The 40,475-nt window shown below is 64.8% G+C and carries 42 protein-coding genes, 2 tRNA genes and 1 pseudogene; 37 read left to right on the top strand and 8 right to left on the bottom strand.

The window, feature by feature from the left end; all coding sequences use genetic code 11:
* The 5 genes from lon to BRAS3809_RS23675 all read left to right on the top strand — a co-directional run.
* Positions 1-1,766: endopeptidase La (gene lon, locus BRAS3809_RS23695; RefSeq protein ID WP_035657916.1), on the top strand; the 1,766-nt coding region annotated here is incomplete at its 5' end.
* A 219-nt stretch (positions 1,767-1,985) separates the two neighbouring features.
* Positions 1,986-2,062, top strand: a tRNA-Val gene (locus BRAS3809_RS23690).
* A 158-nt stretch (positions 2,063-2,220) separates the two neighbouring features.
* Entirely contained in the window at positions 2,221-2,427 is a 207-nt protein-coding gene (locus BRAS3809_RS23685) for a hypothetical protein (protein WP_008964569.1), read from the top strand.
* A gap of 34 nt (positions 2,428-2,461) precedes the next feature.
* The gene (locus tag BRAS3809_RS23680; RefSeq protein ID WP_008964568.1) at positions 2,462-3,067 is read left to right on the top strand and encodes a Fic family protein; all 606 of its coding nucleotides are present in this window, start codon (positions 2,462-2,464) and stop codon (positions 3,065-3,067) included.
* A gap of 13 nt (positions 3,068-3,080) precedes the next feature.
* Positions 3,081-3,566 (top strand): Crp/Fnr family transcriptional regulator, encoded by a 486-nt coding sequence (locus tag BRAS3809_RS23675; protein WP_008964567.1) that lies wholly within the window; start codon positions 3,081-3,083, stop codon positions 3,564-3,566.
* Here the strand turns inward: BRAS3809_RS23675 and BRAS3809_RS23670 are convergent.
* Together BRAS3809_RS23670 and BRAS3809_RS23665 are read right to left on the bottom strand one after the other, a co-directional pair.
* Positions 3,505-4,332, bottom strand: coding sequence for a metallophosphoesterase family protein (locus BRAS3809_RS23670; protein ID WP_008964566.1), 828 nt, complete (start codon positions 4,330-4,332; stop codon positions 3,505-3,507). The two genes, BRAS3809_RS23675 and BRAS3809_RS23670, sit on opposite strands and share 62 nt — an antisense overlap.
* Positions 4,333-4,423: 91 nt before the next feature.
* Positions 4,424-4,672, bottom strand: coding sequence for a hypothetical protein (locus BRAS3809_RS23665; RefSeq protein ID WP_008964565.1), 249 nt, complete (start codon positions 4,670-4,672; stop codon positions 4,424-4,426).
* 236 nt (positions 4,673-4,908) lie between these two features.
* Here BRAS3809_RS23665 and BRAS3809_RS23660 point away from each other — a divergent pair, with 236 nt between their 5' ends.
* Complete coding sequence (locus tag BRAS3809_RS23660; RefSeq protein WP_008964564.1) at positions 4,909-5,766, top strand: class I SAM-dependent methyltransferase; 858 nt, start codon at positions 4,909-4,911, stop codon at positions 5,764-5,766.
* A 19-nt stretch (positions 5,767-5,785) separates the two neighbouring features.
* Here the strand turns inward: BRAS3809_RS23660 and pepT are convergent, their stop codons facing one another.
* Positions 5,786-7,042, bottom strand: coding sequence for a peptidase T (gene pepT, locus BRAS3809_RS23655; protein ID WP_008964563.1), 1,257 nt, complete (start codon positions 7,040-7,042; stop codon positions 5,786-5,788).
* A gap of 488 nt (positions 7,043-7,530) precedes the next feature.
* On the opposite strand from pepT, the gene BRAS3809_RS23650 reads away from it, so the two are divergent.
* Positions 7,531-7,607 (top strand) — tRNA-Asp (locus tag BRAS3809_RS23650).
* A gap of 180 nt (positions 7,608-7,787) precedes the next feature.
* On the opposite strand, the gene BRAS3809_RS23645 is transcribed toward BRAS3809_RS23650, so the two are convergent.
* Positions 7,788-7,988: a hypothetical protein gene (locus BRAS3809_RS23645; protein ID WP_008964561.1), complete on the bottom strand. Its 201-nt coding sequence runs from the start codon at positions 7,986-7,988 to the stop codon at positions 7,788-7,790.
* A gap of 619 nt (positions 7,989-8,607) precedes the next feature.
* Between BRAS3809_RS23645 and BRAS3809_RS23640 the strand changes: the two genes are divergently transcribed.
* The 21 genes from BRAS3809_RS23640 to mtnK all read left to right on the top strand — a co-directional run bounded on the left by BRAS3809_RS23640 (position 8,608) and on the right by mtnK (position 28,986).
* Complete coding sequence (locus BRAS3809_RS23640) at positions 8,608-8,973, top strand: NADH-quinone oxidoreductase subunit A (protein ID WP_008964559.1); 366 nt, start codon at positions 8,608-8,610, stop codon at positions 8,971-8,973.
* A complete protein-coding gene (locus BRAS3809_RS23635) occupies positions 8,970-9,551 on the top strand; it encodes a NuoB/complex I 20 kDa subunit family protein (RefSeq protein ID WP_006611012.1) in 582 nt (193 codons plus the stop codon). Before BRAS3809_RS23640 ends, BRAS3809_RS23635 begins: the two co-directional genes overlap by 4 nt.
* Positions 9,552-9,562: 11 nt before the next feature.
* Positions 9,563-10,168, top strand: coding sequence for an NADH-quinone oxidoreductase subunit C (locus tag BRAS3809_RS23630; protein ID WP_008964558.1), 606 nt, complete (start codon positions 9,563-9,565; stop codon positions 10,166-10,168).
* A gap of 14 nt (positions 10,169-10,182) precedes the next feature.
* A complete protein-coding gene (locus tag BRAS3809_RS23625) occupies positions 10,183-11,379 on the top strand; it encodes an NADH-quinone oxidoreductase subunit D (protein ID WP_008964557.1) in 1,197 nt (398 codons plus the stop codon).
* Positions 11,379-12,338, top strand: a complete 960-nt coding sequence (locus BRAS3809_RS23620; RefSeq protein WP_008964556.1) for an FkbM family methyltransferase — start codon at positions 11,379-11,381, stop codon at positions 12,336-12,338. The genes BRAS3809_RS23625 and BRAS3809_RS23620 overlap by 1 nt, the downstream gene beginning before the upstream one ends.
* Positions 12,310-12,960 (top strand): NADH-quinone oxidoreductase subunit NuoE, encoded by a 651-nt coding sequence (gene nuoE / locus BRAS3809_RS23615; protein ID WP_008964555.1) that lies wholly within the window; start codon positions 12,310-12,312, stop codon positions 12,958-12,960. The genes BRAS3809_RS23620 and nuoE overlap by 29 nt, the downstream gene beginning before the upstream one ends.
* The gene (locus BRAS3809_RS23610; RefSeq protein ID WP_008964554.1) at positions 12,957-13,172 is read left to right on the top strand and encodes a hypothetical protein; all 216 of its coding nucleotides are present in this window, start codon (positions 12,957-12,959) and stop codon (positions 13,170-13,172) included. The genes nuoE and BRAS3809_RS23610 overlap by 4 nt, the downstream gene beginning before the upstream one ends.
* 19 nt (positions 13,173-13,191) lie before the next feature.
* On the top strand, positions 13,192-14,517 hold the full coding sequence (gene nuoF / locus BRAS3809_RS23605; RefSeq protein ID WP_008964553.1) for an NADH-quinone oxidoreductase subunit NuoF: 1,326 nt from the start codon (positions 13,192-13,194) through the stop codon (positions 14,515-14,517).
* Between the two features lie 97 nt (positions 14,518-14,614).
* Positions 14,615-16,684 (top strand): NADH-quinone oxidoreductase subunit NuoG, encoded by a 2,070-nt coding sequence (gene nuoG, locus BRAS3809_RS23600; RefSeq protein ID WP_008964552.1) that lies wholly within the window; start codon positions 14,615-14,617, stop codon positions 16,682-16,684.
* Positions 16,685-16,694: 10 nt separating this feature from the next.
* Positions 16,695-17,765, top strand: a complete 1,071-nt coding sequence (nuoH, locus tag BRAS3809_RS23595; RefSeq protein ID WP_008964551.1) for an NADH-quinone oxidoreductase subunit NuoH — start codon at positions 16,695-16,697, stop codon at positions 17,763-17,765.
* Positions 17,766-17,772: 7 nt separating this feature from the next.
* Complete coding sequence (gene nuoI / locus BRAS3809_RS23590) at positions 17,773-18,261, top strand: NADH-quinone oxidoreductase subunit NuoI (RefSeq protein WP_008964550.1); 489 nt, start codon at positions 17,773-17,775, stop codon at positions 18,259-18,261.
* A 9-nt stretch (positions 18,262-18,270) separates the two neighbouring features.
* A complete protein-coding gene (locus BRAS3809_RS23585) occupies positions 18,271-18,909 on the top strand; it encodes an NADH-quinone oxidoreductase subunit J (RefSeq protein ID WP_008964549.1) in 639 nt (212 codons plus the stop codon).
* On the top strand, positions 18,906-19,214 hold the full coding sequence (gene nuoK, locus BRAS3809_RS23580; protein ID WP_006611001.1) for an NADH-quinone oxidoreductase subunit NuoK: 309 nt from the start codon (positions 18,906-18,908) through the stop codon (positions 19,212-19,214). The genes BRAS3809_RS23585 and nuoK overlap by 4 nt, the downstream gene beginning before the upstream one ends.
* A gap of 65 nt (positions 19,215-19,279) precedes the next feature.
* Positions 19,280-21,367 carry an NADH-quinone oxidoreductase subunit L gene (gene nuoL, locus BRAS3809_RS23575; RefSeq protein ID WP_008964548.1) on the top strand — a complete coding sequence of 696 codons (2,088 nt, stop codon included), beginning with the start codon at positions 19,280-19,282 and terminating at the stop codon, positions 21,365-21,367.
* A complete protein-coding gene (locus tag BRAS3809_RS23570; protein WP_008964547.1) occupies positions 21,364-22,875 on the top strand; it encodes an NADH-quinone oxidoreductase subunit M in 1,512 nt (503 codons plus the stop codon). The genes nuoL and BRAS3809_RS23570 overlap by 4 nt, the downstream gene beginning before the upstream one ends.
* Positions 22,876-22,915: 40 nt before the next feature.
* Positions 22,916-24,343, top strand: coding sequence for an NADH-quinone oxidoreductase subunit NuoN (gene nuoN / locus BRAS3809_RS23565; protein WP_008964546.1), 1,428 nt, complete (start codon positions 22,916-22,918; stop codon positions 24,341-24,343).
* Positions 24,344-25,150 carry a biotin--[acetyl-CoA-carboxylase] ligase gene (locus BRAS3809_RS23560; RefSeq protein ID WP_008964545.1) on the top strand — a complete coding sequence of 269 codons (807 nt, stop codon included), beginning with the start codon at positions 24,344-24,346 and terminating at the stop codon, positions 25,148-25,150.
* Positions 25,151-26,821: a ribonuclease J gene (locus BRAS3809_RS23555; protein ID WP_008964544.1), complete on the top strand. Its 1,671-nt coding sequence runs from the start codon at positions 25,151-25,153 to the stop codon at positions 26,819-26,821.
* Positions 26,822-26,891: 70 nt separating this feature from the next.
* On the top strand, positions 26,892-27,296 hold the full coding sequence (mce, locus tag BRAS3809_RS23550) for a methylmalonyl-CoA epimerase (RefSeq protein ID WP_008964543.1): 405 nt from the start codon (positions 26,892-26,894) through the stop codon (positions 27,294-27,296).
* 13 nt (positions 27,297-27,309) lie between these two features.
* A complete protein-coding gene (locus tag BRAS3809_RS23545; protein ID WP_008964542.1) occupies positions 27,310-27,585 on the top strand; it encodes a DUF1467 family protein in 276 nt (91 codons plus the stop codon).
* 99 nt (positions 27,586-27,684) lie between these two features.
* A complete protein-coding gene (gene mtnK / locus BRAS3809_RS23540) occupies positions 27,685-28,986 on the top strand; it encodes an S-methyl-5-thioribose kinase (protein WP_008964541.1) in 1,302 nt (433 codons plus the stop codon).
* Positions 28,987-29,244: 258 nt separating this feature from the next.
* On the opposite strand, the gene BRAS3809_RS23535 is transcribed toward mtnK, so the two are convergent.
* From BRAS3809_RS23535 to BRAS3809_RS23525, 3 genes are read right to left on the bottom strand one after another with little or no spacing between them, the layout of a single operon-like run.
* Positions 29,245-30,390: an ABC transporter permease gene (locus BRAS3809_RS23535; RefSeq protein ID WP_008964540.1), complete on the bottom strand. Its 1,146-nt coding sequence runs from the start codon at positions 30,388-30,390 to the stop codon at positions 29,245-29,247.
* A 10-nt stretch (positions 30,391-30,400) separates the two neighbouring features.
* Positions 30,401-31,906, bottom strand: coding sequence for a sugar ABC transporter ATP-binding protein (locus BRAS3809_RS23530; RefSeq protein WP_008964539.1), 1,506 nt, complete (start codon positions 31,904-31,906; stop codon positions 30,401-30,403).
* A gap of 11 nt (positions 31,907-31,917) precedes the next feature.
* Complete coding sequence (locus tag BRAS3809_RS23525; RefSeq protein WP_008964538.1) at positions 31,918-32,952, bottom strand: sugar ABC transporter substrate-binding protein; 1,035 nt, start codon at positions 32,950-32,952, stop codon at positions 31,918-31,920.
* A 213-nt stretch (positions 32,953-33,165) separates the two neighbouring features.
* Here BRAS3809_RS23525 and BRAS3809_RS23520 point away from each other — a divergent pair, with 213 nt between their 5' ends.
* Entirely contained in the window at positions 33,166-33,999 is an 834-nt protein-coding gene (locus BRAS3809_RS23520; RefSeq protein ID WP_035657904.1) for a metallophosphoesterase family protein, read from the top strand.
* 27 nt (positions 34,000-34,026) lie between these two features.
* Here the strand turns inward: BRAS3809_RS23520 and BRAS3809_RS36090 are convergent, their stop codons facing one another.
* Entirely contained in the window at positions 34,027-34,551 is a 525-nt protein-coding gene (locus BRAS3809_RS36090) for a hypothetical protein (protein ID WP_139017432.1), read from the bottom strand.
* Here BRAS3809_RS36090 and BRAS3809_RS23515 point away from each other — a divergent pair.
* The 8 genes and pseudogenes from BRAS3809_RS23515 to BRAS3809_RS36085 all read left to right on the top strand — a co-directional run.
* Positions 34,534-34,902, top strand: a complete 369-nt coding sequence (locus tag BRAS3809_RS23515) for a DUF2946 family protein (RefSeq protein WP_008964536.1) — start codon at positions 34,534-34,536, stop codon at positions 34,900-34,902. The two genes, BRAS3809_RS36090 and BRAS3809_RS23515, sit on opposite strands and share 18 nt — an antisense overlap.
* Positions 34,903-34,961: 59 nt before the next feature.
* On the top strand, positions 34,962-35,963 hold the full coding sequence (locus BRAS3809_RS23510; protein ID WP_008964535.1) for a hypothetical protein: 1,002 nt from the start codon (positions 34,962-34,964) through the stop codon (positions 35,961-35,963).
* 2 nt (positions 35,964-35,965) lie between these two features.
* Complete coding sequence (locus BRAS3809_RS23505; protein WP_008964534.1) at positions 35,966-36,322, top strand: copper resistance CopC family protein; 357 nt, start codon at positions 35,966-35,968, stop codon at positions 36,320-36,322.
* Positions 36,294-37,277, top strand: coding sequence for a copper homeostasis membrane protein CopD (gene copD / locus BRAS3809_RS23500; protein ID WP_008964533.1), 984 nt, complete (start codon positions 36,294-36,296; stop codon positions 37,275-37,277). The genes BRAS3809_RS23505 and copD overlap by 29 nt, the downstream gene beginning before the upstream one ends.
* A gap of 85 nt (positions 37,278-37,362) precedes the next feature.
* Positions 37,363-37,833, top strand: a complete 471-nt coding sequence (locus BRAS3809_RS23495; RefSeq protein WP_139017433.1) for a copper chaperone PCu(A)C — start codon at positions 37,363-37,365, stop codon at positions 37,831-37,833.
* Positions 37,834-37,855: 22 nt separating this feature from the next.
* Positions 37,856-38,641: a DJ-1/PfpI family protein gene (locus BRAS3809_RS23490; protein ID WP_008964531.1), complete on the top strand. Its 786-nt coding sequence runs from the start codon at positions 37,856-37,858 to the stop codon at positions 38,639-38,641.
* Between the two features lie 249 nt (positions 38,642-38,890).
* Positions 38,891-40,225: a proline--tRNA ligase gene (gene proS, locus BRAS3809_RS23485; RefSeq protein WP_008964530.1), complete on the top strand. Its 1,335-nt coding sequence runs from the start codon at positions 38,891-38,893 to the stop codon at positions 40,223-40,225.
* Positions 40,226-40,319: 94 nt separating this feature from the next.
* A pseudogene (locus tag BRAS3809_RS36085) lies at positions 40,320-40,475 on the top strand (lipoprotein-releasing system transmembrane subunit LolC); the annotation flags it as partial.

The following is a 40,475-nucleotide window of genomic DNA, read 5'->3' as shown; positions in this document are numbered from 1 at the left end:
TCCGCTCCCGCGTCAAGCGGCAGATGGAGAAGACCCAGCGCGAGTACTACCTGAATGAGCAGATGAAGGCCATTCAGAAGGAGCTGGGTGACGAGGACGGCCGCGACGAGCTCGCCGACCTGGAAGAGCGCATCAACAAGACCAAGCTCTCCAAGGAAGCGCGCGAGAAGGCCCAGCACGAGTTGAAGAAGCTGCGCCAGATGTCGCCGATGTCCGCGGAAGCGACCGTCGTGCGCAACTACCTGGATTGGCTGCTGTCGATTCCGTGGAACAAGAAGTCCAAGGTGAAGAAGGATCTGGAGGCCGCGCAGGCGGTTCTGGATGCGGATCACTATGGTCTGGAGAAGGTCAAGGACCGAATCGTCGAGTATCTGGCGGTGCAGTCGCGCGCCAACAAGCTGACCGGCCCGATCCTGTGCCTGGTCGGACCTCCCGGCGTCGGCAAGACCTCGCTCGGCAAGTCGATCGCGAAGGCCACCGGCCGCGAGTTCGTTCGCGTGTCGCTTGGCGGCGTGCGCGACGAAGCGGAGATCCGCGGCCATCGCCGGACCTATATCGGTTCGATGCCCGGCAAGATCATCCAGTCGATGCGCAAGGCCAAGACCTCGAACCCGCTGTTCCTGCTGGACGAGATCGACAAGATGGGCTCGGACTTCCGGGGTGACCCGTCGTCGGCGCTGCTGGAGGTCCTCGACCCCGAGCAGAACACGACGTTCAACGATCACTACCTGGAGGTCGACTACGACCTGTCGAACGTCATGTTCATCACGACCGCGAATACGCTGAATATTCCCGGCCCGCTGATGGACCGCATGGAGATCATCCGCATCGCGGGCTACACCGAGACCGAGAAGGTCGAGATCGCCCGGAAGCACCTGATCCCCAGCGCGATCTCCAAGCACGGCCTGGACTCGAAGGAGTGGTCGATCGACGACGACGCGCTGCTGCTCGTGATCCGGCGCTACACCCGCGAGGCGGGCGTGCGTAATCTGGAGCGTGAGATTTCCACACTGGCCCGCAAGGCGGTGAAGGAGCTCATGATGTCCAAGAAGAAGTCGGTGAAGATCACCGAGAAGACCGTCGAGGAATTCTTGGGTGTTCCGAAGTACCGCTTCGGTGAGATCGAGAGCGACGATCAGGTCGGCATCGTGACGGGCCTCGCCTGGACCGATGTCGGTGGCGAGCTGCTGACGATCGAAGGCGTCATGATGCCCGGCAAGGGCAAGATGACGGTGACGGGCAATCTGCGCGACGTCATGAAGGAGTCGATCTCGGCGGCGGCCTCGTTCGTCCGCTCCAGGGCGATCAACTACGGCATCGAGCCGCCGTTGTTCGACCGGCGCGACATCCACGTCCACGTGCCGGAGGGGGCGACCCCGAAGGACGGCCCCTCGGCCGGCGTGGCCATGGCGACGACCATCATCTCGGTGATGACCGGCATTCCGGTCCGTCACGACGTCGCGATGACCGGCGAGATCACCTTGCGTGGTCGCGTGCTGCCGATCGGCGGTCTGAAGGAGAAGCTCTTGGCGGCCGCTCGCGGCGGCATCAAGACGGTGCTGATCCCCGAGGACAACGCCAAGGATCTCACGGAGATTTCCGATGCGATCAAGGGCGGCATGGAGATCATCCCGGTCTCCCGTCTCGACGACGTCGTCGCCCGGGCCCTGGTCCGCAAGCCCGTGCCGATCGTCTGGGAAGAGGACACCAAGGTGCCCGTGAAGGCCGATGGCGACGAAGCCGCCGGCGGCCTGACCGCCCACTGAGGTCAGAAGCCGTGTAGGGAAACGGCGCCCGTCAGGGCGCCGCTTTCGTTTGTGGGCTTGTTCTAGCACCGAGGAGTGCCGGCTGCGCAGCACCGAGGCGCGGCTTTCCAACCCCCTGCGCTGTTCCGGCGTTGATTGCGGGTCGGGCAGGGGGTAAAGAAGCGCTGCGCAACGGACCGTCCGAGATCACCGGAAATGGCACCGGATCTGTTGCAGGACGGGCGGTTAGCTCAGCTGGTTAGAGCATCTCGTTTACACCGAGAGGGTCGGGAGTTCGAATCTCTCACCGCCTACCACAACTCTTGCTGCGAAGATCTGAACCTAAGCTGCGGCTGCAAGTTGACGAATAAATTTATGATGTCGCCGGTTCGGCACAGACTCCTCATCTGTACGGCCTATATAAGCGTTAAGGAATCATAAGGTACCCTAAGGTGCCAATTCTAGGAGGTGCAATATGGCCGAGAGACAACCTGTATTGGGGCCCGCGCCGGTACACCCGGAACTCGACCGTTTGCTGGAGCAGACGAAGACTTTGACGGTTAGCGAAGCGGACTTGCAAGAGCAGCGGGTAAGCTTCGCTTATGGCAACGCCCCTCAGGCGTCACGGATCACGAAAGAATCGGTCCGCGATGCCTCCAAGAGCATCTTGATGACCCGATAGAAGGAGGAGCCCGGCTTAGCCGGGCTTTTATTTTATGCTGGTACTCGAAAAGGATGATCCAGAACTCTACACGCGCATCCAAGAAAAGAATCTGATTCGTCAATATGACTTACTGACCAATGATATTGAGATCGGGCTGAGGCAGGGCCCAATTGCTTTCGATAAATACATGCTTTGGGCGCTAAACCACGTTGCCGTGGCGAATATTTCGCAATTTGGCGGTCGCTTCCGAAGCGAGCCGATTTACGTTGGAAATCACATTCCGCCTCATTTCAAAGAGGTTCCGGAATTGATGGACCGATTTGTGTCCTTCATTCACGAAAACTGGTACGTGCTCACACCCACCCAGCTTGCGGCCTATGCGCTCTGGCGTATGTTATGGATCCATCCCTTTATCGAAGGAAACGGCCGCACTGCTCGGGCCATCTGCTATTATTTACTTTGCGTCAGGATAGGTCGGTTCTTGCCGGGCAAAGTTATTGTGCCCGAGCGAATCCGAGACAATCGTACGCCGTACTACGCCGCTCTTCGCAGAGCCGACGAGGCATGGGAAGCTGGACACTACGATATCAGTGAACTCGCCGTGTACCTGAGTACTCTTTTAGAAGATCAGCTTCGCGACGCCGCATCGGGTAACTGAAGCTGGGATCTCGATGACCGACTTCCTGCGTCACTGCACCGGCGGACACGAGCGCACGATCGCCGCTGGCACCGACCTGCTGGCGGAAGGCCACAGCACCGGGCATCTCTACATCCTGCTCGAAGGACGGCTGGAGGTGATCAAGGCCGGCGCCACGGTGGCCGTCGTGGGGGAGCCCGGTGCCCTGTTCGGGGAGATGTCGCTCTTGCTGGAGCAGCCGCATACGGCGACCGTGCGGGCGCTGGCCGACTGCCGGATCTATGAGATCCTCGATGCGCCGCGCTTCCTCACAGAACATCCCGAGGCGACGCTTTCGATCGCCCGCATGCTGGCGCAGCGGCTCAACGTCGCCAACACCTATCTCGCCGACCTCAAGCGGCAATATGCCGGCCACGGCACGCATCTCGCGATGGTCGGCGACGTCCTGCAGAGCATGATCAACCTGCCACCGCAGCAGGTCGCGCCAGGAACGGATCTGGAATCCGATCCACGGCTCTGAGCCAGTCGGGCGCTTCCCTCACCGGCTGGGCCGGGCGCTGCAGCGGTGCGGCGAGGTCGATCCATTCGGCTTGCCCCGCCGCCAGCCAGAACGCGTGCTGCGCGCCGGTGTCGAGCACCATGTAGGTCGGCGGGCGACCGGGCTGCCGGCCGGTGTTGAACACCCAGGTCTCCGCCAAGCGATCGAACCAGGAGCCGTCCTTGATGAAGGGCGATTGGTGGACATGGCCTGATATCACCATCGCCGGCCGGTGCCGCGCGATGAAGCCTTCGAGCTCGGTGTCGCCGAAGAAGCGCTTGCCACCCCAGCTGACCGGCGAGTTGGCCGGCGGGGCATGATGCACCCAGATCCAGCGCGCAGGCTGTCGGCCTGCAGCGGCGTCGAGCTGGCGCTCGATCGCGGCTTGCACATGCGGGCCATCCCACCATGGGCAGACCGAGAACAGGGTGTCGCCGATCAGGATATCCTCGCCGTCGGAGGCGATGCCGAGCTCGCGGACGGTCCCGATCCAGGCCGCGATCTTCTCGCCCTCGGCGTTGCGCTCCTCCAGGTCGTGGTTGCCGGAGCAGATGATCACGCGGGTCTTGGCCGCCAGCAGCGCGAGATATTTTTTCACCACGACGATCTGGGCGCGAATGTCGACGATCGACGCGAGATCGAGGGCGTCGCCAGCGAAGATGACGAGCTCGAAATGGTCGGCCGCGGCGACCAGCCAGTCGAGTTGCGGCAAGGTGTAATGGAGATCGGCGACGATGAGGCAGCGCATGAAGACCCCGATGGACGTCCATGCAAATCAGAGACGGTCGGGTCTTTCAAGACGCGCGGGCCGCCGGTGGGGTCCGCAGCCCGGCACCCCGCTAGCGCGGCTGCTGCCGCGTGGGGTAGCGGGGCTGAATCGGCCTGGTCTGATACGACGGGTAGCCCGGACTGTCGGGCTGCGTGATCGGCCGCGACGGCGTGACCGGCTGGTTGAGCGGATCGGAGAACAGCGGGTTCTGCCGGGTCGGCACCGGCCTGCCGCTTTGTCCCCCGGCCGCCTCGGCTCCGCTCGCCGTGGACGAGCAGAGCGCAGCGACAAGCACCAGCCAGGGACCGCATCGACCCATCCATCGTCTCCTTGCAGCGGCCATGTCGCACCTCGCGCATCGCCGACTCTACGGACAATGTCTGCCCGCAAGCCTCGTTCCCTCAGCGTCATATGGACACGGTGCCGCGGCTTGCAACGCAGGAGGTCGGTCGCCACTCGCGCCCGTGCCCGTGTCGCGGGTTCGTGCCTTGACAGGAAAGGCCGCCGCGTGCGGCCATGCCGGCCGATCAGGACCATCGATCAGACAGGCCCATCATGGACATGCCCGCAGGCCACGACCGCAATGCCGACCAGATCGCCTATTGGAACGGGCCCGGCGGCCAGCGCTGGTCGGATCGCCAGGAGGCGCAGGACGTCCTGCTCGCGCCGGTGTCGCAGATCCTGATCGATCACATCGCCGCCAAGCCGGGTGATCGCGTCCTGGACATCGGCTGCGGCTGCGGCGGCCTGTCGATCGCGCTGGCCCGGCAGGTCGCGCCGGATGGAGCCGTGCTCGGCGTCGACATCTCCGCGCCGATGCTGGCGCGGGCGCGCGAGGTGGCGCCGGCCGGGCTGCCCGTCGCGTTCGTGCTGGCTGACGCAACGGTGCATGCGTTTCCGCCCGCGAGCTTCGACCTCCTGGTCTCGCGCTTCGGCGTCATGTTCTTCGCCGATCCCGTGACGTCATTCGCCAACATGCGGCGGGCGCTGAAGCCGGGCGGCCGGGTGGTGTTCGCCTGCTGGCGCGAGCCCAGGGCCAATCCCTGGATGATCGCGCCGCTGCAGGCGGTGTATCGCCATGTCCCGAAGCTGCCGGAGATGGGTCCGGAGGATCCCGGCCCGTTTGCCTTCGCGTCGGAGGCGCGGGTAACGCGGATCCTCGGCGAGTCGGGCTTTGCCGACGTCGCCCTGCAGGCCCACGCGCTGTCGCTCGACATCGCGCGCGGGCAGGGGCTGGACGCCGCCGTGCAATCGGCGTTCGAGATCGGGCCCGCCAGTCGTGCACTGGAGGGGCATCCCGCGGAGACGCGCGAAGCCGCACGCCTCTCGGTTCGTGAACTGCTCGCGCAGCATCAGACGGGCGGCAGCGTCACGCTGCCCGGCTCGATCTGGCTGGTAACGGCGCGCGCCTGAGGGCCGCGCCGGGAGGGCGTCAGGAGCGCTCCTCCCAGATCATCGCCAGATGCACGATGGTCTGCACCGCCTTCTCCATGTCGCCGACACTGACCCATTCCCGTCGCGAGTGGAAGGCGTGCTCGCCGGCGAAGATGTTGGGGCAGGGCAGTCCCATGAAGGACAGCCTCGAGCCATCAGTGCCGCCGCGAATCGAGGTGCGCACCGGCGCCAGTCCGGCGCGACGGATGGCGTCCTCGGCGTAGGTCACGATCTCCGGATGGAGGTCGATCACCTCCTTCATGTTGCGATATTGCGCCTTGACCTGCATCTCGTAGCTGGAGCGCGGGTAATCCCGCATCACGTCCTTGACGATGTCCTCGAGCAGCGCCTCCTTCTGGCGCAATCCCTGCTCGCTGAAATCGCGCACGATGAAGTCGAGCCGTGCCTGTTCCAGGGTGCCCGATACGCCCACCGGATGCAGGAAGCCTTCCCGGGCTTCCGTGGTCTCGGGGGAGCAGGTATCCTTGGGCAGGCGGTCGACGATTGCCGAGGCGATCTTGATGGCGTGCTCCATCTTGCCCTTGGCGAAGCCGGGATGCGCGCTGACGCCGTTGATGATGATCGTTGCGCCGTCCGCCGAGAAGGTCTCGTCCTCGATATTCCCGGCGGTCTCCCCATCCATCGTGTAGCCGAAGTCGGCGCCGAGCTTCTTCAGGTCGACCCGGTCGACGCCGCGGCCGATCTCCTCGTCCGGGGTGAACAGGATCTTGATCGTGCCGTGCTTGATGGCGGGGTTGCTCAGCAGAAATTGCGCCGCGTCCATGATCTCGGCGATGCCGGCCTTGTTGTCGGCGCCGAGCAGGGTGGTGCCATCGGAGGTGACGATGTCCTGGCCGATCTGGCCGGCCAGCGCCGGATGCTCTGAAGGGCGGATCACCTGGCTCGGATCTCCCGGCAGCACGATGTCGCCGCCTCGATAGTTGCGCACGATCTGCGGCTTCACGTCGGCGCCGGAGCAGTCGGGTGAGGTGTCCATGTGCGAGCAGAAACAGATCACCGGAACCGCCTTGTCGGTGGTCGCGGGGATCGTCGCATAGACGTAGCCGTGCTCGTCCATATGCGCGTCCGCCAGACCGAGGGCTTGAAGCTCCGCGGCCAGCAGGCGCCCCAGGTTCTTCTGCTTCAGCGTCGACGGGCAGGTCGGGGAGGTCGGGTCCGACTGGGTGTCGATCACGACATAGCGGAGGAAGCGCTCGGTCACGGAGTGGGCGTAGCTCTGAAACGGATCGGACATGGGCACCACGAGAGAAGAAGAGAGAGGAGGGTTATGATACCTTCGGCGTATATTAATATATCAGATATGGCATGGTTCGCGCTCAGCAGGACCAGACGTGTCAACGCAATTCGGCCCTTTCAGCAGGTGGCCTGGACCGCGTCCCTGCCGCGCGCTTGGCATGATGCTCAATTACGGCAGATTGGGAGATGGACGTCGAGACGATCCATGTCCGCCGATCCGCCGCCTCTTGCTTGGCTCACGTGGCGCCCGCTTCCGCCGACAGTTTCGGACAGCATCTCCTCGCGTCGCGAGGCGGCTGCAACCGCGCGATGGCTTCCCGGCCGAGCGGTCATGGCAGAATTCGCGCGGAGAACCGCGGGGACGGGAGCCCGGCCGGCATTCTACATCGACCGGCCGTCAAGACTTCTCACAAGTTGGAGTTCAATGTCCTTGACTTCGAAACTTCCCCCCTTTAAGTCGCACTCCTCCGCGGATTTCGCGATCACGCGGGAGTAGCTCAGTTGGTTAGAGCGCCGGCCTGTCACGCCGGAGGTCGCGGGTTCGAGCCCCGTCTCTCGCGCCATTTCGATGGCTCCCACCCTCCAAAATCCCCCTCGATCCACGATCCCGCCGCTCAACTCGGCTGATCCCGGCCGCCCGTGGAAGCTGGCCAGGGCAGATGACCGCCGACCGCGTCGACAAAGCAAAAGGCCGCCGAAACGGCGGCCTCGGACAGACTTGGGTCTGGGAACGCCGCCGCTGGTCAGCGGACCATGGGGTCGTTCGTGCTCGTTACGGCAACCGGCTTGCCGGCCTTCACCGGGGCATGCGAGGCCGTCTGGCTGTAATCGACATTGGTGCGGGCCGCGATGCCGAAAGCGGTGACGGCGATCCCGGCAACCAGCGCCACCACGACGATCTTCAGATGGGTCGAGCGGTCTGCGGAATGGAATGAGTGGTTCATGTCGGCCTCCCGGCGTCTCAGAGCGCCACTTTGTTGCCGGGATGTGTACCGCCGCTTTGTTTCGATCCGGTTTCTTCGTTTCCTCAAAATGGTTTCTTCGGTTGCGGAGTTGGTTTTGGCAATCGGCAGTATGCGGACCGGCACCGGCGAGCCGGCCATGGGTGTGACCGGCTGCCCATTCAGGCGCTCACGCGTGGCTGCCCTGCGCGTCCGTCGGCTTGATTCGGCGGCCGCCGATGACCACCTCCGTCGAGAGCGGAAACGCGTGAGGCCATCGGCCATTCGCAACAGTTCGGCTGCTCGATCGCAGCTCCCCGTTCCGCCTTCGCGCCACTCTGGTTTGCGCACAACGCCGTGCGTGGCTGCGATCGCTGACCGAGTCAGCATTCGGTCGACGTCGCGCGCGACACCGTATTGCTGCGGGTCCTGCAGGCGAGTGGGGCGCCCAAGCCGCTACCGCCGCAATGGCCGATGTGTCCGGGTTTCCGCAATGTGGGGAGGGATGGCGACGGCGGGATGGCTTGTCTTGCGCGGCTTGGTGCGCTGCGCTAAGGCTTCGACCAATTCCAATGCAGCGAGTCTGCGGTTTGCACCGAAACCGCAGAGGAAAGTGACGCCGATGACCGGCATCCTCCAGAACTATCTTCCCCTCGTCGTCTTCATAGGTGTCGCAGCCATCATCGGCGTGGTGCTGCTGATCGCGCCGTTCCTGGTCGCCTACCAGCAGCCCGATCCCGAGAAGCTCTCCGCCTACGAATGCGGCTTCAATGCGTTCGACGACGCCCGCATGAAGTTCGACGTCCGCTTCTACCTGGTTGCCATCCTTTTCATCATCTTCGACCTCGAAGTCGCCTTCCTGTTCCCCTGGGCAGTCGCATTCGGCAAGCTCGGCGCGGCCGGCTTCTGGTCGATGCTGGTGTTCCTGGCCGTGCTGACGGTCGGGTTTGCCTACGAATGGAAGAAAGGCGCGCTTGAATGGGATTGAGCCCGACCCCGTCCTCCGGTCCGGTGATCGCACCGGCCCCGAAGGGCATTCTCGATCCCGCGACCGGCAGGCCCGTTGGTGCCAACGACCCGTATTTCCTCGAGGTCAAGCACGAGCTGTCGGACAAGGGATTCTTCGTTGCCACCGCTGACGATCTCATCACCTGGGCCCGCACCGGCTCGCTGATGTGGATGACGTTCGGCCTGGCCTGCTGCGCCGTCGAGATGATGCAGGTCTCGATGCCGCGCTACGATGTCGAGCGCTTCGGCTTCGCGCCGCGCGCCTCGCCGCGCCAGTCCGACGTGATGATCGTGGCGGGCACCCTGACCAACAAGATGGCGCCGGCGCTGCGCAAGGTCTACGACCAGATGCCGGAGCCGCGCTACGTCATCTCGATGGGCTCCTGCGCCAACGGCGGCGGCTACTACCACTATTCCTATTCGGTGGTCCGCGGCTGCGATCGCATCGTTCCCATTGATATCTATGTGCCCGGCTGTCCGCCGACCGCGGAAGCGCTGCTGTACGGTGTTCTGCTGCTGCAGAAGAAGATCCGTCGCACCGGCACCATCGAACGCTGAAGGTTTTCGCTATGGACGACGGCAGGCTCGACGCCCTTGGGCAGACGATCGTGAGCGCGCTCCCGGGCGCGGCGATCGGCCATTCGGTCGCTTTCAATCAGCTCACGGTCACCGTGGAGCCCGCCCGGATCGTCGAGGTCGTGAAGTATCTGCGCGACGATCCCGGCTGCCGGTTCATCAACTTCACCGACATCACGGCCGTCGATTACCCCGAGCGCGCCAAGCGTTTCGAGGTCGTCTACCATTTCCTGTCGCCGACCTTGAATACCCGCATCCGGCTCAAGGCCGAAGCTGACGAGACGACGCAGGTGCCCTCGATCATCGACGTCTTCCCGGGCGCCGACTGGTTCGAGCGCGAGGCCTATGACCTCTACGGCGTGATCTTCGTCGGCCATCCCGACATGCGCCGCATCCTCACCGATTACGGCTTCGACGGCCACCCGCTGCGCAAGGACTTTCCGACCACCGGTTTCGTCGAGGTGCGCTACGACGACCAGGAGAAGCGGGTGATCTACGAGCCGGTGCGGCTCAACCAGGAATTCCGCAAGTTCGATTTCCTCTCGCCCTGGGAAGGCGCGGACTATCCGCTGCCGGGCGATGAGAAAGCGACGAAGTGAGTGGGAGCTTCAGCATGAACGAGCAAAGCCCGGCACTCCGCAACTTCACAATCAATTTCGGCCCGCAGCATCCGGCGGCGCATGGCGTGCTTCGTCTCGTCCTTGAACTGGACGGCGAGGTCGTCGAGCGCGTCGATCCGCATATTGGTCTTCTGCATCGTGGCACCGAGAAGCTGATCGAGACCAAGACCTATCTGCAGGCAATGCCCTATTTCGATCGGCTCGACTATGTCGCGCCGATGAACCAGGAGCATGCGTTCTGTCTCGCTGCCGAGCGCCTGCTCGGCATCGAGGTGCCGCGCCGCGGCCAGCTGATCCGCGTGCTGTATTCCGAGATCGGCCGCCTGTTGTCGCATCTTCTGAACGTGACCACGCAGGCGATGGACGTCGGCGCGCTGACCCCGCCGCTGTGGGGCTTCGAGGAGCGCGAGAAGCTGATGGTGTTCTATGAGCGGGCCTCGGGCTCGCGCATGCACGCCAACTACTTCCGTATCGGCGGCGTTCACCAGGACCTGCCGCCGAAGCTGGTCGACGACATCGACGCGTTCTGCGATCCCTTCCTCAAGGTGGTCGACGATCTCGACCAGCTGCTGACCGGCAACCGCATCTTCAAGCAGCGTAACGTCGACATCGGCGTCGTCACCCTCAAGCAGGCCTGGGAGTGGGGCTTCTCCGGCGTGATGGTGCGCGGCTCTGGCGCGGCCTGGGACCTGCGCAAGTCGCAACCTTACGACGTCTATGCCGAGATGGAGTTCGACGTTCCGATCGGCAAGAACGGCGACTGCTACGACCGCTATCTCATCCGCATGGAAGAGATGCGCCAGTCCGTGCGCATCATGAAGCAGTGCATCGCCAAGCTGCGCGCGCCGGACGGCCAGGGCCCGGTGCTGGTCACCGACAACAAGATCGCGCCGCCGCGCCGTGGCGAGATGAAGCGCTCGATGGAAGCGCTGATCCACCACTTCAAGCTCTACACCGAGGGCGTGCACGTGCCGGCTGGCGAGATCTACGCGGCCGTCGAGGCGCCCAAGGGCGAGTTCGGCGTCTATCTCGTCGCAGACGGCACCAACAAGCCGTACAAGTGCAAGATCCGCGCGCCGGGCTTCGCCCATCTGCAGGCCATGGACTTCCTGTGCCGCGGCCATCTGCTCGCCGACGTCTCGGCCATTCTCGGCTCGCTCGACATCGTGTTCGGAGAGGTGGATCGCTGATGGGCCATGCGCCGATCCAGTTCGATCGTGCATCCGGAGCGCTCGAAGGAGCGAACCTCTGGGAGCGCACGGCTGCATTGGCGCTGTCCACCGGCTCGAAGATCTCCTCGCACTTCTCGCATCGCGGCTACAACCGCTGCGCCAATCTGCTGCGGCTGGCGCTGCCGGAGCGCAACCTTGCGGTGAAGCTCAACCCGGACGCCGTGTTCGAGTTCCCCTATGGCGACGGCTATTGGAGCAAGCTGCTCAACCGCGCCTATCACTATGAGGACGAGCTCGAGCTGCTGTTCCTCGGTTCCGTCGACGTCGACTACACGTTCATCGATGGCGGCGCCAATTACGGCTACTGGTCGGTGCTGGTGTCGAGCGCGCCTTACGGCGCGCACAGGGCGATCGCGATCGAACCGTCCTCGGCGAATTTCGCCAAGCTCGCAAACAATTCCAAGATCAATGGCGGACGCTTCGAGGTGATCAAGTGCGCCATCGGCGAGCGCCGCGGCGTGGCCCATCTCACCGGCACCAAGCACGAGGCTTTCAGCATCGCCGGCGAGAATTCGGGGGGCGAGCAGGTGCCCGTGATGGCGCTCGACGACCTCATCGACGATGGCAAGGTCGCAGCCTCCGGCAAGTATCTCATCAAGCTCGACGTCGAGGGCGTCGAAATCGAGGCGATCAAGGGTGGGGCGCGATTGCTCGCGACCGACAGCATGATCCTGTGTGAGGAGCACGGCCAGGACCGCAATCACACGGTGTCGCGCTACATCCTCGACCAGACGCCGATGCAGCTGATGGTTTACGACCCCGCGAGCCGGCGTTTCGAGACCGTGACCGAATTGTCGATCCTCGACCGCATCAAGGTGTCCGCGCACGTCGGCTATAACGTGTTCGGAACTGCAAGTGCCTTCTGGCAGAATCGCGTCGCTGCGCTCAATGCAGGTGCCGCGCGCCGCATGCAATGAAAGACTAGAGAGCCATGTCCGTCCGCCGTCTCGCCAGGACCTCCAGCCCGCGAGCTTTGCGTTCACGGATGAAAACCTCGCCTTCGCCAAGGCCCAGATCGCCAAATATCCGGAAGGCCGCCAGGCTTCGGCGGTGATCGCGATCCTGTGGCGCGCCCAGGAGCAGAACGCTGGCTGGGTGTCGGAAGCCGCGATCCGCGTCGTCGCCGACATGCTCGGGATGCCCTATATCCGCGTGCTGGAGATCGCGACCTTCTACACGATGTTCCAGCTGCAGCCCGTCGGCAAGAAGGCGCATGTCCAGGTCTGCGGCACGACGCCGTGCCGGCTGCGCGGCGCCGAGGAGCTGATCGAGGTCTGCAAGCACCGCATCCACCACGACCCGTTCCACCTCTCCAAGGACGGCGACTTCAGCTGGGAGGAAGTCGAGTGCCTGGGTGCCTGTGTGAATGCGCCGATGGTGCAGATCTGGAAGGATACCTATGAGGACCTGACGCCGGAGAGCTTCGGCAAGGTGCTCGACGGCTTCGCGACCGGCAACCTGCCGACGCCGGGTCCGCAGAACGGCCGCCAGTTCTCGGCGCCGGCCGGTGGGCCGACCACGCTGAAGGAGAAGACATGAGCCGCGATCGCATCCGCGTTGCGGCCCTGAGCCGAGAGGGCGCCGCGATGAAGAACTGGCGCTACGTGGCGCTGCACACCGTCGCGGCCGCCGCTTTCATTTTCGTGCTGCAGCGGTTCGCGCTGAGCGCGACGCTGGAGTCCAGTCTGCTGTGGGCGCTCGTATTCGGCGGCTGTGCCGCCTTCGTCGCCAACATGCAGTCGAACCGTTGAACTTCGAGGAAGCCGTCTGATGCTCGACGACAAGGACCGCATCTTCACCAATCTCTACGGCCTGCACGATTGGGGCCTGGAAGGCGCACGCCGGCGCGGCAGCTGGGATGGCACCAAGGGGCTGATCGAAAAGGGCCGCGACTGGATCATCAACGAGATGAAGGCGTCGGGCCTGCGCGGCCGCGGCGGCGCCGGCTTCCCGACCGGCCTGAAATGGTCGTTCATGCCGAAGGAGTCGACCGACGGCCGGCCGAGCTATCTCGTGGTCAATGCCGACGAGTCCGAGCCCGGCACCTGCAAGGATCGCGAGATCATGCGGCACGATCCGCATCATCTCGTCGAAGGCTGCCTGCTGGCCAGCTTCGCGATGAACGCGCATGCCTGCTACATCTATGTGCGCGGCGAGTTCATCCGGGAGCGCGAGCGGCTGCAGGCGGCGATCGACCAGGCCTATGAGGCCAATCTGATCGGCAAGAACAACATCCATGGCTGGCCGTTCGATCTCTACGTCGCCCATGGCGCCGGCGCCTATATCTGCGGCGAGGAGACCGCGCTGCTGGAGAGCCTCGAGGGCAAGAAGGGTCAGCCGCGGCTGAAGCCGCCGTTCCCGGCCAATGTCGGCCTCTATGGCTGCCCGACCACGGTCAACAATGTCGAGTCGATCGCGGTCGCGCCGACCATCCTGCGCCGTGGCGCCTCGTGGTTCGCCGGCATCGGCCGGCCGAACAATGTCGGCACCAAACTGTTCTGCATCTCCGGTCACGTCGAACGGCCCTGCAACGTCGAAGAGGCGATGGGCATCCCGTTCCGCGAGCTGATCGAGAAGCATTGCGGCGGCATCCGCGGCGGCTGGGACAATCTGAAGGCGGTCATCCCCGGCGGCTCGTCGGTGCGCATGGTGCCGGCCGAGCAGATCATCGACACGCCGATGGATTTCGACAGCCTGTCGAAGCTGCGCTCGGGCCTGGGCACCGCGGCCGTGATCGTGATGGACAAGTCCACCGACCTGATCCGGGCGATCGCGCGCATCTCTTATTTCTACAAGCATGAGAGCTGCGGCCAGTGCACGCCGTGCCGCGAGGGCACCGGCTGGATGTGGCGCGTGCTGACCCGCATGGCCGAGGGCCGCGCGCACAAGCGCGAGATCGACATGCTGCTGGAGGTCACCAAGCAGATCGAGGGACACACGATCTGTGCGCTGGGTGACGCCGCGGCCTGGCCGATCCAGGGCCTGATCACGCATTTCCGTCACGAGATCGAAGCGCGCATCGATCAGTATTCGCACAAGGCCGATGTCGACGATGTCGGCGTGCGCGATCCCGCGCACATGGTGGCGGCGGAGTAGGGGATGGCGGTCGTATCCGCCAGCGAAGTTTTGCCCCGCGCTTGCGCCCTGATGCTGCGCAGCGCGGTGGTCCGTGGTTTGAGAGAGATGTGAGGCAATGACCAAGATCATCATCGATGGCAAAGAGATCGATGTGCCGGCGGAATACACGCTGCTGCAGGCGTGCGAGGCGGCAGGCGCCGAGATTCCGCGCTTCTGCTATCACGAGCGGCTGTCGATCGCCGGCAACTGCCGGATGTGCCTCGTCGAGGTGAAGGGCGGACCGAAGCCGGTCGCGAGCTGCGCCTGGGGCGTGCGCGACTGCCGTCCGGGTCCGAAAGGCGAGCCGCCGGAGATCTCGACGCGGTCGCCGATGGTCAAGAAGGCGCGCGAAGGCGTGATGGAGTTCCTTCTGATCAACCATCCCTTGGATTGCCCGATCTGCGACCAGGGCGGCGAGTGCGACCTGCAGGACCAGGCGATGGGCTATGGTGTCGACACCAGCCGCTACGCCGAGAACAAGCGCGCCGTCGAGGACAAATATCTCGGCGCGCTGGTCAAGACCTCGATGACCCGCTGCATCCAGTGCACGCGCTGCGTCCGCTTCTCGGCGGAGGTGTGCGGCGTGCCGGAGATGGGGGCGATCGGCCGTGGCGAGGACATGGAGATCACGACCTATCTCGAGCAGGCGCTGAGCTCGGAGCTGCAGGGCAATCTGGTCGATATCTGCCCCGTCGGTGCGCTGACTTCGAAGCCCTATGCCTTCGCGGCGCGTCCCTGGGAGCTCGGCAAGACGCAGTCGATCGACGTCATGGACGGCCTGGGCTCGGCGATCCGCGTCGACACCCGCGGCCGCGAAGTGATGCGCATCCTGCCGCGTATCAATGACTCCGTGAACGAGGAGTGGATTTCCGACAAGACCCGTCACGTCGTCGACGGCCTGCGCACGCAGCGGCTCGATCGTCCCTACGTTCGTGAGGACGGCAAGCTGCGCCCGGCCACATGGCCCGAGGCGTTCAAGGCGATCGCGACCAGGCTGGCGCGCATCGACGGCAAGCGCGTCGGCGCGATCGCGGGCGACCTCGCGGCGGTCGAGGAGATGTATGCGCTGAAGGATCTGCTCGCCAAGCTCGGCTCGACCAACGTTGCCGTGCAGGGCGGTGACAGCTTCGATGCCAGGCTCGGCCGCGCGTCCTATCTGTTCAATCCCACCATCGCCGGCATCGAGCAGGCCGATGCGATCCTGATCATCGGCGCCAATCCGCGCAAGGAAGCGGCCGTGCTGAACGCCCGTATCCGCAAGCGCTGGCGCTCGGGCCAGCTCAAGGTCGGTCTGGTCGGCCCGAAGGTCGATCTCACTTACGCCTATGAGCACATCGGCGCGGGCACGGACTCGCTGAGCGATGTCGCGGCCGGCAAGCACTCCTTCGCGACCGCCTTCCGCAACGCCAAGAACCCGATCGTTCTGGTCGGCGCTGGTGCGGCTGCGCGCCACGACGGCGGCGCGATCCTGGCGCTCGCCGCCAAGATCGCGATGGACGTCAACGCCGTGCGCGACGATTGGAACGGCTTTGCCGTGCTGCACGACACCGCGTCGCGGGTCGGCGCGCTCGACATCGGCTTCAACGGCACCGGTCTCACCGGCGCTCAGATGACGACCTTCGGCACCATGGACGTGATGTTCCTGCTCGGCGCCGATGAGGTCGAGATCCCCGAGGGCGTGTTCACCGTCTACATCGGCACCCATGGCGACCGCGGCGCGCATCGCGCCGACGTCATCCTGCCGGGCGCGGCCTACACCGAGAAGTCCGGGCTCTACGTCAACACCGAGGGCCGGGTGCAGATCGCGGCGCGGGCGTCGTTCCCGCCGGGCGAGGCGCGCGAGGACTGGGCGATCATCCGCGCACTCTCCGAGGTGCTCGGCCGCAAGCTCGGCTACGACTCGCTCGCGGCGCTGCGCGCCGAGATCATCAAGGCGGTGCCGCATCTCGGCCGCATCGACCAGATCGAGGCCGGCAAGATCGCCGACATCAAGGCCCTGGCGGGCAAGGGCGGCAGCCTCGAGAAGGCGCCGTTCAAGCCGCTCATCGACGATTTCTATCTCACCAATCCGATCGCGCGCGCATCGGCGGTCATGGCGGAATGCTCCCGTCTGGCCTCCGGGCAGATGCTGACGGCAGCGGAGTGAGCGTGACCTGATGGCTGATTTGTTCGCAAGCTCGTTCTGGACCGGTTTCCTCTGGCCGCTGATCATCATGATCGCGCAGAGCGTCCTCCTGCTGGTCGTCCTGCTGGTCGCGATCGCCTACATCCTGCTCGCCGACCGCAAGATCTGGGCGGCCGTGCAGATCAGGCGCGGTCCCAACGTGGTTGGGCCGTGGGGCCTGTTCCAGTCGTTCGCCGACCTGCTGAAATTCGTGCTCAAGGAGCCGATCATTCCGGCCGGCGCCAACAAGGGCGTCTTCCTGCTGGCGCCGCTGGTGTCCTGCGTGCTCGCGCTGGCGGCCTGGGCTGTCATCCCGACCAATCTCGGCTGGGCGATCGCCGACATCAATGTCGGTATCCTCTTCATCTTCGCGATCTCGTCGCTGTCGATCTACGGCATCATCATGGCCGGCTGGTCGTCGAACTCGAAGTACCCGTTCCTGGCGGCGCTGCGTTCGGCGGCGCAGATGGTGTCCTACGAGGTCTCGATCGGCTTCGTGATCATCACCGTGCTGCTCTGTGCCGGCACCTTGAACCTCTCGGCGGTCGTCGAGGCGCAGCATGCCCGCGGCCTCGCCAGCCTGATCGGCCTGCCGCAGCTGACGATCCTGAACTGGTACGTCTGGCCGCTGTTCCCGATGTTCGTGGTGTTCTACGTCTCGGCGCTGGCCGAGACCAACCGTCCGCCGTTCGATCTGGTCGAGGCGGAATCGGAGCTCGTCGCCGGCTTCATGGTCGAATACGGCTCGACGCCGTATCTCCTGTTCATGCTCGGCGAGTATGTCGCGATCACCACGATGTGCGCGCTGGCGACGATCCTGTTCCTGGGCGGCTGGCTGCCGCCGATCGACGTGGCACCGTTCAATTGGGTGCCCGGCGTCGTCTGGTTCGCGCTCAAGCTGTTCTTCATGTTCTTCCTGATCGCGATGGCGAAAGCGATCGTGCCGCGCTACCGCTACGACCAGTTGATGCGACTCGGTTGGAAGGTGTTCCTGCCGCTGTCGCTGGTCATGGTGGTCGTTGTCGCGGGCGTGCTGCACTTCGCCGGCATCGCGCCGAAATGAGGCTGTCATGAACATTTCCGCCACCGCACGGTCGCTGCTGCTGCAGGAGTTCGTCTCCGCGTTCTTTCTCGCGATGCGCTACTTCTTCAAGCCCAAGCCGACCCTGAACTATCCGTTCGAGAAGGGCCCGATCTCGCCGCGCTTCCGCGGCGAGCACGCGTTGCGCCGCTATCCCAACGGCGAAGAGCGCTGCATCGCCTGCAAGCTGTGCGAGGCGGTCTGCCCGGCGCAGGCGATCACCATCGAGGCCGGCCCGCGCCGCAACGACGGCACCCGCCGCACGGTGCGCTACGACATCGACATGGTGAAGTGCATCTATTGCGGCCTGTGCCAGGAGGCCTGTCCGGTCGACGCCATCGTCGAGGGACCGAACTTCGAGTTCGCGACCGAGACCCGCGAGGAGCTGTATTATGACAAGGCCAAGCTGCTCGCGAACGGCGATCGCTGGGAGCGCGAGATCTCCAAAGCCATCGCGCTCGACGCGCCGTACCGCTGAGGCCGTCCGATGATCCTTCCTGCGCTCTTCTTCTATCTGTTCGCGGCGGTCTGCGTGGCCTCCGCGGTGATGGTCATCGTCTCGAAGAACCCCGTTCACTCGGTGCTCTACCTGATCCTCGCCTTCGTCAACGCCTCCGGCCTGTTCGTGCTGATGGGCGCCGAGTTCCTGGCGATGATCCTGGTGGTCGTCTATGTCGGCGCGGTCGCGGTGCTGTTCCTATTCGTGATCATGATGCTCGACGTCGACTTCACCGAGCTGCGCGAGGGCTTCCTGCAGTACATGCCGATCGGTCTCGTGATCGGCGGCATCTTCCTGTTCGAGCTGCTGCTGACCGTGTCCTACTGGATCATCAATCCGACGACGCCGAAGTCGATCACGGCGGCGATCCCGACCAACGTCACCAACACCGAGGCGCTCGGCCTCGTGCTCTATACGAAATACGTCCATTACTTCCAGCTGTCGGGCATGATCCTGCTGGTGGCGATGATCGGCGCGATCGTGCTGACGCTGCGCCACAAGGCCAGCGTGAAGCGCCAGGACATCAACGTCCAGAACGCCCGGACGCCCGAGATGGCGATGGCGGTCCGCAAGGTCGCGGTCGGGCAGGGGCTGCAGGACTCGGATGCCGCGGAGTGGGTGAAATGACCATCGGACTGGGGCACTATCTCGCCGTCGCGGCCATGCTGTTCACGCTCGGCATCCTCGGCATTTTCCTGAACCGCAAGAACATCATCGTCATCCTGATGTCGGTCGAGCTGATCCTGCTCGCGGTCAACATCAACCTGGTGGCGTTCTCGACCTTCCTCGGCGATATCGTCGGGCAGGTGTTCGCCTTGCTGGTGCTGACGGTGGCCGCCGCCGAGGCCGCGATCGGCCTCGCCGTGCTGGTGGTCTATTTCCGCAACCGCGGTTCGATCGCGGTCGAAGACGTCAATCTGATGAAGGGCTAGGGGCGCATGATCCGCACAAGTGGGGGCCGGCTCGCCGGCAAGGTCATGCGTAAGGGAACGGGCGAATGATCCAGGCCATTGTCTTTCTGCCGCTGCTGGGCGCGATCCTGGCCGGCCTGATCGCGCTGCTCGGCGCCCATGGGCGCCATCCGAGCGGCGACCAAGTCGAGCATCATGATCACGGCCATGGTGCCGCCGATGCGCATGCGCACGCGCGTGACGATCACGGCGACGACGATCACGGCCATGGTCATGACGATCACCATGTCGCCGAGCCGCCGGCGGCCGGCACCTGGGCCGCGCAGATCATCACGACGGCGCTGCTGTTCGTCTCGGCCGCGTTGTCCTGGGCGACCCTGGTCAGCGTCGGCTTCATGCACCACGAAGCCGGCGTGAAGGAGCTGCTGCCCTGGATCAATTCCGGCGAACTGCAGGTGTCCTGGGCGCTGCGCGTCGATACGCTCACCGCGGTGATGCTGGTGGTGGTGACGAGCGTGTCCTCGCTCGTGCATCTCTATTCGATCGGCTACATGGACGAGGATCCGAACCGTCCGCGCTTCTTCGCCTATCTCTCGCTGTTCACCTTCGCGATGCTGATGCTGGTGACCGCGAACAACCTCGTGCAGCTGTTCTTCGGCTGGGAGGGGGTGGGTCTCGCGAGCTATCTCCTGATCGGCTTCTGGTTCCAGAAGCCTTCGGCGAACGCCGCGGCGATCAAGGCCTTCGTCGTCAACCGCGTCGGCGACTTCGGCTTCGCGCTCGGCATCTTCGCGGTGTTCCTGCTGACGAAGTCGACAGATTTCGAGACGATCTTCGCCGCCGCGCCGAGCCTGGCCGGCAAGACGACGATCAACTTCCTCGGCTGGCATGCCGACGCGCTGACCTTGACCTGTCTGCTGCTGTTCATGGGCGCGATGGGCAAGTCGGCGCAGTTCCTGCTGCACACCTGGCTGCCGGACGCGATGGAAGGTCCGACCCCGGTGTCGGCGCTGATCCACGCCGCGACCATGGTCACCGCCGGCGTCTTCATGGTGGCGCGTCTGTCGCCGCTGTTCGAGCTCGCGCCGCACGCGCAGGCCGTGGTGATGTTCTTCGGCGCCACCACCGCCTTCTTCGCGGCGACCGTCGGCCTCGTGCAGAACGACATCAAGCGCATCGTCGCCTATTCGACCTGCTCGCAGCTCGGCTACATGTTCGTGGCGATGGGGGCAGGGGCCTACTCCATCGGCATGTTCCACCTGTTCACGCACGCCTTCTTCAAGGCGCTGCTGTTCTTAGGCTCCGGCTCGGTGATCTACGCGATGCATCACGAGCAGGACATCCGCAACATGGGCGGCCTGTGGAAGAAGATCCCGTTCACCTTCGCGGTGATGACGGTCGGCACGCTGGCGTTGACCGGCTTTCCGGGCTTCGCCGGCTTCTTCTCCAAGGACGCGATCATCGAAGCCGCCTATGCCGCGCACAATCCGTTCGCGACCTATGCCTACTTCATGACGATCGTTGCCGCCGGCCTGACCTCATTCTACTCCTGGCGCCTGGTTTGGAAGACGTTCTTCGGCGTGCCGCATGATCAGCATCACTATGAAGCCGCCCATGAAAGCCCGATCTGGATGCGGATCCCGCTCTTTGTCCTGGCTATCGGTTCCGCTTTTGCCGGCTGGGTGTTCAAGGACTATTTCGTTCACCCGCACGGCGTCGAGGAGTTCTTCAGCGAGTCGCTGAAGATGAACCCGCACATCCTCGAGGACATGGAGCACATGCCGTTCTGGCTGGGACAGCTGCCATTCATCATGATGGTGCTCGGCTTCTTCGTGTCCTGGCTGTTCTACGTCAGCCGCCCATACCTGCCGGAGGAGCTCGCCGAGCAGCAGCCGCTGCTCTACAAGTTCCTGCTCAACAAATGGTACTTCGACGAGCTGTATGACGTGATCTTCGTCCGTCCGGCGAAGTGGCTCGGCCGCTTCCTCTGGAAGAAGGGCGACGGTTTCGTCATCGACGGCTTCGGTCCGGACGGCGTCTCGGCGCGGGTGCTCGACGTTACGCGCAACGTCGTCAAGATCCAGACCGGTTATCTCTATCACTATGCCTTTGCCATGCTGATCGGCGTCGCCGGCCTGATCACCTGGTTCATGTTCATGGGGGGCCAGCAATGACCACCTGGCCAATTCTGTCTGTCGTCACCTTCCTGCCGCTCGTCGGCGCGCTGCTGATCTATCTGGTCCCCCGGGTCGATGGGGAGCCGGAGCGGCTCAACGTGCGCGTCATTGCGCTCGGGACCACGCTGATCACCTTCGCGGTCTCGGTGCTCCTGGTGCTGCGCTTCGACCCCGGCCAGACCGACTTCCAGTTCGTCGAGAAGTCGAACTGGCTGGCCGCCGGCATCAGCTACCACATGGGCGTCGACGGCATCTCGCTGCCGTTCGTGATCCTGACCACCGCCCTGATGCCGTTCTGCATCGTGGCGAGCTGGAAGTCGGTCACCAACCGCCTGCGCGAATACATGATGGCGTTCCTGATCCTGGAAACGCTGATGGTCGGCACGTTCTCGGCGCTCGACCTCGTGCTGTTCTATCTGTTCTTCGAGGGCGGCCTGATCCCGATGTTCCTGATCATCGGGGTCTGGGGCGGCCCGCGCCGGGTCTACGCCTCGTTCAAGTTCTTCCTCTACACGCTGCTTGGCTCGGTGCTGATGCTCCTGGCCATCATGGCGCTGTACTGGAATGCGGGCACCACCGACATCCCGACGCTGATGCACACCGCGGTTCCGCGCTCGTTGCAGACCTGGGCGTGGCTGGCCTTCTTCGCGTCCTTCGCGGTGAAGATGCCGATGTGGCCGGTCCATACGTGGCTGCCGGACGCGCATGTCGAAGCGCCCACCGCCGGCTCGGTGATCCTGGCCGCGATCCTCCTGAAGATGGGCGGCTACGGCTTCCTGCGCTTCTCGCTGCCGATGTTCCCGCTGGCCTCGCACGACTTCGCGCCGCTGGTGTGGACGCTCTCCGCCGTCGCGATCATCTACACCTCGCTGGTCGCGCTGATGCAGGAGGACATCAAGAAGCTGATCGCCTATTCGTCGGTGGCGCATATGGGCTTCGTCACGATGGGCATCTTCGCCGGCACCATGCAGGGCGTCGCCGGCGGCGTGTTCCAGATGATCTCGCACGGCATCGTGTCGGGCGCGCTGTTCCTCTGCGTCGGCGTCGTCTACGACCGCATGCATACCCGCGAGATCGCGGCCTATGGCGGCCTCGTCAACCGGATGCCGATCTACGCGCTGGTGTTCATGGTGTTCACCATGGCCAATGTCGGTCTGCCCGGCACCTCCGGCTTCGTCGGCGAGTTCATGACCCTGCTCGGCACCTTCAAGGTGTCGATCCCGACCGCGTTCTTCGCGACCTTCGGCGTCATCCTCTCGGCCGCCTACGCGCTGTGGCTCTATCGCAAGGTCGTGTTCGGCGCGCTGACCAAGCCGTCGCTCGCGAGCATCAAGGACCTCACCTGGCGTGAGGGCGTGATCCTGTTTCCGCTGGTCGCGCTGACCATCCTGTTCGGCGTCTATCCGAAGCCGATCCTGGACATGTCGGCGGCCTCGGTGCAGCAGCTCGTCACCAACTACAATACCGCCGTGACGGCCGTGAAGGCCGCCGCGCTGCTCCAATGATGAGACTAATGATGAGACCCCTGGGGTCGGGACAGAGACGATGATCGAGAATCTTGGGCCTCAGCTTTGGGTGGTGCTGCCGGAGCTGCTGCTGGCCTTGGGGGCCATGGCGCTGTTGATGCTGGGCGCGTTTCGCGGGCAGGGGACGACGGGGATCGTCACCGGCCTCGCGGTCGTGCTGCTGATCGTGGTCGGCATCCTCGTGCTCAGGCAGCAGGGCGGCCAGGCGTTCGGCGGCAGCTTCATCGCCGACAGCTATGCGCGCTTCCTGAAGATCCTGGCGATCATCGGCTCGGCCGCGACGCTGATCATGTCGGCGGAGTTTCTGTCCAAGCCGGACCGCCGCATCTTCGAGTATGCGATCCTGGTGCTGCTCTCGACCTTGGGCATGCTGGTCCTGATCTCGGCCGGCGACCTGATCTCGCTCTATCTCGGCCTCGAGCTGATGTCGCTGGCGCTCTATGTCGTCGCGGCCAGCCATCGCGACAACGTCAAGTCGACCGAAGCCGGTCTGAAGTATTTCGTGCTCGGCGCCCTGTCGTCGGGCATGCTGCTGTACGGCGCCTCGCTGATCTACGGCTTCACCGGCACGGTCAGCTTCGCCGGGATCGCGGCGGCGACCAAGACCGGCAGCGTCGGGGTCATCTTCGGCCTCGTCTTCCTGTTCGCCGGCATGTGCTTCAAGGTCTCGGCGGTGCCGTTCCACATGTGGACGCCCGACGTCTACGAGGGCGCGCCGACCCCGGTGACGGCGTTCTTCGCGTCCGCCCCGAAGGTCGCCGCGCTGGCGGTGTTCGCCCGCGTCGCGCTGACGGCCTTCCCCGGCATCACCTTCCAGTGGCAGCAGATCATCGTGTTCGTCTCGATCGCCTCGATGGCGCTCGGCTCGTTCGCCGCGATCGGCCAGACCAACATCAAGCGCCTGATGGCCTATTCGTCGATCGGCCACATGGGCTTCGCGCTGGTCGGCCTCGCCGCCGGCACCGTCGAGGGCGCGCAGGGCGTGCTGACCTACATCGCGATCTATGTCGCGATGACGCTCGGCTCGTTCGCGGTGATCATGGCGATCAAGCGCAACGGCCAGTCGTTCGAGAAGATCAGCGATTTCGCAGGTCTGTCGCGCACCAATCCGCTGCTCGCCTTCTTCTTCGCGATGCTCCTGTTCTCGCTGGCCGGCATTCCGCCGCTCGCGGGCTTCTTCGCCAAGTGGTACGTGTTCGTCGCCGCGATCAAGGCGGGGCTGTTCACGCTGTCGGTGATCGGCGTGCTGACCAGCGTGGTCGGCGCCTATTATTATCTCCTCATCGTCAAGACGATGTATTTCGACGAGCCGCTGTCGACGCTCGATCCGGTCCGGATCGAGCTGCGCACCGTGCTCGCCATCTCCGGCGTGTTCAACATCCTGTTCTTCGCCTATCCCGGCCCGCTGGTCAGCGCCGCCGCGGCCGCGGCGAAATCGCTGTTCTAGATGACCTTTGCTCTCGGCGCCCGTGCCGCCGCCGGCGGCTACGGGCTCGTCGTCTTCGATCAGGCCGGCTCGACCAATGTCGAAGCATTGGCCGCCGCGCGCCAGGGCGCCAAGGCCAGCTGGTTCGTCACGACGGAGCAGACCGCCGGACGGGGCCGCCGTCAGCGGCCTTGGATTGCGCCCCGCGGCAATCTGGCGTCGTCCGTCCTCGAAGTGCTGAACGTCGGCCCGGCCGTCGCTGCGACGCTCGGCTTCGCCGCCGGCCTCGCGATCTCTACCGCCTTGCGCGAGGTCAGCCGCGAGGCCGTCCTGCGGTCGGGCGGCAGCTCGTCACCCGATTTCGTGGTGAAGTGGCCGAATGACGTGCTCGCCGGCGGCCGCAAGATCGTCGGCATGCTGCTCGAGGCCGAGCAGGTGGCGGGTGGGCTTGCAGTGGTGGCCGGCATCGGAACCAATGTGGTGGCGGCGCCGACCGATACTCCGACACCGGCGGTGTCGCTGCGCGATCTCGGCGTAGAGGTGAGCGCCGAAGATCTGTTCAGCGCATTGTCCGACGCCTGGGTCGAATATTTCGGCATCTGGAATGAGGGGCGCGGCTTCGGCGACATCCGAAAGCTGTGGCTGGAGCGCGCGGCAGGGCTCGGCCAGCCGGTCGCCATCAGGTCCGGACATGCTATCATCGAGGGGATTTTCGACACGATCGACGAACAGGGTTGTATGCTGGTGCGGACCGCGGAGGGACGATTGGAGCCGATCACGGCCGGTGATGTTCATTTCGGCTCGGTCGCATCCAAGGGAGCGGTCTAGATGGCACGTCCGGACGAACTGACATTTGCACCGCTCGGAGGTGTCGGCGAGATCGGCATGAACCTGTCGATCTACGGGCTCGGCAACCGCCACCAGCGCTCCTGGCTCGCGATCGATCTCGGCGTGTCCTTCGGCGACGAGGAGCATCTGCCGGGCATCGACCTGATCATGCCCGACGTCAGCTTCCTGGAGAAGGAGGGCAAGAACCTCGTCGGCCTGGTGCTGACCCACGCCCATGAGGATCATTTCGGCGCCATCATCGACCTCTGGCCGCGGCTGAAATGCCCGATCTACGCGACCAAGTTCAGTGCCGCGCTGTTCGAGGCCAAGTGCGAGGCCGAACGGCTTCCGGCGAAGATCCCGGTCAAGGTGATCCCGTCAGGCGGCCGCGTCGACATCGGGCCGTTCAACGTCGAGTTCATTCCGGTCGCGCATTCGATTCCGGAATCGCACGCGCTCGCGATTCACACCGAGGTCGGCACGGTCCTCCACACCGGCGACTGGAAGATCGATCCGACGCCGGTCTTGGGGGCGCCGACCGACGAGAAGCGGCTGCGCGAGCTCGGCGACGCCGGGCTGCTCGCGCTGATCGGCGACTCCACCAATGCCGTGCGCGAGGGCCGATCGCCGTCGGAGGCCGAGGTCGCCAAGACCATCGCCGCCCTGGTGAAGGAAGCGAAGGGCCGCGTCGCCGTCACCACCTTCGCCTCCAACGTCGCGCGCATCCGCGCCGTCGCCGAAGCGGCGCGCGAGGCCGAGCGCGAGGTCGTGATCGTCGGCCGCGCCATGGAGCGCGTCGTCCAGGTCGCGCGCGAGACCGGCTATCTCGACGGCGTGCAGAACTTCCGCGGCATGGATCTGTACGGCCATTTCCCGCCGGACAAGGTGCTGGCGCTGTGCACCGGCAGCCAGGGCGAGCCGCGCGCCGCACTGGCCCGCATCGCCAATGACGACCATCCGCTGGTGACGCTCAACAAGGGCGATACGGTGATCTTCTCCTCGCGCACCATTCCCGGCAATGAGAAGGCCGTCGGCGCCGTCATCAACGGCCTGGTGCAGCAGGGCATCGAGATCATCACCGACCGCGATCATCTCGTTCATGTCTCCGGCCATCCGCGGCGCGACGAGCTGCGCGACATGATCGCCTGGACGCGGCCGCAGCTGCTCATCCCCGTGCATGGCGAGGCGCTGCATCTGAACGAGCACGCCAAGCTGGCGCGCGCCTGCGGCGTGCCGAAGGTCATCACCTGCCGTAACGGCGACCTCGTCAAGCTCGGCCCCGGCGATCCCGGCATCATCGACGAACTGCCGTCGGGACGGCTCTACAAGGACGGCACCATCCTCGAGGATTCGAAGTCGCGCGCCGTGGTCGAGCGGCGCAAGATGTCCTTCGCGGGTTGCATCTTCGTCGCCATGGCCGTCACCGAGAAGGGCGAGCTGGCCGACGATCCCGAGGTCGACATGGTCGGCATCCCCGAGAAGACCTCGGCCGGTGAGGAGATGGACGACATCGTGTTCGACGCGGTCGTCTCGACCTTCGAGGGCCTGCCGCGGGCGCGACGGCGCGATCCCGACGCTGCTGCGGAGTCGGTGCGGCGGGCGGTGCGCGCGGCGGTCAACGAGCAATGGGGCAAGAAGCCGATCTGCCTCGTCCACGTCCTGGACGTCTGAATGTTGGTGATGGTGGTCTTGGTCGTCTGACGCAGGCCAATCGAACGACAAACAATTGGTGGAGGATGCAATGCTGGGCCGGCTGAACCACGTGGCGATCGCGGTCAAGGACGCGGAGAAGGCGGCGAAGATCTATGGCGCCGCGTTTGGCGCGGAGATCTCGGCGCCGCTGCTGCTGCCGGATCACGGCGTCATCACCGTGTTCGTGACATTGCCCAACACCAAGATCGAGTTCATCCAGCCGCTCGGCGAGGCCTCGCCGATCGCGAAGTTTCTCGAGCGCAATGCCGACGGCGGCATCCACCATGTCTGCTACGAGGTGCCCGATATCATCGCCTCGCGCGACACGCTGATCAGGGAGGGCGCCCGCGTGCTCGGCGACGGGCAGCCGCGCATCGGCGCTCACGGCAAGCCGGTGCTGTTCCTGCACCCGAAGGACTTTTCGGGCGCGCTGGTCGAAATCGAGCAGGCCTGAGGCGGGCACGATCATGGCCTATACGATCTCGACCTGGCTCGCGATCTACTTCGTGCTGTGGTGGGTCATGCTGTTCGTGACCCTGCCGTTCGGTGTGCGCAGCCAGCACGAGAGCGGCGGCGTGTCGCCCGGCACCGATCCCGGCGCGCCCACGGTCAGCCTGATGGGCCGCCGCCTGATCTGGACCACGCTGCTCTCGGCCGTGATCTTCGGACTTGCGCTCGCGGCCTATCAGGCCGGCTATCTCAACGTCGAGCGGCTGTCGAGGCTGATGGGCATGCCGTTCTAGCTCGCTTGCATTGCACAACATTCTCGAAGCCGACGCGCGGACGCGTGTCGGCTTTTTTGCTATAGGGAGTGAAAACAAGATCGACAGGGGAGGTCGCGCGTGACGACATCGGCTGCAGCCGGGCAGGAGACGCCAGCGGGCTATCGCATTCTGAACGAGACGGATCTTCGCAGCACCCTCGCGGCGGTGCCGGCCGTCGCCGCCCGGCTCGGCGGACCGGCCGAGCGCTGGTCGGTCACGGAGGTCGGCGACGGCAATCTCAACCTCGTCTTCATCGTCAAGGGGACATCCGGCGGACTGGCGGTGAAGCAGGCGCTGCCCTACGTGCGCCTGGTCGGCGAGAGCTGGCCGCTGCCGCTGTCGCGTGCCCACTATGAGCATCTGGCGCTGACCCATCAGAACCGTCTTGCGCCGGGACTGGTGCCGACCATCGTCCATCATGATCCGGCGCTGGCGCTGACGGCGATGGAGCTGCTCGAGCCGCACATCATCATGCGCAAGGGACTGGTGGCGGGCACGATCTATCCGGCCTTCGTCGAGCACATCACGACCTTCATGGCGCGGTCGCTGTTCTTCTCGTCGGACCTCGCGCTGCCGGCCGCTGCGAAGAAGGAGGCCATCGCCAGCTTCGCCGGCAACCATGCGCTGTGCAAGATCACCGAGGACCTGATCTTCACCGATCCGTATCGGGTCGCCGAGCAGAACCGCTGGACGGCGCCGTGGCTCGACGCGGCCGCCGCCGATATCCGCGCCGATCTCGATCTGCATGTCGCGATCTCCCGGCTGAAGCTGAAATTCCTGTCGAGCGCCGAGGCGCTGATCCATGGCGATCTGCACACGGGATCGATCATGGTCACGGAGCGAGAGACCAAGGTCATCGATCCCGAATTCGCGTTCTATGGCCCGATGGGGTTCGATGTCGGCGCGGTGCTGGCAAATCTCCTGATGGCGTATTTCGCTTCGGCTGGTCACGAGCAGTCACAAGGTGACAGGGACGCTTTCGAGAGCTGGGTGCTCGGCACGGTTGATCAGGTCTGGAGCGGCTTCGCGCAGAAGTTTATCGCGCTGTGGCGCAGCGAGGCGACAGGCGATGCCTATCCGCTGTCGTTGTTCCCCGGCGAGGCCGGCGCGGCGCGGCTGGAAGCCGAACGTCAGGCCTACATGTCGAAACTGTTCCAGGATGCCGTTGGCTTCACGGCCGCCAAGATCATCCGCCGCATTCTCGGGCTGGCGCACAATATCGATTTCGAGCTGATCGAGGATCCCAGGCGACGGGCGACCAGCGAGGCGCGCGCGCTCCGGCTCGCCCGCAAGCTGATGGTGGAGACGGCGTCGTTCACATCGATCGAGGCAGTGACCAAGGCTGCGCGCGACCTGCGCCATTGGCAGCCGGGGTTCTGAACGATCCCAGTCGTCATTGCGAGGAGCGAAGCGACGAAGCAATCCAGAGTGTCCACGCAGCCCTGGATTGCTTCGCTTCGCTCGCAATGACGGAGGTTAACGGGTAGCCCGGATGAGCGTAGCGATATCCGGGTTCTCCGATTATGCGCGTTTGAACCCGGATGTCGCTGCGCTCATCCGGGCTACGGCAGCGCCGCCTCGCCATTGAGGATGATAACAGCTGCGTAGGGTGGGCAAAAGCGCGCCACGCATGATCAACTAGCCTCGCTCTGTCTCGCGCCGTGCCCACCATCGCGCGCCGAGTTTGCTGACGCACGGTGTGCACGCGACGCCTGGCGGCATCGCTTTGCCCACTCTACGGCATCTCGGCTGGTCCGCGGCCTTGGCGCGCAGCCGCTGCGCGTAGACGTTGATTACGAGCGCCGCGAGCAGGATCAGGCCACGGATCAGGATCTTGAGGAAGCTGTCGATGTTGACGTGGTCGAGGCCATTGTTGAGCACGCCGAGCACGAACAGGCCGACGATGGTGTTGCCGATGCCGCCGCGACCGCCGAACAGGCTGGTGCCGCCGACCACGACGGCGGCGATCGAGTCGAGCAGATAGGTGTCGAACTCGTTCTGCTGCGCGCTGCCGAAATGCGCCACGCCCAGCATGCCGCCGATGCCCGAGCACACCGCCGAGATGACCATCACGCTACCGAGGATCAGCTTGACGTTCAGGCCGGAATATTCAGCGGCCTCGCGGTTGCCGCCGACCATGTAGACGTAGCGGCCGAAGCGCGTGTAGGTCAGCACGAGGTGGCCGAGCAGCAGCATCAGCGCGGCGACGACCACGATCCAGGGGATGCCGGCGATCGATCCTGAGCCGAGCGTCGTGATAACAGGCGGCACCTTGTAGGCGATCTGGCCGCGCACCAGCATGGCCGAGATTCCGGCCGCGATCTGCATCATCGCCAAGGTCATGATGAAGGAGGGGATTCCGATCACGGTCAGGCCGAAGGCGTTGACCGCGCCGAGCAGGGCGCACAGCGCCAGCGCGAGCAGGATCGCGGCAAAGCCCGGCAGCGGCACGTTGGCGATGTTGACGTAGGACTCCTGCAGGGTGAAGTAGGCGACGGCAATGCCGGTGACATTGGCGATCGCCGCGATCGACAGGTCGATCTCGGCACAGAGGATGACGAATGTCAGCCCGACGGCGATGATGCCGGTGACGGAGACCTGGGTCAGGATATTGCCGACATTGTCGAGCGTCGCGAAGGACGGGCTGGCGATCGCGAAAAACGCCGTCAGGAAGATCAGGGTGAGGAACGGCGCGATGTTGCGCATCTGCGAGCGCAGCAGCGAGGCGATGCCGGCGCGGCGCGCCTGCGCCTCCGGCATCGGAACGGTGTCGCCATGCGCCATGGACATCTCCCTACGCCGCCTCGAGCAGACGGTCTTTGCTGATGGTTTCGCCGGCGAATTCGCGCACGACCTCGCCGCGCTTGAGCACGATGACGCGGTCGGCCAAGGACAGCACCGTCTCCGGCTCGGTCGACAGCACGATCACCGCAATGCCCTGGTCGCGCAGCTGCCGGACGATCTGGATGACGTCGCTCTTGGCGCCGACATCCATGCCGCGGGTCGGCTCGCACAACACGAGAAGCCGCGGCGGATGGCTGAGCCACTTCGCCAGCGCGACCTTCTGCTGGTTGCCGCCGGAGAGCAGGCCGAGCTCGATCTCGACATCCGCCGGGCGGATCTGCAGCTGCTCGACCTGGCGCTGCGCCAGCGCGCGTTCGCGCGCGGGCTTGAGCAGCAGCGCATTGATGCGATCGAGGATGCTGATCGACACGTTCTTGTAGACCGGCTCCTGCAGGAACAGCATGTCGCGCCGGCTCTCCGGCACGAAGGCGATGCCGGCGCGGCGGGCATCCGCCGTGCTCTTGAAGCGGTTGGCCTCGCCTGACATGCGCAGCTCGCCGGCGTCGGGCGCGAGCTTGCCGAACAGGATCCGCGCCAGCTCGAGCTGGCCGCAGCCCATGAAGCCGTAGACGCCGAGCACCTCGCCGGCGTGGACCGCAAACGAGACGCGCTTCAGATTGCGCGCCAGCGACACGCCATCGGCTTCGACCACGACCGGCTTGCCGGCCGGCGCAGGGGGCAGGGTGATGTCATGCGTGTAGCTGTCCTCCAGCGCGTCGCGACCTTTGCCGATCATCGCCTCGATCAGCGCCGCCTTGCTGGTGTCGGCCGCGCGGGTCTCCATGATCTTGCGGCCGTTGCGGAACACCGTGACCTCATCCGAGATCAGCAGGATGTCCTCGATGAAATGCGAGATGAAGATGATCCCGGTGCCTTGCTCGCGCAGCCGGCGCAGGGCTGCGAACAGCCGCTCGACCTCGGGCGGCGAGAGCGCCGAGGTCGGCTCGTCCAGGATGATGATGCGGGCGCCCGAGAACAGCACGCGGGCGATCTCGATCAGCTGCTGCACGCCGATCGGCAGATCGCCGAGCCGGCTCATCGGATCGGCGTCGATGCCGAGGCGCTTGAGCTGCTCGGCGGCCTCGCGCGCCATCCGGCGCCACTGCACGATCCCCAGCGCATTGGTCGGCTGGTTGCCGAGAAACACGTTCTCGGCCACGGTCAGGTCGGGCGCGACGCTGAGCTCCTGGTGAACCATCGCGATGCCGGCCGCGCGGGCATCGCGGGCGGAGTTGAAATGAACCTCGCGGCCGTCGAGCAGGAAACGGCCGGAAAATCCGGTGTGCACGCCGGCGATGATCTTCATCAGCGTGCTCTTGCCGGCGCCGTTCTCCCCGACGAGACCATGGATCTCGCCGGGGCGAAGCGCGAAGTCGACGCCGCGCAATGCGGTGACGCCGCCGAACGACTTGGTGATGTCCTGCAATTCCAGAAGCGGTGGGCGGCTGTCGGTCATGAGAGGCGACTTCAGATCAGGAAGTGATCCTCCATCCATTGCATGCCCGGAGCATTGGCCTTGGTCACGACCGGACCATCGGTGATCACTTGCTTGGGAATCCCCTGGCCGCTCTTCTCGCCGGCCGTGACCGCAGCCACACCCGCCACGATCGCGCCGCCGTGGATACGGCAGGACGGATTGCGGACGGTCGCGAACATCCGGCCGTCGCTGACGGCCTGGATCGCCGGCGGCATGGCGTCGACGCCGCCGATCAGGATGTTGGTGCGGTTGCGTGCCTTCATGATGTTGTAGGCGGCGAGCGCCATGTCGTCATTGTGGAAGAACGCCGCGTCGATCTGCGGATATTTCGTGAGATAGGTCTCCCACAGCCGCGCCGCCTTCGACACGTCCCAGTCCGCCGGCTGCGTGTCGAGCACCTCGATGTTCGGGAACTGCTTGATCACCGAGTTGAAGCCCTTGGCGCGGCCCTGCGCGCCGGTGTGGCCGAGGGCACCCTGGGTCATGATGATCTTGCCCTTGCCGCCCATCGCATTCGCCAGTGCCTGCGTGACGGATGCGCCCATGAATTCGTTGTCGGGAGCGAGGAACGAGTGGACGTTGATCTGATCGAGCGGCGCGATCAGCGTGTCCATGTCGATCACGGGGATGCCGGCATCGATCATCTTCTGCACCGGCTGCGTCAGGGTTCCGATGCCGAACGCCTGGATCGCGACGAAGTCCCACTTCTGCGACGCCATGTTGTCGATCGCAGCGCGCTGCTTGACCGCGTCGAGCTGCCCGTCGAACCAGGTCACCTCGACATTGAGCAGCTTGCCCCACCATTCCGCGGCCTGCTTGCCTTGGGCGCACCACGTCGCCTGCAGACCGGCATTGGAGAATGCGGCCTTCAGCGGCTTTTCGGAGCGGCCCATCTCGGCGGCGAGCGCAGGATTGATGCCGAAGCCGGCGAGCAGCGCCGCGGCAGAACCTGCAGCCGTTGCCGTCTGCAGAAGATCGCGCCTGGTCTTGACCATGGTCTTGGAGGTTTCGTCAGTGCCGGACATGCCGTGCTCCCTGTCTCATTGTTGTCCGGCGGCGTCATTGAACGCGCCACCGAGGATTCCAGTGTTTCACAACCCCAATCCACGCGCTACAGCCGGATGTTGTGCGATGCATTCAGTGAATTTCGCGGCGCACGCGCGTGTCAGAAAATCGTGATGTGTCCATGCTAACCGACCATCAACTTTCCGCGCCACGCATTTGCTGGAGACGCGCTTTTGGCAACGACGCGCATTGCCGTGGTGTGCGACATTCATCACGGTCAGGACACAGCGACGAAGCGTGGATCGATGGCGCTGCCGCTGCTCGAGCGATTTGTCGCAGAGACCAACGCTGGAAGCTTCGATGCCGTGATCGATCTCGGCGATCGAATCTCGGATGAGGATCCTGAACGGGACCGCCTGCTGCAGAGCGACGTCGCGATGTGTTTCGGCAGACTAGCCGTGGCACACCATCACCTCAGCGGCAATCACGACGTCGCGTGTCTCACGCTCGCCGACAATGAAGCGATCTTCGATCTCCCGAGCGACTCGCGTTCGCTGATCATCGGTGACATCAGGTGCGTGTTCTGGCAGCCCGACGTCCGTCTCACCCGCGCGCGCGGCCTGCATCTCGCCGACGGTGATCTCGCCCGCCTCGAGGCTTTGCTCGCAGAAGACGAGCGTCCGACCTTGCTGCTCAGTCACGTGCCGTTGTCGGGACATGCCCAGACCGGGAACTATTATTTCGAAGCCAATCCCGGGCATGCGACGTATGCCGAGGTCGCCGAAATCCGGAAAGCCATCGCTGACGCGCCATGTCCGATCGTGGCACTGGCCGGCCATGTGCATTGGAATACGCTGACCACGGTCGATGGTACGCCGCACGTCACGCTTCAATCGCTGACCGAGACCTTCATCTCCGGACAGCCAGCCGAATCGTTCGGCGTGCTGGAGGTCGAGGCTGATCAACTGCGCTGGGTCGTGCAGGGCCGTGAACCCCTGTCGCTTACGTTGCCATGGCGCAGGGCAAAGCCGCGCTGGCGCCCGCCGCTGCCGACGTTTGCGGCCTGAGGTCTGCAGAAGCGCCAGCGAATGCGTTCAGGCCGCGTTCATCGCGCTGCGCCTAATGTATTGGAAGAGGAAGATGCAGCCCAAAAAAATAGAGCAGGGCAGCGGGCCCTGCTCGGAAATTGTGTCGACCCTTTGATATCCCGCAAGTTCAGATTTGATCTTGTTAAGCGGGTTGACGCTGCTTTTTGCGCGCCAGGGCTCCTCCCGAGACTTGGACCACCAGACTTCCGCAAGCGTTAGCCTGAGGCCCGAATTGGTAGACGATCTTTTTGCGTTTGTCATCCTTTTCGGCAACGATTGTTCAAATTTCGCGCACTCAAGGAAATGATCGGTAAGTGCTTGCAATTGGCGAGTTTCGCTTTCGATTTTTCCCGTTAAAGGTGTCGAAATACCCTGAACTGCGGGGCCGTGAATGGCCTTCCGGGGTTGTTCTTCAGCAAAGACCGCCAGCGAAATAAGCTGACTGTGCTCCGTGCGACCTCGACTCGGAGCGCGGGCTCGGGCACAAGTTTTCCGTTCATTTGGCGGACCTCGATGCGGCAGCGGCTGCAAGCGTTTCTCCCGATCATGCTGATCGCACTGATGGTGCAGATCCTGGCGCCGATCGGCATTGCCTGGGCCGCCGCGGCCGCCGCTTCCGATCCCTTCCGCGTCCTGGAAATCTGCCATAGTCAACCCGGATCCGATTCCTCCGATGATGAGTCGCGGGCCAGGCTCGGCCAGGGGTGCACGCTGTGCTGCGTGTCGCAGGCCGCCGCGTCCGTGGATGCGCCAAGCTCGCCCGGCGTCGTCTTGCCGTATCGCGCAGCCCGCCCTGTCATCTGGCATGATCAGGTGTTCAGCCGGTTCGCATCGCGTGCAGGCTCCAACACGCGAGCCCGCGCACCGCCTTTGACGATGTGAAGCGTCGTGGCCCCTCGGGGCGCGTTCCTCATTCCTGTCAAAATTAGAAGAATTTCTCCATGCTGATCCGATCATGGCGCGTGGGCCTGTCCGGGCTCGTCATCGCGCTCGTTCCAATCACGTCTACGGCGGCGCACGAAATCGTCGGCAACCGCTTCTTTCCAGCGACGCTCGGCATCGACGATCCGGGCGTCAACGACGAACTCGCTGTCCCGACCGTCAGCAGCGTCAAGACCGGCGACAATCCACCCATCAAGCAGCACGACGTCTCCGGTGAAGTGTCCAAGCGCATCACCGAGGATTTCGCCATTGCGCTCGGTGCGACATATAGCTTCCTGCATCCCACAGATCCCACCGCCGCAGGCGCCAATGGCTTCCAGAACCTGGAGACGACCTTCAAGTACCGTCTCTACAAGGATCCGCTGCACGAGTTCGTCGTGTCGGTCGGTCTCAGTGTCGAGTGGGGCGGCACGGGGGCTGCAAATGTCGGCGCGGATCCGTTCAACACCTACACGCCGATGCTTTATTTCGGCAAAGGCTTCGGCGATCTGCCGGACACGCTGTCCTGGCTGCGGCCGATCGCCGTCACGGGCCAGATCGGCTACGCGATCCCCGGCCGCCACGCGACGACGACGTTTGGCATCGATCCCGATAGCGGCGGCCTGACGGCGGACACCGAATTCCATCCCCGCGTTCTGAACTGGGGCGGGACGATCCAGTACAGCATGCCCTATCTGAAATCGGCGGTGGTCGACCTCGGCCTTCCCGAGTTCATCAATCGGATGATTCCGCTCGTCGAAGCCAATTTGCAAACCCCCATCGCCAACACGATCACGTCGGGACGGCAGACCACCGGAACCATCAACCCCGGCGTCATCTGGGCCGGCAACAAGTTCCAGGTCGGGATCGAGGCTCTGATCCCGATCAACCGGCAGAGCGGCAGCAATGTCGGCGTCATCGGGCAATTGCATTTCTATCTCGATGACATCGATCCCCGCGGCATCGGCCGGCCGTTGCTCGGCAATGCGTCCGCGCCTTCAAGCCCGTTCGGAAGGAACTGATCATGCGCCGTGCATCTCTCACTTTCGTTGCGGGACTGGCGGTCCTGCTCGCCGCCAGCCAGGCGCAGGCCCATGCCATGCTCGACCGATCCGAACCCAAGGTCGGCAACAAGGTCGCAGCGCCGCCGCGCGAGGTCACGCTGTGGTTCACCCAGAAGCTCGAGCCGGCGTTCAGCAGGATAACCGTGACGAACGCCACCGGCGATCGCGTCGATACCGGGAAGACTCGCGTCAGCGGCAGCCAGATGTCGGTGTCCCTGCGCGCGGGCGGCGCCGGAACCTACCGCGTTAACTGGCACGTGCTGTCGACCGACTCGCACACGACCGAAGGTGATTTCAGCTTCCAGGTCGGCGACTGAGGAGCGGCTCGCCTTGGTCTGGTACGGAGCAGAGATCGACGCGCCCCTGGTCGTCACGCGCGCGGTGCATTTCGCCGCGACTGCCATCACGGCCGGCCTGCTGATCTTTCGATCGGCGGTGCTGGCACCGGCGTGTGGCGAACAGAGCGCGTCGCTTGCGATCGACGCGCGGATCCGGCGTGCCGCTTGGGCCGGGCTCGTCCTGATCGCAATGACAGGCGCGATCTGGTTTCTGCTTCAGGCGGCTTCGATGAGCGGGATGTCGGTGCCCGACGCAGCCACCGCGGATACGCTGTCCGTTGTCGGGACCGAGACCCAGTTCGGCCTGATCACGCAGATCCGGGCGATCCTCCTGGTGGTGCTCGCGGTTGGGCTGCTGTATGACCGCTCAGCCCTGCTGCGCCGGCTCTCACTGGCCGCGGCGCTTGGCGTCGTCGCCGCCACGGCCTGGACCGGACATGCCGGCGCAACGGCGGGCGAGGCGGGCACTTGGCATCTGATCGCCGATGTCCTGCACCTCTGGGCCGCGGCGGCGTGGACCGGCGGGCTCGTTGGGCTGATGCTGCTGTTGTTCGGCCTTCGCAGAATTCGCGGTCCGTCGCCGCTGCGCACGAATGCCGTGCGCAGCTTCTCGACGCTCGGGCTCGTCAGCGTCACGATCCTGGCCGCATCGGGGGCCATCAACAGCTGGATCCTGGTCGGATCGCTCGAGGGTCTGCTACATACCGTCTATGGACGTCTGTTGGCGGCCAAGCTCGCCGTGTTCGCAACGATGCTGGCATTGGCCGCCGTCAACCGGCTCTGGCTGACGCCGCGCCTGGCCGCATCCGCCGAGAACCGCGCCGACCTCGTACTGGCCTGCAACACGGCAATCGAACTCGTCCTGGCGCTGCTGGTGTTCGCGCTCGTCGGTGCGCTCGGGACGCAGCATCCCGCCATCCACTTCTTCGTCTGAACGCTCGGGAATTCACCAAAGGAGACTGAACATGTCATTCCGCAGCTCAACCATCGGCTCGATCTCCGGCGCGCTCGCCTGTGCCATGCTGACCTTCCTCGCACCGGCCGCGGCTGACGAGGTCAAGGCCGGCGACCTCGTGATCACTCAGCCCTGGAGCCGCGCCACGCCCGGCGGGGCCAAGACCGGCGCCGGCTATCTCACGATCGAGAACAAGGGCAGTGCGCCGGATCGCCTGGTCGGGGTGTCCGGCGAGATCGCGGGCAAGATCGAGATCCACGAAATGGCCGTCACTAACGGCGTCATGACGATGCGGCCGCTCAACCAGGGGCTGACGATCGAGCCGGGAAAGACCGTGGCGTTGGCGCCCGGCGGCTATCATCTGATGCTGATGGAGCTGAAGAGCCCGCTGAAGCAGGGCGACAAGCTGCCGGTGACGCTGGAGTTCGAGAAGGCGGGCAAGGTGGCGGTGACGCTCGATGTGCAGGCGGTCGGCGCCAAGGGACCGGGCGGCGACGGCGGCAGCATGATGAAGCAGCACGAGCATAAGATGTAGCGTCGAACGACAGGTGCGGTCGATGGATCGACGCGTCTTCAACTCGTCCGTTGTCGCAGGCTCGCTCGCGAGCCTGCTGCTGCCGGCGGCAAATGCCCAGCAACCGCCAGGGTCTGCCGGAAAGCCGGTGATCGGCCTGCTGATCTATCCCGGCATGATCCTGCTCGACCTGACCGGGCCGCTGACTGTCTTCAACATCATGCAGGCCGACGTCCGCCTCATCGCAGGCTCGATGGTGCCGGTTGCGACGGATGTTGGAATCCCGGTCAGTCCCGCTCACAACTTCGAGACGGCGCCGGCTGAGCTCGACGTGCTGTTCGTGCCGGGAGGGCTGAAGGGCACCGTCGAGGGCATGAACGATCCCCGGACGCTCGATTTCGTCGCCGCGCGCGGCGCGACGGCGCGCTTCGTCACCAGCGTCTGCACCGGTTCGCTGCTGCTGGGCGCCGCCGGCCTGCTGAAGGGCTACAAGGCCACCTCGCATTGGTACGTGCGCGATCTGCTGCCGCTGATGGGCGCCGCGATGGTGGCGGATCGTGTCGTGACGGATCGCAATCGCATCACGGCCGGCGGAGTGACGGCGGGGATCGATTTCGGGCTGTCGCTCGCCGCGAAGCTGACCAGCGAGGACAATGCCATGCGCATTCAGTTGCTGATCGAATATGATCCGCAACCGCCTTTTTCCTCGGGCTCGCCGGAGCGGGCGGGGGCGGAGGCAACGACCGCGGTGTTGACCCAGCGCGGCCCGTTGATCAGGCAGGCCGAGCAGGCTGCGCGCGCGGCCGGCGGGAGACTCGGCGTGCCATGATGTCGCCGGCGCCCGGTCGTGTTTTTGGGGCAGTCCGGGCCCAGCCGGTCTCGCGGTGAGCTCGGGCCGCATCGGGTATCGTCAGGCCGCAGCGGCCGGCTTTCGCCGTTCATCCTCCGCTTCAGCGAAACCAGTAAAATGATCGGGAATACGGTGGCTTAGCCGCTTTTTCTCAATCCCAGTCTTGTGTTTTGCCGCCTGATCCGGTTTGACTGCGCCAGCCCGAACCGAATCTCGAAGGCCCAACCCATGCGTTTGTCGCGGTTTTTCCTGCCCATTCTCAAAGAAAATCCGAAGGAAGCCGAGATCGTCTCGCACCGGTTGATGCTGCGCGCCGGCATGTTGCGGCAGGAGGCCGCCGGCATCTACGCGTGGCTGCCGCTGGGCTTCAAGGTGCTGAAGAAGATCGAGCAGATCGTCCGCGAGGAGCAGAACCGCGCCGGCGCGCTCGAGCTGCTGATGCCGACCCTGCAGCTCGCCGATCTCTGGCGCGAGAGCGGCCGCTACGACGCCTACGGCCCGGAGATGCTGCGCATCAGCGACCGCCACAAGCGCGAGTTGCTGTACGGGCCGACCAACGAGGAAATGATCACGGAGATCTTCCGGGCCTATGTGAAGTCCTACCGTAATCTCCCGCTCAATCTCTATCATATCCAATGGAAATTCCGCGACGAGCAGCGCCCGCGCTTCGGCGTGATGCGCGGCCGCGAATTCCTGATGAAGGATGCCTATTCGTTCGACCTCGACGAGGCGGGCGCGCGGCGGGCCTACAACAAGATGTTCGTGGCCTATTTGCGCACCTTCGCGCGGATGGGCCTGAAGGGCATCCCGATGCGCGCCGAGACCGGTCCGATCGGCGGTGACCTCAGCCACGAATTCATCGTGCTCGCCGAGACCGGCGAGTCCGGCGTCTATTGCGATCGCAACGTCCTCGATCTGCCGATCCCGCCGGCCTCTGTCGACTATGACGGCGACCTCACGCCGATCATCAAGGAATGGACCTCGCTCTATGCCGCGACTGAGGACGTCCATGACGGTGCCCGCTTCGAGGCCGAGGTGCCGGCGGAGCGTCGCGTCCACACCCGCGGCATCGAGGTCGGGCAGATCTTCTATTTCGGCACCAAGTACTCCGAGCCGATGAAGGCGCTGGTCGCCGGGCCTGATGGCGCGGAGGTCACCGTCCACGGCGGCTCCTACGGCGTCGGCGTGTCGCGCCTCGCGGGTGCCATCATCGAGGCCTGCCACGACGACGCCGGCATCAAATGGCCGGAAGAGGTCGCGCCGTTCCGCGCCGTGATCCTCAACCTCAAGCAGGGCGGCTCGGACACCGATGCCGCCTGCGAGCAGCTCTATCGCGATCTGCTCGCCAAGGGCGTCGACGTGCTCTATGACGACACCGAGCAGCGCGCCGGCGGCAAGTTCGCCACCGCCGATCTCATCGGCATTCCCTGGCAGATCATGGTCGGCCCCAAGAGCCTTGCCGAAGGCAAGGTCGAGGTGAAGACCCGCAGCGACGGCGCGCGCGAGATGATGTCGCCGGCCGACATCGTGGCGCGGCTCGGCGCTGGAACCGTGGCGAGCTGAGCCGTTCGGTCGATCATCGGAATATCCACCGGGGGAGCCAGTGGCCGACGGCCAATCCGGCCACAATCGGCCCGAATCATGGGATGATCGCGCAATGGATGACGCCATGACCGAACCCGTGCAGACCGCGCCCTTCGCGCCCTTCGAGTGGATGCTGTCCGGGCGCTACCTGCGTGCCCGGCGCCGCGAGGGCTTCATCTCCGTGATCGCGGGGTTCTCGTTCCTCGGCATCATGCTCGGCGTCGCCACG

Origin of the sequence: Bradyrhizobium sp. STM 3809 (assembly GCF_000239795.1) — a bacterium.
Taxonomy (GTDB): domain Bacteria; phylum Pseudomonadota; class Alphaproteobacteria; order Rhizobiales; family Xanthobacteraceae; genus Bradyrhizobium.
Note: the sequence above shows the minus strand (reverse complement) of the source record. Positions and strands in the feature narration are given on the sequence as shown.

What these genes read in the sequence shown, in the direction of transcription:
- BRAS3809_RS23685 (WP_008964569.1), top strand. Translation starts at nt 2,221, where the DNA reads ATGGCCGAGAGACAACCTGTATTGGGGCCCGCGCCGGTACACCCGGAA.
- BRAS3809_RS23680 (WP_008964568.1), top strand. Translation starts at nt 2,462, where the DNA reads ATGCTGGTACTCGAAAAGGATGATCCAGAACTCTACACGCGCATCCAA.
- BRAS3809_RS23675 (WP_008964567.1), top strand. Translation starts at nt 3,081, where the DNA reads ATGACCGACTTCCTGCGTCACTGCACCGGCGGACACGAGCGCACGATC.
- BRAS3809_RS23670 (WP_008964566.1), bottom strand. Translation starts at nt 4,332, where the DNA reads ATGCGCTGCCTCATCGTCGCCGATCTCCATTACACCTTGCCGCAACTC.
- BRAS3809_RS23665 (WP_008964565.1), bottom strand. Translation starts at nt 4,672, where the DNA reads ATGGGTCGATGCGGTCCCTGGCTGGTGCTTGTCGCTGCGCTCTGCTCG.
- BRAS3809_RS23660 (WP_008964564.1), top strand. Translation starts at nt 4,909, where the DNA reads ATGGACATGCCCGCAGGCCACGACCGCAATGCCGACCAGATCGCCTAT.
- pepT (WP_008964563.1), bottom strand. Translation starts at nt 7,042, where the DNA reads ATGTCCGATCCGTTTCAGAGCTACGCCCACTCCGTGACCGAGCGCTTC.
- BRAS3809_RS23645 (WP_008964561.1), bottom strand. Translation starts at nt 7,988, where the DNA reads ATGAACCACTCATTCCATTCCGCAGACCGCTCGACCCATCTGAAGATC.
- BRAS3809_RS23640 (WP_008964559.1), top strand. Translation starts at nt 8,608, where the DNA reads ATGACCGGCATCCTCCAGAACTATCTTCCCCTCGTCGTCTTCATAGGT.
- BRAS3809_RS23630 (WP_008964558.1), top strand. Translation starts at nt 9,563, where the DNA reads ATGGACGACGGCAGGCTCGACGCCCTTGGGCAGACGATCGTGAGCGCG.
- BRAS3809_RS23625 (WP_008964557.1), top strand. Translation starts at nt 10,183, where the DNA reads ATGAACGAGCAAAGCCCGGCACTCCGCAACTTCACAATCAATTTCGGC.
- BRAS3809_RS23620 (WP_008964556.1), top strand. Translation starts at nt 11,379, where the DNA reads ATGGGCCATGCGCCGATCCAGTTCGATCGTGCATCCGGAGCGCTCGAA.
- nuoE (WP_008964555.1), top strand. Translation starts at nt 12,310, where the DNA reads ATGCAGGTGCCGCGCGCCGCATGCAATGAAAGACTAGAGAGCCATGTC.
- BRAS3809_RS23610 (WP_008964554.1), top strand. Translation starts at nt 12,957, where the DNA reads ATGAGCCGCGATCGCATCCGCGTTGCGGCCCTGAGCCGAGAGGGCGCC.
- nuoF (WP_008964553.1), top strand. Translation starts at nt 13,192, where the DNA reads ATGCTCGACGACAAGGACCGCATCTTCACCAATCTCTACGGCCTGCAC.
- nuoG (WP_008964552.1), top strand. Translation starts at nt 14,615, where the DNA reads ATGACCAAGATCATCATCGATGGCAAAGAGATCGATGTGCCGGCGGAA.
- nuoH (WP_008964551.1), top strand. Translation starts at nt 16,695, where the DNA reads ATGGCTGATTTGTTCGCAAGCTCGTTCTGGACCGGTTTCCTCTGGCCG.
- nuoI (WP_008964550.1), top strand. Translation starts at nt 17,773, where the DNA reads ATGAACATTTCCGCCACCGCACGGTCGCTGCTGCTGCAGGAGTTCGTC.
- BRAS3809_RS23585 (WP_008964549.1), top strand. Translation starts at nt 18,271, where the DNA reads ATGATCCTTCCTGCGCTCTTCTTCTATCTGTTCGCGGCGGTCTGCGTG.
- nuoK (WP_006611001.1), top strand. Translation starts at nt 18,906, where the DNA reads ATGACCATCGGACTGGGGCACTATCTCGCCGTCGCGGCCATGCTGTTC.
- nuoL (WP_008964548.1), top strand. Translation starts at nt 19,280, where the DNA reads ATGATCCAGGCCATTGTCTTTCTGCCGCTGCTGGGCGCGATCCTGGCC.
- BRAS3809_RS23570 (WP_008964547.1), top strand. Translation starts at nt 21,364, where the DNA reads ATGACCACCTGGCCAATTCTGTCTGTCGTCACCTTCCTGCCGCTCGTC.
- nuoN (WP_008964546.1), top strand. Translation starts at nt 22,916, where the DNA reads ATGATCGAGAATCTTGGGCCTCAGCTTTGGGTGGTGCTGCCGGAGCTG.
- BRAS3809_RS23560 (WP_008964545.1), top strand. Translation starts at nt 24,344, where the DNA reads ATGACCTTTGCTCTCGGCGCCCGTGCCGCCGCCGGCGGCTACGGGCTC.
- BRAS3809_RS23555 (WP_008964544.1), top strand. Translation starts at nt 25,151, where the DNA reads ATGGCACGTCCGGACGAACTGACATTTGCACCGCTCGGAGGTGTCGGC.
- mce (WP_008964543.1), top strand. Translation starts at nt 26,892, where the DNA reads ATGCTGGGCCGGCTGAACCACGTGGCGATCGCGGTCAAGGACGCGGAG.
- BRAS3809_RS23545 (WP_008964542.1), top strand. Translation starts at nt 27,310, where the DNA reads ATGGCCTATACGATCTCGACCTGGCTCGCGATCTACTTCGTGCTGTGG.
- BRAS3809_RS23535 (WP_008964540.1), bottom strand. Translation starts at nt 30,390, where the DNA reads ATGGCGCATGGCGACACCGTTCCGATGCCGGAGGCGCAGGCGCGCCGC.
- BRAS3809_RS23530 (WP_008964539.1), bottom strand. Translation starts at nt 31,906, where the DNA reads ATGACCGACAGCCGCCCACCGCTTCTGGAATTGCAGGACATCACCAAG.
- BRAS3809_RS23525 (WP_008964538.1), bottom strand. Translation starts at nt 32,952, where the DNA reads ATGTCCGGCACTGACGAAACCTCCAAGACCATGGTCAAGACCAGGCGC.
- BRAS3809_RS23515 (WP_008964536.1), top strand. Translation starts at nt 34,534, where the DNA reads ATGCGGCAGCGGCTGCAAGCGTTTCTCCCGATCATGCTGATCGCACTG.
- BRAS3809_RS23510 (WP_008964535.1), top strand. Translation starts at nt 34,962, where the DNA reads ATGCTGATCCGATCATGGCGCGTGGGCCTGTCCGGGCTCGTCATCGCG.
- BRAS3809_RS23505 (WP_008964534.1), top strand. Translation starts at nt 35,966, where the DNA reads ATGCGCCGTGCATCTCTCACTTTCGTTGCGGGACTGGCGGTCCTGCTC.
- BRAS3809_RS23495 (WP_139017433.1), top strand. Translation starts at nt 37,363, where the DNA reads ATGCTGACCTTCCTCGCACCGGCCGCGGCTGACGAGGTCAAGGCCGGC.
- BRAS3809_RS23490 (WP_008964531.1), top strand. Translation starts at nt 37,856, where the DNA reads ATGGATCGACGCGTCTTCAACTCGTCCGTTGTCGCAGGCTCGCTCGCG.
- proS (WP_008964530.1), top strand. Translation starts at nt 38,891, where the DNA reads ATGCGTTTGTCGCGGTTTTTCCTGCCCATTCTCAAAGAAAATCCGAAG.